The organism is Microtetraspora niveoalba, assembly GCF_001570405.1.
In the GTDB taxonomy this organism is placed as follows: Bacteria; Actinomycetota; Actinomycetes; order Streptosporangiales; family Streptosporangiaceae; genus Microtetraspora; species Microtetraspora niveoalba.
The window spans coordinates 56294-103158 of record NZ_BBYM01000034.1; the positions used below are offsets into that span (position 1 = coordinate 56294).

Annotated in this window: 37 protein-coding genes, 1 rRNA gene and 1 riboswitch (1 of these 39 cut by a window edge); of the genes, 20 read left to right on the top strand and 18 right to left on the bottom strand. The window is 71.4% G+C overall.

What is annotated here, in order from left to right; translation table 11 throughout:
- Window positions 1–214, top strand: the 3' portion of a protein-coding gene (locus AWQ70_RS38105; protein WP_084517936.1) for a DUF3073 domain-containing protein. It extends 17 nt beyond the left edge of the window; only the last 214 of its 231 coding nucleotides appear in the window; the start codon falls outside the window, past its left edge; the stop codon is at window positions 212–214.
- 251 nt (window positions 215–465) lie between these two features.
- Here the strand turns inward: AWQ70_RS38105 and purM are convergent, their stop codons facing one another.
- Both purM and purF read right to left on the bottom strand, forming a co-directional pair.
- Window positions 466–1491 (bottom strand): phosphoribosylformylglycinamidine cyclo-ligase, encoded by a 1026-nt coding sequence (gene purM, locus AWQ70_RS29380; RefSeq protein ID WP_067183059.1) that lies wholly within the window; start codon window positions 1489–1491, stop codon window positions 466–468.
- A gap of 43 nt (window positions 1492–1534) precedes the next feature.
- Window positions 1535–2971 (bottom strand): amidophosphoribosyltransferase, encoded by a 1437-nt coding sequence (purF, locus tag AWQ70_RS29385; RefSeq protein WP_067183064.1) that lies wholly within the window; start codon window positions 2969–2971, stop codon window positions 1535–1537.
- A 164-nt stretch (window positions 2972–3135) separates the two neighbouring features.
- On the opposite strand from purF, the gene AWQ70_RS39370 reads away from it, so the two are divergent.
- Window positions 3136–5442 (top strand): DUF4190 domain-containing protein, encoded by a 2307-nt coding sequence (locus AWQ70_RS39370; protein WP_067183065.1) that lies wholly within the window; start codon window positions 3136–3138, stop codon window positions 5440–5442.
- Between the two features lie 55 nt (window positions 5443–5497).
- Here AWQ70_RS39370 and AWQ70_RS29395 read toward each other — a convergent pair whose 3' ends face one another.
- On the bottom strand, window positions 5498–5938 hold the full coding sequence (locus AWQ70_RS29395; RefSeq protein WP_067183068.1) for a sterol carrier family protein: 441 nt from the start codon (window positions 5936–5938) through the stop codon (window positions 5498–5500).
- A gap of 334 nt (window positions 5939–6272) precedes the next feature.
- Here AWQ70_RS29395 and AWQ70_RS29400 point away from each other — a divergent pair, with 334 nt between their 5' ends.
- The gene (locus AWQ70_RS29400; protein ID WP_067183070.1) at window positions 6273–8285 is read left to right on the top strand and encodes a PhoX family protein; all 2013 of its coding nucleotides are present in this window, start codon (window positions 6273–6275) and stop codon (window positions 8283–8285) included.
- 91 nt (window positions 8286–8376) lie between these two features.
- On the opposite strand, the gene AWQ70_RS29405 is transcribed toward AWQ70_RS29400, so the two are convergent.
- On the bottom strand, window positions 8377–9807 hold the full coding sequence (locus AWQ70_RS29405; RefSeq protein WP_067183170.1) for an MFS transporter: 1431 nt from the start codon (window positions 9805–9807) through the stop codon (window positions 8377–8379).
- Window positions 9808–9887: 80 nt separating this feature from the next.
- On the opposite strand from AWQ70_RS29405, the gene AWQ70_RS29410 reads away from it, so the two are divergent.
- Entirely contained in the window at window positions 9888–10544 is a 657-nt protein-coding gene (locus AWQ70_RS29410) for a TetR/AcrR family transcriptional regulator (RefSeq protein ID WP_157530575.1), read from the top strand.
- On the opposite strand, the gene AWQ70_RS29415 is transcribed toward AWQ70_RS29410, so the two are convergent.
- Complete coding sequence (locus tag AWQ70_RS29415) at window positions 10484–11983, bottom strand: MFS transporter (protein ID WP_067183077.1); 1500 nt, start codon at window positions 11981–11983, stop codon at window positions 10484–10486. The genes AWQ70_RS29410 and AWQ70_RS29415 overlap by 61 nt on opposite strands.
- Before the next feature lie 184 nt (window positions 11984–12167).
- On the opposite strand from AWQ70_RS29415, the gene AWQ70_RS29420 reads away from it, so the two are divergent.
- On the top strand, window positions 12168–13001 hold the full coding sequence (locus AWQ70_RS29420) for a collagen-like domain-containing protein (protein ID WP_157530577.1): 834 nt from the start codon (window positions 12168–12170) through the stop codon (window positions 12999–13001).
- A gap of 192 nt (window positions 13002–13193) precedes the next feature.
- On the opposite strand, the gene AWQ70_RS29425 is transcribed toward AWQ70_RS29420, so the two are convergent.
- Complete coding sequence (locus tag AWQ70_RS29425) at window positions 13194–14357, bottom strand: PucR family transcriptional regulator (RefSeq protein WP_067183082.1); 1164 nt, start codon at window positions 14355–14357, stop codon at window positions 13194–13196.
- A 105-nt stretch (window positions 14358–14462) separates the two neighbouring features.
- On the opposite strand from AWQ70_RS29425, the gene AWQ70_RS29430 reads away from it, so the two are divergent.
- Window positions 14463–16574 carry a M6 family metalloprotease domain-containing protein gene (locus AWQ70_RS29430; RefSeq protein ID WP_245647202.1) on the top strand — a complete coding sequence of 704 codons (2112 nt, stop codon included), beginning with the start codon at window positions 14463–14465 and terminating at the stop codon, window positions 16572–16574.
- Between the two features lie 290 nt (window positions 16575–16864).
- The gene (locus tag AWQ70_RS29435) at window positions 16865–17935 is read left to right on the top strand and encodes a tellurite resistance/C4-dicarboxylate transporter family protein (protein ID WP_218004709.1); all 1071 of its coding nucleotides are present in this window, start codon (window positions 16865–16867) and stop codon (window positions 17933–17935) included.
- A 44-nt stretch (window positions 17936–17979) separates the two neighbouring features.
- Here AWQ70_RS29435 and purL read toward each other — a convergent pair whose 3' ends face one another.
- The 5 genes from purL to AWQ70_RS29460 all read right to left on the bottom strand — a co-directional run bounded on the left by purL (window position 17980) and on the right by AWQ70_RS29460 (window position 23789).
- Window positions 17980–20232, bottom strand: a complete 2253-nt coding sequence (gene purL, locus AWQ70_RS29440; protein ID WP_067183088.1) for a phosphoribosylformylglycinamidine synthase subunit PurL — start codon at window positions 20230–20232, stop codon at window positions 17980–17982.
- A 48-nt stretch (window positions 20233–20280) separates the two neighbouring features.
- Window positions 20281–20964, bottom strand: coding sequence for a phosphoribosylformylglycinamidine synthase subunit PurQ (gene purQ / locus AWQ70_RS29445; RefSeq protein ID WP_067183091.1), 684 nt, complete (start codon window positions 20962–20964; stop codon window positions 20281–20283).
- Window positions 20965–21177: 213 nt separating this feature from the next.
- Window positions 21178–21654, bottom strand: a complete 477-nt coding sequence (locus tag AWQ70_RS29450; protein ID WP_245647203.1) for an ATP-binding protein — start codon at window positions 21652–21654, stop codon at window positions 21178–21180.
- 122 nt (window positions 21655–21776) lie between these two features.
- Window positions 21777–22022 carry a phosphoribosylformylglycinamidine synthase subunit PurS gene (gene purS, locus AWQ70_RS29455; RefSeq protein ID WP_067183092.1) on the bottom strand — a complete coding sequence of 82 codons (246 nt, stop codon included), beginning with the start codon at window positions 22020–22022 and terminating at the stop codon, window positions 21777–21779.
- A gap of 60 nt (window positions 22023–22082) precedes the next feature.
- A complete protein-coding gene (locus AWQ70_RS29460; protein WP_067183095.1) occupies window positions 22083–23789 on the bottom strand; it encodes a PucR family transcriptional regulator in 1707 nt (568 codons plus the stop codon).
- Between the two features lie 115 nt (window positions 23790–23904).
- Here AWQ70_RS29460 and AWQ70_RS29465 point away from each other — a divergent pair, with 115 nt between their 5' ends.
- The 7 genes from AWQ70_RS29465 to AWQ70_RS29495 all read left to right on the top strand — a co-directional run bounded on the left by AWQ70_RS29465 (window position 23905) and on the right by AWQ70_RS29495 (window position 32410).
- Entirely contained in the window at window positions 23905–25230 is a 1326-nt protein-coding gene (locus tag AWQ70_RS29465; RefSeq protein WP_067183097.1) for an MFS transporter, read from the top strand.
- Between the two features lie 175 nt (window positions 25231–25405).
- Window positions 25406–27022, top strand: a complete 1617-nt coding sequence (locus tag AWQ70_RS29470; protein WP_067183100.1) for an amidohydrolase — start codon at window positions 25406–25408, stop codon at window positions 27020–27022.
- Window positions 27023–27251: 229 nt separating this feature from the next.
- Complete coding sequence (gene pdhA, locus AWQ70_RS29475; protein ID WP_067183103.1) at window positions 27252–28367, top strand: pyruvate dehydrogenase (acetyl-transferring) E1 component subunit alpha; 1116 nt, start codon at window positions 27252–27254, stop codon at window positions 28365–28367.
- Complete coding sequence (locus AWQ70_RS29480; protein WP_067183105.1) at window positions 28364–29338, top strand: alpha-ketoacid dehydrogenase subunit beta; 975 nt, start codon at window positions 28364–28366, stop codon at window positions 29336–29338. Before pdhA ends, AWQ70_RS29480 begins: the two co-directional genes overlap by 4 nt.
- Window positions 29339–29354: 16 nt before the next feature.
- Window positions 29355–30725, top strand: coding sequence for a dihydrolipoamide acetyltransferase family protein (locus AWQ70_RS29485; protein WP_067183108.1), 1371 nt, complete (start codon window positions 29355–29357; stop codon window positions 30723–30725).
- A 270-nt stretch (window positions 30726–30995) separates the two neighbouring features.
- Entirely contained in the window at window positions 30996–32015 is a 1020-nt protein-coding gene (locus AWQ70_RS29490; RefSeq protein ID WP_067183109.1) for a TIGR04500 family putative peptide maturation system protein, read from the top strand.
- Between the two features lie 101 nt (window positions 32016–32116).
- Window positions 32117–32410, top strand: a complete 294-nt coding sequence (locus AWQ70_RS29495; protein WP_067183112.1) for a Dabb family protein — start codon at window positions 32117–32119, stop codon at window positions 32408–32410.
- 84 nt (window positions 32411–32494) lie between these two features.
- Here the strand turns inward: AWQ70_RS29495 and AWQ70_RS29500 are convergent, their stop codons facing one another.
- Together AWQ70_RS29500 and AWQ70_RS29505 are read right to left on the bottom strand one after the other, a co-directional pair.
- Window positions 32495–32719, bottom strand: coding sequence for a hypothetical protein (locus AWQ70_RS29500; protein ID WP_067183114.1), 225 nt, complete (start codon window positions 32717–32719; stop codon window positions 32495–32497).
- A gap of 145 nt (window positions 32720–32864) precedes the next feature.
- On the bottom strand, window positions 32865–34700 hold the full coding sequence (locus AWQ70_RS29505) for an acyl-CoA dehydrogenase (protein ID WP_067183117.1): 1836 nt from the start codon (window positions 34698–34700) through the stop codon (window positions 32865–32867).
- A 413-nt stretch (window positions 34701–35113) separates the two neighbouring features.
- Between AWQ70_RS29505 and AWQ70_RS29510 the strand changes: the two genes are divergently transcribed.
- The 3 genes from AWQ70_RS29510 to AWQ70_RS29520 all read left to right on the top strand — a co-directional run bounded on the left by AWQ70_RS29510 (window position 35114) and on the right by AWQ70_RS29520 (window position 37055).
- Window positions 35114–35914 carry a class I SAM-dependent methyltransferase gene (locus AWQ70_RS29510; protein ID WP_067183119.1) on the top strand — a complete coding sequence of 267 codons (801 nt, stop codon included), beginning with the start codon at window positions 35114–35116 and terminating at the stop codon, window positions 35912–35914.
- Window positions 35915–35951: 37 nt separating this feature from the next.
- Window positions 35952–36016: riboswitch (guanidine-III (ykkC-III) riboswitch) on the top strand.
- Between the two features lie 41 nt (window positions 36017–36057).
- Window positions 36058–36384: a DMT family transporter gene (locus AWQ70_RS29515; protein WP_067183122.1), complete on the top strand. Its 327-nt coding sequence runs from the start codon at window positions 36058–36060 to the stop codon at window positions 36382–36384.
- A gap of 293 nt (window positions 36385–36677) precedes the next feature.
- Entirely contained in the window at window positions 36678–37055 is a 378-nt protein-coding gene (locus AWQ70_RS29520; protein WP_067183125.1) for a VOC family protein, read from the top strand.
- 21 nt (window positions 37056–37076) lie between these two features.
- On the opposite strand, the gene AWQ70_RS29525 is transcribed toward AWQ70_RS29520, so the two are convergent.
- Entirely contained in the window at window positions 37077–37529 is a 453-nt protein-coding gene (locus AWQ70_RS29525) for a hypothetical protein (protein ID WP_067183128.1), read from the bottom strand.
- A 127-nt stretch (window positions 37530–37656) separates the two neighbouring features.
- Between AWQ70_RS29525 and AWQ70_RS29530 the strand changes: the two genes are divergently transcribed.
- Window positions 37657–38103 (top strand): GNAT family N-acetyltransferase, encoded by a 447-nt coding sequence (locus tag AWQ70_RS29530; RefSeq protein WP_067183130.1) that lies wholly within the window; start codon window positions 37657–37659, stop codon window positions 38101–38103.
- Window positions 38104–38133: 30 nt separating this feature from the next.
- Here the strand turns inward: AWQ70_RS29530 and AWQ70_RS29535 are convergent, their stop codons facing one another.
- Both AWQ70_RS29535 and AWQ70_RS29540 read right to left on the bottom strand, forming a co-directional pair.
- Window positions 38134–40155 (bottom strand): molybdopterin-containing oxidoreductase family protein, encoded by a 2022-nt coding sequence (locus AWQ70_RS29535; protein WP_067183133.1) that lies wholly within the window; start codon window positions 40153–40155, stop codon window positions 38134–38136.
- A 10-nt stretch (window positions 40156–40165) separates the two neighbouring features.
- Entirely contained in the window at window positions 40166–40612 is a 447-nt protein-coding gene (locus AWQ70_RS29540; protein ID WP_067183178.1) for an RpiB/LacA/LacB family sugar-phosphate isomerase, read from the bottom strand.
- Window positions 40613–40661: 49 nt separating this feature from the next.
- Here AWQ70_RS29540 and AWQ70_RS29545 point away from each other — a divergent pair, with 49 nt between their 5' ends.
- Window positions 40662–43067, top strand: a complete 2406-nt coding sequence (locus AWQ70_RS29545) for a lysylphosphatidylglycerol synthase transmembrane domain-containing protein (RefSeq protein ID WP_245647204.1) — start codon at window positions 40662–40664, stop codon at window positions 43065–43067.
- A gap of 21 nt (window positions 43068–43088) precedes the next feature.
- Here AWQ70_RS29545 and mgrA read toward each other — a convergent pair whose 3' ends face one another.
- Window positions 43089–44114 carry an L-glyceraldehyde 3-phosphate reductase gene (gene mgrA, locus AWQ70_RS29550; protein WP_067183139.1) on the bottom strand — a complete coding sequence of 342 codons (1026 nt, stop codon included), beginning with the start codon at window positions 44112–44114 and terminating at the stop codon, window positions 43089–43091.
- Window positions 44111–46168, bottom strand: coding sequence for a S9 family peptidase (locus AWQ70_RS29555; protein ID WP_067183141.1), 2058 nt, complete (start codon window positions 46166–46168; stop codon window positions 44111–44113). Before AWQ70_RS29555 ends, mgrA begins: the two co-directional genes overlap by 4 nt.
- 625 nt (window positions 46169–46793) lie before the next feature.
- Between AWQ70_RS29555 and AWQ70_RS29560 the strand changes: the two genes are divergently transcribed.
- Window positions 46794–46865, top strand: a 16S ribosomal RNA gene (locus tag AWQ70_RS29560); the annotation flags it as partial.

Genomic DNA, 46865 nt, shown 5'->3' on the forward strand with positions numbered 1-46865 from the left:
CAAGGCCAAGCAGGTCAAGGTCGCCCGCCAGCTGAAGTACAACAGCGGCGGCACTGATCTTGAGCGTCTGCGCGCGGAGCTCGGAGTCGTGGACGAGGGCGATTCCGGCCACAGTGACGAGCATGACCCTTACGACGAGCTGGCTGATCGGTATGCCGATTATGCCGTCGACGATGACGAGGGCGACGGCAAGGACTCGTCCCGGCGCCGTTAGCCGTTCCTGACAGCGGTCGAAGTGACAACACCCGGCGAGGAGCCTTTCCACGCCGGGTGACTTCGCGTTGTCCGGGATCCGATCGTGTTGTGAGGGTCCGACCGGGCGCCCCGGCCCAGCCGGGGCGCCTTTTGGCGTGTGCCCGAACCCCGCGCCGCCTCCGGATTCCATGATCCTGCGAGTTCTCCCGGCCGGTTCTCGGGCGAGGCCGGTCGGCGCTCCGCCGGAGCGGGTCGCCGACCGGGCTTCGATCAGCGGTAACGGGCCACACCCGAACCGGGCACGACCTCGCCGAGCACCCAGGCGGGCACGCCCCGGCCGGTGAGCAGAGCGAGCGCCCGGTCGGCCTGGTCCGCCGGCACGACCGCGCACATCCCCACGCCGAGGTTGAACGTCCGGTCCATCTCCTGCTGCGGGACGCCGCCGCGCCCGGCGAGCACCTCGAAGATCGCGGGCGGGGTCCAGGAGCCCCGGTCCAGCAGGGCGTCCACCGTGCCGGGCAGGGACCGGGCCAGGTTGGCCTCGAGGCCGCCGCCGGTGATGTGCGCGAAGGCGTGCACCTCCACCTCGCGGATCAGCGCGAGGCAGTCCAGCGAATAGATGCGGGTGGGTTCGAGCAGCTCCTCGCCCAGCGTCCGCGACAACTCGGGAAGCTCGCGCTCAAGGTCCAGCCCGGCGGTCTTGATCACATGTCTGACCAGGGAGTATCCGTTGGAGTGGACCCCGCTGGAGGCCAGGGCGAGCACCACGTCGCCGGCCCGTACGCGGTCCGGTCCGAGCAGCTCGTCCGCCTCGACGACCCCCGTGCCGGCGCCAGCCAGGTCGTACTCGTCGGGGCCCATGGCGCCGGGGTGCTCCGCCGTCTCGCCGCCGACGAGCGCGCAGCCCGCGAGCCGGCACCCCTCCGCGACGCCGCCCACGATGTCGGCGATGCGCTCGGGCACCACCTTGCCGCACGCGATGTAGTCGGTCATGAAGAGCGGCTCCGCGCCGCACACCACGAGGTCGTCGACGACCATGCCGACGAGGTCGATGCCGATCGTGTCGTGCTTGCCGAGCCGCTGCGCCAGCATGACCTTGGTGCCGACGCCGTCGGTCGAGGTCGCCAGCAGCGGACGGCGGTAGCGCAGGAAGGCCGAGGCGTCGAACAGCCCGGCGAACCCGCTGGCGTCGTCCACCACCTCCGGGCGCCGGGACCGCGCCACCCGGGACTTCATCAGCTCGACGGCCCGGTCACCGGCCTCGATGTCCACACCGGCGGCGGCGTAGCTGGTCATGTGCTCCCCTTCGTCGGTCGTGCCCGGTCGCCCGTGCGACCCGTCACAGTTGCCCTTCCAGGACGTACTTGCCGACCCTGTCCTGGTCGATCGCGATGGGGTACTCGCCGGTGAAGCAGGCGCGGCAGAGCCGGTCGGCGGGGATCGTCGTCGCCTGGGTCAGCCCCTCAAGGGAGATGTAACCGAGGGAGTCGGCGCCCAGCGAGGCGCGGATCTCGTTCACGGACAGCGACCCGGCGATCAGCTCCGCCCGGGTGGCGAAGTCGATGCCGTAGAAGCACGGCCACGCGACCGGCGGCGAGGAGATCCGTACGTGGACCTCCGTGGCACCGGCCTCGCGCAGCATCTTGACGATGGCCCGCTGGGTGTTGCCGCGCACGATCGAGTCGTCCACCACGATCAGCCGCTTGCCCTGGATGACCTCGCGCAGCGGGTTCAGCTTGAGGCGGATGCCGAGCTGGCGGATGGTCTGCGACGGCTGGATGAACGTCCGGCCGACGTAGGAGTTCTTCACCAGGCCCTGGCCGTACGGGATGCCGCTCTGCTCGGCGTAGCCGATGGCGGCGGGAGTCCCGGACTCGGGCGTCGGGATGACGAGGTCGGCGTCGACCGGGTGCTCCCTGGCGAGCTGGCGGCCCACCTCGACCCGGGTCGCCTGCACGCCGCGACCGGCGATCGTCGTGTCGGGCCGGGCGAGGTAGACGTACTCGAACAGGCAGCCCTTGGGCTGGGCCGCCGCGAACCGGCGGGACCGGACCCCGCGCTCGTCGATCGTCAGCAGCTCGCCGGGCTCGATCTCACGGATGAAGGAGGCGCCGACGATGTCGAGCGCCGCGGTCTCGGAGGCGACCACCCAGCCGCGTTCGAGCCGGCCGAGCACGAGCGGCCTGATGCCCTGCGGGTCCCGGGCGGCGAACAGGGTCGTCTCGTTCATCCAGACCAGGGAGTACGCGCCCTTGACCTGGGGAAGCAGCTCGGACGCCGCCTCCTCGATGGACTGCGAGCGGTCCTGCGCCAGCAGCGCCGTCAGTACCTCGGTGTCCGTCGTCGCGCGGATGGCGTCCGACGGGAGGCGCAGCGCGAGCTCGCCGGTGTTGATGAGGTTGCCGTTGTGGGCGAGCGCGAGGCCGCCGTGTTCGGTGGAGCTGAGCGTGGGCTGCGCGTTCTCCCAGACGCTCGAACCGGTGGTCGAGTAGCGGCAGTGCCCGATCGCGACGTGTCCGCGGAGCGTCCCGAGGATGGACTCGTCGAAGACCTGGGACACCAGCCCCATGTCCTTGTAGACCAGGATGCGGCTGCCCTCGCTGACCGCGATGCCCGCGGACTCCTGCCCGCGGTGCTGCAGCGCGTACAGCCCGTAATAGGTGAGTTTGGAGACATCTTCCCCCGGAGCCCACACCCCGAAGACGCCGCAGGCGTCCTTGGGGGCGCGATCGAGGGAATCGAGGTCATGGCTCAGTCGGCCGTCGCCTTTCAGCACATGCTTGAGTCTATTTCGGCCTTCTCCCTGCTCGCGCACGCGGGTACGGAAAGTCTCGAGGAAACGATCGACTCGGCTTTGCCGTGTCTTCCGGGGTCCGTCCGCGCCCTCCGGAGAGCCTTGGGTCTCCGGCATGCCCAACTCTGGTCCGGGAGAGAGCGACCGTGACGACACCTGACAAGCACGCGTGGGAGCCCCCGCGTGACCAGCGGCCCGACAACGAGACCCGTCCGGACGAGCAGCGACTGGTCCTTCCCGTGAACTCCTGGGACGAGCCCGATCTCGAAGGCTCCTGGTGGGAGCCCTCCGGATATCGGGAACCGGACCAGGCCCGGCCCGGGGAAACCCGCTCGTCAGCTTTCGGCGAAATCGGCGGCGATCCGGCGGGTACGGACCACCGGCCGGCGGCCGACCCGCACCTGGGAGACGGCGGAGACACGAGTGACCCCGGTGTCCGCGACGGACGTGGGCGTGAACGCGGGGGAGCGGAGACGGGCGAGCCGGATTTCAGCGAGTGGACCGACTGCGGGTTCTCCGACGATCTCGCCGCCACCGATCCGGGCTACCGGTCCTGGGCCGAGCCCGAGACCACCTGGGAGAGTCTCAAGGCGTGGGCGGCCCAGGACCCGCTGGCGAGCCGGACTCCCTATGCGTCCGGGCCCGCCCAGCGCCCAGAAGGCCCCGGTCGTGACTCGGGCGGAGCGCCGGGACAGGGCGCCCCGGGCATGAACGCCGGGGGCGGCGCGGACGCGGCCGTCCCGCCCCAGGTTCCGCCCCCCCATGTGACACAGGCTTCGCCGCATCCTCAGTCCCCGGCGTCCCCGGGTACGGCGCAGGGGACGCCTCAGCCGCCACCGCAGTTCCCGGCGGCCCCGCAGACGTCGCCGCAGATCCCGTTCCAGGGCGGGCCGCCGGGTCGGCAAGGGGGAGCGCACGCCGACCCGCCACCCGCCTCCTCCTCGGGAGCCTGGAACGACCCGTACGCCGGACCCGCGACCGGGCCCCGATACGGGGACCCGCAGCCGGACCCGCGTACCGACTGGCAGTCGGCCTCCGGGACGGGCGCCTGGTCCGACGCCGCGGCGGACGCCCGCCCTGAACCACGCATCGACGGCGCGTCCGACGGCCGGATGGACATCCGGTCCGATCACTGGACGGAATCCCGGGGCGAGCAGTACGCGGAGGGCCGGGCCGACGCGTACATGGAGAGGCGGTTCGACGCTCACGGGTTCCCGATCGGCGGGGCCGACGCTGCCGGTGATTCCGGGGCCGTGTACCCGCCTGACGTGGCGACACCTCCGGCCGGATGGACCCCGTCCGTCTCGCCGTACCCGCCTGGACCGGCGAGCGGGCCCGAAGGGGCCGCCGTGCCGCCGTCCACGTGGGCGGAGGGGGGCGTCTGCGGCCACTGCGGCATGCCGCAAGGGACGTCGGGACCGTCCGGCGCCGGGACGGGAGCCTTCGGAACGGCCGGTACGTCCGACGGCGGTACGGGGGCCTTCGGAACGGGTGGTTCCGCTGACTACGAAGGCGGGGCGGAGGATTTCGGTTCCGCAGGGGTGGCGACCGGGCCGATGACCCGGGTGGGCGGCCACGACGGGCGAGGCACGACGGACCGGCCCGTGTGGAGCGCGGGGGCCTCCACAGGGGAGTCCACGTCCGGGGAACTCATGGCGGGAGGCGCCGCCGACCGGGGAACCGCGGGCGGTCAGGCCGCTCACGGGGGAGCCGCGGCCGGGCTGATCCCGTACGCGGGCGTGAGCCGCAGGGGCCCGGAGGGGGAGCATCCCGCCGACGGGCACGTGCACGTGCTCAAGGCGGGCGGCCGGGGCGAGGCGCCCGCCTGGGGACGCGCCGACGACGACTACGTGCGCGTCATCGGCAAGGACGCCGGAACCGAGGGACCGGAGGAGCCGCAGGGCCGCCCCGGCGAGTACGGCGAACGCCTCCCCGAAACCCCGCGGCCTCCGGAGGAGCACTTCGGCGACCGCACACCGCCCGGGGAGCCTCGGCCACCGGCGCGCGGCGGGGCCGGCGGCCGGCCTCCTTCGGACGACCAGCCCGTCTATCCGGGAGAGCCGGGCAGGCGCGACGACGGACAGATCTACTACCAGCAGCCGCCGCGAAGGCGGGGCGAGGGTCTGGGCACGGCCGCGATGGTGCTCGGCATCGTCAGCATCGTCCTGTTGTTCTTCTGCGGGCTCGGCGCGCTCACCGCGATCGTGGGCGCCGTCCTCGGCGTGGTCGCGCTCGCGATGGGCGCGAGCAAGGGGCGCGCGGTCACCGGCATCGTGCTGAGTGTCCTGACGCTCGTCCTCGCCGCGGTCATCGGGGTCGCGTTCTACAACTGGTTCCAGGCCAAGAACATGGGCGAGTGCTTCGACGTCAGGACGCATCCCACGCAGGCGTCCACCCAGCGCTGCATCGAGGACAAGCTGAGCGGCTCGGGCGTCACCGGCCGGTCCGGCTGACCCGGAACCCCGCGGCCCCGGCGCCGACGAGGGCGATGGTCGTCCGGGTGCCGGGTCAGCGGACCGGGAGGTAGGGCGACAGGTCGGCGCGTGACCCGCTGGCGGCGACCCGGCCCGCCGCCAGTGCGGCCTCCCAGGAGAGCCGCCCGGCCGCCAGTTCCAGCCAGGTGCGCGGGTCCGTCTCGATGACGTTCGGAGGGGTGCCGCGCGTGTGGCGCGGCCCCTCCACGCACTGCACCGCCGCGTATGGGGGCACCCGCACTTCCACCGTCCGGCCGGGCGCGCGTGCGGCCAGCTCGTCGAGCAGGTGCCGTACGGCGAAGCGAGCCGCGTCCCGGAGGGGGTCACGGCCGTCGTCGTACGCGCGGAGCACCGCCGCGACGCAGGCGGCCGGCACCGCCGCGTCGGGCCCGGTGAACGACGTTTCCCCGAGGGCGGAGAGCTGGGCGTCGAGGGCGGTACGGACCTTCGCCGGGTCGAGTCTGCGTGGCGGCATCCGCCCATTCTCCCCCGCGCCCGCCGCCGTTCCTCTCCCGCTCGTCTCCCGCGAGCGCCGCCTCGTACCCGCGTGGACCCGGGATCACGGTCGGCCGCGCGTCACGGGCAGTCCTCCGCCCTGTGCCGGGTCGGCTTCCGCGGGAGTGGGCAGGGTTCATCGGCTGGGCGGCCGGGATTCACCTGCGGTTCGAGCGCCGGCCGTACCGTCCGACGGAGAGCCGTCCCGAGTGCTCGCTCACCGCTAGAACCCCCATGGAGGAGCTGTGGCGAATCCGTCGCCGCGCCGGGTCCTTCCGTTGCTCGAAACCCCGCACAAGGGTGGCCGCAGCGCGATGACCTGTCGTTTCCGTTGTGGAAATGCCTGCGACCACGACATGCCGAACACGACCGGCAACGACTATTTCGGTGATCTCGCCGCCGCGGCCGTGTCGCGGCGCGGTGCTTTGCGTGCGGGGGCGATCGGCGCCCTGGTCGTCACGGCGGGTGCGGCCGGCGTGGCGGGAGCCGTACCGGCGGCCGCCGAGCCCGGCGCCTCCGCGCTGTCCGGCGGGAAGCACGGGAAGCCGGGCGGGGCGGGACTCGCGTTCGCCCCGGTCGCGCCGAACACGCAGGACGCCCTCGTCGTGGCCGACGGTTACGAGTCCGCCGTGGTGGTGCGGTGGGGGGATCCGGTCACCCCGGACGCTCCCGCGTTCGACTTCGAGAACCAGACGGCCGAGGCGCAGGCCCGGCAGTTCGGCTACAACTGCGACTATGTGACGTTCTTCCCGTTGGGGCCGAACCGAGGTCTGCTGTGGGTGAACCACGAGTACACCAACGAGGCGTTGATGTTCCGCGGGTACACCGACGGCGGCGCCGCTTCCGCCGAGCAGATCAAGATCGCTCTGGCGGCGCACGGCGGCTCGGTCGTCGAGATCCGCAAGAACGGCGCCTCGGGACGGTGGGAGCTGGTCACCCAGGGCCGGCGCCGCTACAACCGGCGCGTCACCGCCCAGACGAAGTTCGCGATCAGCGGCCCGGCGGCAGGCGGCGCCCTGCTGAAGACCGCCGCCGACCCGTCCGGTCGCACCGTGTACGGCATGCTGAACAACTGCTCGGGCGGGACGACGCCGTGGGGCACCGTCCTCACCTGCGAGGAGAACTGGAACCAGTACTTCGTCGGCGGGAACGGCGTGCCGGAGGCGCAGAAGCCGTACCTCGCGCGCTACGGCGTGAGCACGACGGCGGCGATCCCCTCCGGCAGCCGCAGGTTCGACCGGGTCGAGGAGCGCTTCGACCTGGCGAAGCACCCGCAGGAGATCAACCGGTTCGGCTGGGTGGTGGAGATCGACCCGTTCGACCCGTCCTCGACCCCGGTGAAGCGGACGGCGCTGGGGCGCTTCGCGCACGAGGCCGCGACCACGACGCTGGCGAAGGACGGTCGGCTGGTGGTCTACATGGGCGACGACGGCCGGTTCGAGTACCTCTACAAGTTCGTCTCCTCCAAGCGGTACATCCACGGATTCGACCGGCACAACCGGACGCTGCTCGACGAGGGGACGCTCTACGTCGCGAAGTTCACCGGTGACAGCCCGGCGGCCGAGATCGACGGCTCGGGGAAGCTGCCGTCCGACGGCGCGTTCGACGGCTCCGGCACCTGGATCCCGCTCGTGACCGGCACGCGCTCGCACGTTCCGGGCATGACGGCCGAGGAGGTGCTCGTCTACACGCGGGCCGCGGCGGACAAGGCCGGGGCGACCAAGATGGACCGTCCGGAGGACGTGGAGCGCAGCCCGGTGAGCGGGGCCGTCTACGTCGTGCTGACCAACAACAGCAACCGCGCTGCGGCCAACGTGGACGAGGCCAACCCGCGGATCGGCAACAAGCACGGGCACATCGTCGAGATCCTCGAGTCGGGGAACGACGCGGGCCGCACCACGTTCGCCTGGTCGATCCCGCTGGTCTGCGGCGACCCGAACGACCCGTCCACGTACTTCGCGGGCTTCGACAAGACGAAGGTCTCGCCGATCTCGTGCCCGGACAACATCACCTTCGACGCGGAGGGCAACCTCTGGATCTCGACGGACGGGAACGCGCTGGCCGCCAACGACGGCCTGTTCGCGATGCCGCTGCGCGGTCCCGAGCGCGGCCACGTCCGCCAGTTCCTCACGGTGCCCCGCGGCGCGGAGACGTGCGGTCCGCTGATCAGCCCCGACCAGCGCAGCGTGTTCGTCGCCGTGCAACATCCGGGGGAGATCGACGGCGCGACCCCGGACAACCCGGCCAGCCGGTGGCCCGACGGCGCCCAGCCCCGCCCGTCGGTGGTGGTGAGCTGGCACCGGCAGGGCAGGAAGATCGGCTCCTGACGGAGGTTTCCCGTACGGCCGGCGCGGCGCGGCGCCGGCCGTACGGGTTCCCGCCGGCCGTGCGACCGGTACGCCGCGGCGTGCCGGAAGATCAGGCGACGGGCTCGGCGACGGGCTCGGCGACGGGAGCCTCGACCGGCGCGGGCGCCGCGCGGCGGCGGGCCCGGAGCGCGTACAGGCTTACCGGGACCCCGGCCAGGACGATCGCCGCGGCGACGAGCAGCGTGAACCGGTACGACTCGAGGAACGTGTGCATGGGCGGACCGCTCAGCGCGCTCTGCCGGTTGCTCATGATCGCTCCGAGGATCGTGATGCCGAGCAGCCCGAACACCTCGCGGGAGACGTTCAGGACTCCGGACGCGACGCCGATCCGGTCGGCGGGCATGACACCGAGGATGACGTTGGTCAGCGGCACGAGCAGCCCGGCGCCCGCGCCGTACAGGAGGAACCAGGGCAGCAGGTCGAGATAGCGGCTTCCCTCGCCCGCGGCGGACAGTCCGGCGATGGCGACGGCCATCAGGCCGAGCCCGGCGGCGACGGTGGGGGCGTTGCCGAACCTGCCGGCGATCCGGGGGGAGATGATGGCGACGGCCGCCGTGAGCAGGGCCATCGGCACGAAGCCCGCGCCCGCCTCCGTGGGGCTGAATCCGAGGGCGTTCTGCAGGTAGATGGCGGTGAAGAAGTAGATGCCGAACACGCCGAACGACCACAGGCCCTGTGACAGCAGCCCGCCGCTGAACACCCGCTCGCGGAAGAGCGAGAGGTCGATCATGGGCCGGGAGGCGCGCAGCTCGGTGACCGCGAAGGCGACCGCTCCGGCCGCCGCGACGCCGAACGCGACCAGGATCGGCGCCGAACCCCAGCCACGCGACTCGCCCTCGATGAGCGCGTAGGTCAGGGCGAACAGCGCGACCGCCGAGAACGTGAGGCCGGGCAGGTCGAGCCCGCCCGGGCGGCGTTCCGCCTTCGGCACCCGGATCGTCAGGAACCCGAGGACCGCGGTAACGGCGCCGATCGGCAGGTTGATCAGGAAGATCCAGCCCCAGTGGGCGTTCTCGCTGAGCAGCCCGCCGGTGAGCGGGCCGACGGCCAGCGCGAGGGCGCCCACGGCGCTCCAGACGCCCACGGCGGCGGCACGCTCGCGCGGGTCGGGAAAGATCGCCGAAAGCAGGGCGAGCGCGGTCGGGGTGAGCAGGGCCGCCCCCACCCCCTGGAGCGCGCGGGCCGCGATCAGCGCCTCCTGGCCGCCCGCCAGTCCGGCCGCCACCGAGGCCGCGGTGAAGACGGCGAGACCGGCGAAGAAGACAGCCCTGGCGCCGAAGACGTCGGCGAGCCGCCCGCCGACCAGGAGCAGCCCGGCGAACACCAGGATGTACGCGCTGACGATCCATTCCAGGCCCGAGATCGTCAGCCCGAGGTCCCGCTGGATGGTCGGGAGCGCCACGTTGACCACGTTGTTGTCCAGATAGCTCATGAACGTCGCGAGGGCGATCGCGACCAGAGCCCACCATTTCCGCTGCATGTCCACTCTTCCTATACGAGGTACTTGTACAACGTACATGTACGCTGCATAGGAGAACTTGTACGTCGTATAGTTGTCAAGTGGGTTCCGAGAAGCTGACCAGGGAGACGCTCGTCGAGCGTGCGGTCCTGCTCGCCGACGCCGAGGGACTGGAAGCGGTCACCGTCCGGCGTCTGGCGCAGGAGCTCGGCGTCACGCCGATGGCGCTGTACTGGCACGTCAAGAACAAGGAACAGCTTCTGAACTGCCTGGCCGACCACCTGCTCAAGGAGGTCACGCCGGAGTTCGACCGCGGCGCTCCGTGGAACGTGCGCGTGCGCGCGATGGTCGAGGCACTGATCCGGCTGATGCGGCGGCACCGGTTCCTGCCCGCCCTGTTCGCCATGATCGGGAAGGGCGAGGTGGAAAGCTTCTCCCGGGCGACGGAGACGGCGCTCGGCCTGCTCCGCCAGGCGGGGTTCTCCCTCCAGGAGGGCTATCTGATCTCGACGTACCTGCTGCACGGCGCGATGACGCTCGTCGATCAGGAGCCGTGCGTGCCGCCCACCGTGCCTCCGGAGGAGGCGGACGAGTGGCGGCGGCAGAAGCGGCTGGCCCTGGAGTCCCTGCCCGCCGACCAGTACCCGTGCATAATCGAGTACGCCCAGACACTCGGGGAGGTCGACGTCGAGGGCTACTACGCGCTCGGCCTGGACCTGCTGCTCGGCGGCGTCGAGACGCTGGCCGCCCGGCGATGACGCCGCGAGGCCCGTGGCGCGCGGGCCAGCGCGGAGAACACCGCGGCGAGCACCGCCAGCCCGAACAGCACGGCGTAGGTCCGCCAGAAGCCCGTCATGAGCTGGTCCAGCGCGACCGGGCTCAGCTGGGAGAGCGTCCCGGCGTACACCTGGTCGCGAAGCTGCGGGGTGACCGCGCTGGTCAGCACGCCCAGCGTGAGGGCGATGCTGACCGCGACCCCGATGTTCATCGCCATCAGGCGGAAGCCGTTGACGACGCCCAGGTTCTCCGGCGACAGGCCGCTCATGACCTGCGTGGTGTTGCCGGTCAGGAACGTCCCGCTGCCGCAGCCGGTCACGAACAGCCCGAGCGCGAGGATCCAGTACGGCGTCGCCGGGCCGGCGCCGAGCAACAGGATCAGCAACCCGGCGCCGGTGAGCAGGCTCCCGCCGAGGGCCAGGGCGTAGGAGCCGACCCGGCGGCCGAGCGCGCCCGACACCGGCGATCCGAGGGCCATCCCGGCCGCCATGGGCAGCACGCCGAGGCCGGCGGTCAGCGCGTCCGCCCCCTGCGCGGCCTGGAAGTACAGCCCGGCGAGCAGGATCAGCGAGGCCCGGGCCACCGCGTTGCAGAGCGTCGCGAGGTTGGCCATCAGGAGCACCCGTTCCGCGAGCATGCGGAAGTCCAGCACCGGGTTGGCCGCCCGGCGCTCGACGAGCACGAGCACCGGTACGAGCGCCAGGGCGATCAGCCCGGCGACGAGGCTGCCCTCGCTGACCGCGAACAGCGTCGCCGACAGCGCGGCGAACACGATCAGGTTGCCCCCGGCGTCCAGGGACTGGCGGGGGCCGGTCGCGGGCAGCCTGCGCAGCGTGGACATCCCCCAGACCAGCGCGAACAGCCCGGCGGGCACGTTGATCCAGAAGATCCACCGCCAGCCGAGGAGGTCGGCGATGAGCCCGCCGAGTGTCGGCCCCGCGAGCTGGGCGACCGAAAGGACGCCGAAGTAGAGGCCCATGCCCTGGCTCAGCCGGTCCGGGGGGAAGGCGTCCGTCATGATGACGGTCCCGTTGGCGATGATCATCGCCGCGCCCAGGCCCTGCACGGCGCGCAGCGCGATCAGCGCGCCCACGCCGGGAGCGAGCCCGGACAGGAGTGAAGCGGCCGTGAACAGGGCGAACCCGACCAGGTAGATCTCGCGCCGGCCCATCAGGTCGGACACCCGGCCGAAGAACACCAGGGTCGCCGTGTTGACCAGCATGTACGCCAGCAGGACCCAGTTCGACGCCAGCGGGCTCGCGTCGAAGTGCCGCACGACCGCGGGGAGGGCCACGTTCAGCGTGCTGGCGCTCATGCCGATGAGCAGCATCCCGAGCGAGGCGACGGAGCAGACGCGCCAGGCGTACCGCAGGGCGGGGGCGTACTCCGGCATACCGGGCTCCAGCGGGACGCTCACCATGCTCGTGATTCTCGTGTACGTCCTACGTGTGATGACGTGGCGATCCCATGTGCCGGGACTCGAGTTCTGATACTTGAGATGCGATTGTGATGTTTGGTGAGTAATCCATTGGAACGGTCGAACCGTCCCTTCAGCATCACAAGAGTTCTGAGCACTCACTCTTGCTTTCAGAAGGGATGCCTCCGTGGCTATCAAGTTGCCGGGTGGACGCACGATCGGTGTTCTGTCGGTCGGTGTGCTCGCCGGATCCCTGTTCGCGGTGGGCGGCATGGCCACCGCCTCCTCCGCCTCCTCCGCCGCCAAGGTCATCTACGGCTGCGTGAACAAGAAGTCGGGCTACGTGCGCATCGTCAACGCGACGACCACGTGCAAGCCGACCGAGTACAAGGTGTACTGGAACCAGGCCGGGACCCCGGGCCCCGTCGGCGTCGGCGGCACCGGACCCACCGGCCCGCAGGGTCCCCGCGGTCTCCAGGGCGAGCGCGGCCCGCAGGGTCCCCAGGGCCCGAAGGGTGACACCGGCGCCACCGGTCCGCAGGGCCCGAAGGGCCAGGACGGCGCCAACGGCACCAACGGCAAGGACGGCGCCCCCGGCGCCAAGGGCGAGAAGGGCGACACGGGCCCCGCCGGCGCCAAGGGCGACAAGGGTGAGAAGGGCGACCGCGGTCTCCCGGGCGAGAAGGGCGAGAAGGGCGATCGCGGTCTCCCGGGCCAGAAGGGGGACACCGGCCCCGCCGGTCCTCAGGGGCCCAAGGGTGACCCCGGCACGGGCGGATCGGTCACGCCCAAGGTCGTGACGCAGTCCTTCGACTTCGGGCACGGCAGCTCCCGGCCCGTCATCGTGTCCTGCGGCAACGGCAAGACGGCCACCGGCGGCGGCTTCACGATGACGGACGGCAGCAGCTCGGCGCAGATCTACGAGAGCGCCCCCTACCCGGCGACCAACGGCGGCACGCCGACCGGCTGGAAGGTCTCCGGCAAGAACGCCTCGGGCATCGCGTACGCCATCTGCGTCTAGCCCGAGCACGCTTCTGAGCGAGTCGGCGGCGGACGGGGACCCGCGGGTCGCCCCCGCCGACGGCCCGCCGTCACAGCAGGCAGGAGAGGAGGCCCTTCCGGACATCGGCGCCGGAAGGGCCTTCGCTCTCACGGGGGTTTCGCGGGAGGGCCGGACATCGTGTCCCGCGTCAGGGAACGCCCGGCCGGACCGTCACAGGGCCCTGCCGGGGTCGGCCAGGGGCGAGGGGTAGCGGCCGGACAGGCGGGCCAGTTTGAGGCTGAGGTGCAGGCTGAGCCGTTCCACACCGTCCCTGAGGTCGGTCCCGGCCAGCTCCTCGACCCGCTGCAGGCGGTAGTAGAGGGACGTGCGGTGCAGGCGCAGGCGCCGTGACGTGGCCTGCGCGTTGCCGGCCAGGTCGAGGTAGGTCTCCAGCGTCTCCAGCAGCGGCCGGTGCTGGGCGTCGTCCAGCAGCCTCTCCAGCCCCGGATGGAGGTTGTCGTGGGGGACCCGGGTGAGCATCCGGTACACGCCGAGCCGGCTCCACTCCGCCGAGTGCCCGAGCTCCGGCACCTTGGCCGCGACCTCGGCCGCGTGCAGGGCCTCCTCGTACGACTCGACGGCCCGCGCGAGCGTGGGGCGGGGCGCCCCGATCCCGATCAGGACCGGTGTCCCCAGCGCCGCCCGCATCTCCTCGGGGAAGGCGGCCGTGCCCGCGGTGAGCAGCACGGCGTGGTCGAAGCGCACCTGGTGGAGCGGGTGGTGCCCGGCCAGGCGACGCCGTACGGCGAGCAGGCCGCGCTCAAGCGTCAGCCGCAGCGCCTCGTCGGCCTCGGCGGCGAGGGGCCGGGCGACCGCCACCGTGACGGGGGCGGCGCGGGGGAAGGCGCCCGCCTCGATGAGCGTCCTGGCGGCCTCGGCCTCCCCGCGCAGCAGCCCCATGGTGGCTTCGAGCTCCCGGCGCGAGGCCAGGCCGGAGGCCAGGCTCTCGTGGAAGAGGATGAGGGCCAGCTCGGGCGCGGCCGCCGCCGCGACGGCGATCTCGGCGTCCGTCATGGCGGGGTCGACGTCGAGGAACCAGAGGAAGCCGAGCGGCCGGCCGTCGTGCGGCACCGGGACGCAGACCCGCGGCAGCAGCCCGAGGCCGGCGGCCCCGGGGGTGCGCAGGGGCCCGGCGGCCTCGTGGATGCCGGCCGCCCGCAGGAAGGCGCGCACCTCCGGCGTGGTGTGGCGGCGCAGGATCGAGTCACGGCGGACGTCGTCCATCGGTCCGTCCTGCTCGCTGTACGCGATCACGCGTTGCCGACCGTCTTCGAGCAGCAGCGGCCGGTCGAGGCGCGCGGCCAGATCGTCCACGATGCGCTGTAGATCCGCCACCCTGCCTCCAACTGGGCGTTCCAACATCTGTCGGATGGGCGTCCGTCGGTCTTCCCTACATGTGACCGATGATCTGCGTCAAGGCGATATATAGCGTCTTGGATCGTGAAAGCCCCCAGAAAGCTGCTCCAGTGCCTGTTCGCGGCCATTGTGGTGGTCCCGGCGGCACTGGCGGCGACGCCCGCGTCCGCAGATCCTTCCCAAGATCCCGAGCACCCGTGGCGGCGTGATCACTGGCCCCAGACCCAGCCCTGGCAGCGGGACCAGCCCGACGAGTCGCAGACCATGCGCGGTGGCCGCCCCTCGCGGGTGGTCGCGCCGATCGACCCGCAGAACTGGACGAACCCCGACCACATGACGTGGGCGGACTACAAGAAGATCCCCGGCGCCGACTGGTCCGACCCCGGCAAGAAGGGAACGGTGCGCACCTTCAAGGGGGCGCTGGTGCTGCTCGACTACCCGAACCAGCCGTTCGTCGTCACCCGCCCGAAGGGGTCCACCGTCTTCGGCAACCCCAGCGCCGAGGGGCACGACATCCCGCGTGACCAGGTGGCCAAGTTCTACCAGGACTTCCTGAACACCCCGAACCAGCTCAACAAGGGCCACACCATCCACGAGTACTGGATGGAGGACTCCGGCGGCCGCTACGGCGTCGAGCTGACCGGCTTCGGCCCTTACACCATGCCGGGCAAGTCGCACGAGTACGCCATGGAGTACCAGCGCGACGCCTGCCCGGCGGGCGACGCCTGCGACAAGAACCTCCGCACCGACGGCAACGCCGCCTGGCTCGCGGACGTCGGCCAGGAGGTGGCCGACGGGTTCGACTTCGTCTTCTACGTCAGCGCCGGCCAGGACGAGTCGTCCACCTGGCAGGAGTTCGGCATGATGAAGTTCCCCACCAAGGAGGACGTCACCGACGACTTCGGGCCGCCGGATGCGAACCTGCCGAACTGGTCCAAGACCCGCTACGTGGACTGGACGTCCTGGGCCTCGGGCTCCACGTTCTGGCCCAACGCGCGCTTCGGCATCGACTCCGTCCAGACCGAGAGCTCCGGCATGGGCGTCTACGCCCACGAGCTGAGCCACATCATGGGCATCGCCGACAACTACAACAACCCGTACGGCACGCCGATGCGGCGGGCCTACACCGGCATCTGGGAGATGCTCAGCCGCGGCAGCTTCAACGGGCCGGGCGGCCCGCACAGCCGCTGGCTGATCCCGCCCACCGCAGGCGCGTCCATGGGCGCCCAGCACATGCTGCGCAACAAGATCAAGCTGCAGATGGTGGACGAGCAGAACGTGCTGCGCCTGTCGCGGGAGGCGCTCCGCGACTCCGGCCTCGTCGTCGCCGACGTCACCGCCCGTGCCGTGCAGCCGGGCAAGAACGGCCTGGCGGGCGTCAACGTCGCCTTCGACACCGGTGACAAGTCCAACGGCTCGTGCGACACCCGGACCGATCCGCTCTGCGACGGCGGCGGATACGACAACTACACGATCGAAGTCGTCGACCGGATGGGCACCGACTCCTTCACCCCCGACTCGGGCGTGCTCCTGGCCAAGACCAAGGACCAGGACCGGTCCCCGTTCGAGTGGGTGATCGACGCCAACCCGCAGGACATCGGGATGACCGACTACGTGCTGCCGGACGGCACGAAGGTTCCGATCACGATCGGCGACTACCGCCAGCTCTCCGACGCGCTCTTCCACGCGGGCACCGACTCCGGCAGCCAGTACGAGTACGTCGACCAGGCCAACCGGCTGCACTTCTACGTCGTCGACGTGCGCCGGGACGGCAAGGGGACCCTGTCGTACACGGTCGCGGTCCGCTCGCTGGACGGCGCCGGCCCGCAGAAGCGCGGTGTCCGGCTCCTGCCGGGCGCGGGTGTCCCCACCGCCCAGAAGGGGGTGTCCACCTGCCGGTTCCCGCTGTTCAACACCGGCAAGGCGGCCCCGGCCCGGGGACAGCACCCCGAGGACGTCAGCGCCTACCTCGGCAGTGACCTCTACCGGCTGAAGGCGGAGGTCCAGGGCACGGGCTGGACGGCCGTCACACCGAACGAGCTCGCGGCCGTCGAGTTCGGCGGGCACGAGTCCGTCACCGTCCACGCCCAGCGTTCGGACGGCGGCAGCCGGCTCGCCACGGTGAAGCTGACGGCCACCTCCGAGAGCGACCCCACCAAGTCGATGACCGCCACCTGCCACGTCGTGGGGCTGTAGCCGTACGACAGCCGTACGACAGCCGTACGGCACGCCTGAGAACGCCCTCCCGGACACCCCTCCGGGAGGGCGTTCCGCTGTGCGCGGCCCGGCAGCTTCAAGGGCGGGGAATGTTCGCGGCGGCGGCCGGTACGCGTTCGGGCGTCACCGGAGGCGGCACCCTCCGGCGCGGGGTATCCCCTCCCCAGCCGGCCCGAGCGGGGAGCGCCGTCGCGGGACGGACCGGCGCCGGGCATCCCCTCCCGGGACGGCCCGAGCGGGAGCGGCGGCGGCGAGGACGGGGAGGGCGTGTGACGCCTCTGACGCGGTCGGCGGAGACGTTGCGCGGCGCCGTACGCGATCTGCATCCCGCCTATTTCGCCCTGGTCATGGCCACCGGCATCATCTCGGTCGATCTGCGCACCGCGCACGCGACCGCGCTCTCGGCGGCGCTGATGTGGGTGGCGGCCGCGGCCTACGCCGTCCTCCTGGCCCTCACCCTGGCGCGGATCGCCGCGTATCCCCGGAGGCTGCTGCGGGACCTGCACGACCCGCACCGGGGGTTCGGGTTCTTCACGTTCACCGCGGGGACGGACGTGCTCGGCACCCGGCTCGCCCTGGACGGCCACGTCGGCACGGCGACGGCGCTCCTCGCCGTGGGCGGGCTGAGCTGGATCGTCCTCGGCTACGCGGTGCCCTGGGCGGCGGCGCTGAGCCATGACGGCAGGGAGTCCCTCGGCGGCGCGGAGGGGAGCTGGTTCGTGTGGGTGGTCGGCGGCCAGTCCGTGGCCGTGCTGGCGGCGACGCTGGAGCGGACGGCCGGCGCCGGGCGGGACGCGGTCGCGCTGCTCGCCATCGTCTTCTGGGCCGTCTCCGTCTGCCTCTACGCGCTGGTCGCGATCTGCGTCGCGCTGCGGTTGATGCTCTACGCGATCCGGCCGGGCGATCTCACCCCGCCGTACTGGGTGGCGATGGGCGCCACCGCGATCAGCACGCTCGCCGGGGCGCAGATCGCGACCATGACATCGGCGCCCGCCGCGCTCGCGACGCACCTGTTCACGCCGCACGTGTCGCTGATCTTCTGGGCCTTCGGCACGTGGCTCTATCCCGCGCTCGTCTTCATCGGGTGGTGGCGGCACGTGCGGCGCCGGGTCCCGCTGCGCTACGACCCGGGGTGGTGGAGCATGGTCTTCCCGCTCGGCATGTACGCGGCGGCCTGCCACAACCTCGGCGAGGTCATCGCGGTCCCCGCCCTCGTCGGCATCGGCGCCGTCCAGGTGTGGATCGCGTTCGCGGCGTGGCTGATCGCGATCGCCGCCATGCTGCGGCGCTTCGCGGGGGAGTACGGGCTTCGCCGGGGCCGGCCGGGCCCCGGCGAATGACACCGCGTCGAATCACATGCGTCGAATCACATGCGTCGAACCGGTCAGCCGAAGATCGCGGGGAGCGGCGCGGCGTGCGCCTCGCGCAGCTCCGCGACCGGGATCTCGAATGCACCCTCGACGGCCAGCGACGTGCCGCCGGTGGAGCCGAGGCCGTAGCAGGGGACCTCGTGCCGGCCGCACAGCTCGGCCAGCGCCTCGAAGGCCTCCGGCCGTACGCAGACCAGGGCGCGGGACGCCGACTCGCTGAACAGGTCGACGAACGCGTCGTCGCCGGGCAGCGACACGGTCGCGCCGACCCCCTGGGCCAGGCACGCCTCCGCGAGGGCGATGGCGAGGCCCCCGTCGGACAGGTCGTGCGACCCCTCCAGCAGGCCGTCCCGGGCCGCCTCGACGAGCACGGACGCGAGGGCGCGCTCCGCCTCGAGATCGACGGCCGGCGGCAGTCCGCCGAGGTGGCCGTGCGTGACGTGCGCCCACTCCGACCCGCCGAACTCGTCGCGGGTGTCGCCGAGCAGCACCACGCGCAGGCCCTCGGCGGCGAACCCGGACCTGACCCGCCGCGCGACGTCGTCGATCACGCCGAGGACGCCCACCACGGGAGTCGGGTTGATCGCGGTGGACCCGGTCTGGTTGTAGAACGACACGTTGCCGCCGGTCACCGGCACGCCGAGCGTCTTGCACGCGTCCGCGAGGCCGCGCACGGCCTCCGCGAACTGCCACATCACCTCGGGGTCCTCCGGCGAGCCGAAGTTGAGGCAGTTGGTCACCGCCAGCGGAGCCGCGCCGGTCACGGCCACGTTCCGGTACGCCTCGGCGAGCGCGAGCTGTGCCCCCGCGTACGGGTCGAGCCGGGCGTACCGGCCGTTGCCGTCCGTCGCCAGCGCGATGCCCCGGGTGGTCTCCTCCGCGCCCGGCATGACCTCGGAGACCCGCAGCATGCCGGAGTCGGCGGGCTGGGCCAGGACGGTGTTGCCCCGGACGTACCGGTCGTACTGGGAGGTCACCCACTCCTTGGAACCGAGGTTGGGCGAGCCGAGCAGCCGCAGCAGCGTGTCGCGCAGGTCGTCGGGGCGCGGCAGGCGCTCCGGGCCGTCGGCGTTGAGCGCGGCCTGCCCGGCCGGCTCGTGGAACGGGCGCTCGTAGACCGGGCCCTCGTCGGCGGCGGTGCCCGGCGGGATGTCGACGATCGTCTCGCCGTCCCACGTCATGACGAGCCTGCCGGTGTCGGTGACCTCGCCGATGACGGTCGCGGGCACGTCCCACTTCTCGCAGATGGCCATGAACGCCGGGATGTCCTCGGGCGTGACGACGGCCATCATGCGTTCCTGCGACTCGCTCATGAGGATCTCCTCGGGCCGCAGCGTCGGGTCGCGCAGCGGTACGAGGTTGAGGTCCACGGTCATGCCGCCGGTGCCCTTGGCGGCCAGCTCGGTCGTCGCGCACGAGACGCCGGCCGCGCCGAGGTCCTGGATGCCCACGACCACGTCGGCCTGGTAGAGCTCAAGGCAGCACTCGATGAGCAGCTTCTCCATGAACGGGTCGCCGACCTGGACGGCGGGCCGCTTGGCCTGCGACTCGTCCTCGAAGGTCGCGGACGCCAGCACGGACGCGCCGCCGATGCCGTCGGCGCCGGTACGCGCGCCGAACAGCACGACCTTGTTCCCCGGGCCGGGAGCGGTGGCGAGCTTGATCTGGTCCTTGCGCAGCAGGCCCACACACAGCGCGTTCACGAGGGGGTTGCCGATGTAGCAGGGGTCGAAGACCACCTCGCCGCCGATGTTCGGCAGGCCCAGGCAGTTGCCGTAGTGGCTGATGCCCTCGACCACGCCCGGCAGCACCCGCCGGGTGTCCTGCTGGTCGGCGCCGCCGAAGCGCAGCGAGTCCATCACGGCGATCGGCCGGGCGCCCATCGACATGATGTCGCGGACGATGCCGCCGACGCCGGTGGCCGCACCCTGGTGCGGCTCGACGTACGACGGGTGGTTGTGCGACTCGATCTTGAAGGTGGCGGCCCAGCCGTCGCCGATGTCCACGACGCCGGCGTTCTCGCCCATGCCGACCAGCAGGGCGTCCGACTTGGGCGCCTTGGTGCCGAACTGGCGCAGGTGCACCTTGGACGACTTGTACGAGCAGTGCTCGCTCCACATCACCGAGTAGATCGCCAGCTCGGAGCCGGTCGGCCGGCGGCCGAGGATCTCGCACACGCGCCGGTACTCGTCGTCCTTCATGCCCAGCTCGGCGTACGGCATCGGCTCTTCGGGCGTCTCGGCGGCCCGCTTCACAGAGTCAGTCATCGAATACCTCCAGCGTGGAGACCCCGGGCTTCAGCCGTGGGGAGGGAGTCAAACGTTCACCAGCTTCTTGAGGATGGAGGTGAAGAAGCCCCGGCCGTCCACGCTGGGCGCGCCGGTGAGGTCCTCGACGGCGTGCTCGGGGTGGGGCATGAGGCCGACGACGTTCCCGGCCTCGTTGGTGATGCCCGCGATGTCGTTCATCGAGCCGTTGGGGTTGCCGCCGACGTAGCGGAACACCACACGGCCGTCGCGTTCGAGGGCGGCGACGGTCTCCGCGTCCGCGACGTAGCGGCCCTCGCCGTGCTTGACCGGCAGCACGATCTCCTGGCCGGCCTCGAAGTCGCCGGTCCAGGCGGTGTCCGCGTTCTCCACGCGGATGCCCTGGTCGCGGCAGATGTAGTGCAGGCCCTCGTTGCGGGTGAGCGCCCCGGGCAGCAGGTGCGCCTCGCAGAGGATCTGGAAGCCGTTGCAGGTGCCGAGGACCGGCAGGCCCGCGCGGGCGGCCGGGATCAGCTCGTCCATCAGCGGCGAGAACCGGGAGATCGCCCCGCAGCGAAGGTAGTCGCCGTAGGAGAACCCGCCGGGGAGGAAGACCGCGTCCACCCCCTTGAGGTCGTGGTCGGCGTGCCAGAGCGGCACCGCCTCGGCTCCCGCGAGCCGTACGGCACGGGCCGCGTCCTGGTCGTCGAGTGTTCCGGGAAAGGTGACGACGCCCACTCGGGCAGCGTTCATGACAGGTCCCCCACGGTTCCCCTCCAAGGCATGGGCGCGCGCACGCCACCGCCTCATTCACGGGCGGCGGTCTGTGGCGGTACGCCTCAGGTTATCGGGTGAAGCCAAAACCGCCCAATCTGAGGGGGCGATCTCCGTACCGGCCGGCCGCGGGCGGGTGGGCGGCGGGGCGTCGGGCGGACGACGGCGGGGGCGGGGGAGGGGGCCGCCGGGTCAGACGGCGGCGAGCTGGCGGTCCAGGGTGAGGAAGCGGGCGACGGCGTCCTCGTCCCAGGCCAGGTCCTTGGCGAGCCGGACGGTGGTGCCGCGGCCCGGCGTGATGTCGAAGGAGATCTCGTCCACGACCGACTGCATGATCAGGATGCCTCGGCCGTGCTCGGCGTCTCCGGGAGGGTACTGGCGGGGGATCGCGTTCAGCCCGTGACCGCGGTCGATGACCCGGACCTCGCAGCGGCCCGAGCCGATGGCGGCCGTCACCCGGTAGCGATCGGCGGGGCCGCCGTGCCGTACGGCGTTCGCACACGCCTCCGACGTCGCCAGAAGAATGTCGGAGACGCAGCTCTCTGTCACGCCCAGCGACCGCAACGCGTCGCCGAGCACCCGGCGGACCAGGGGAATGCCGATCGCATCCCGTGGTAAAGCCAGCGAGAACTCGATGTCCACCGGACCCCTCCCGGTGTTGAAGGTCACCGTGAAAGGCTTCCCCGAGGAATCCGGGCTAACCGCAAAATGACGCGCCTGTTATTCAGTGGTCGCGCCAATGTTACGTCTTAGGTGCTTTGTCGGCTTTTTGATGTGTGAAATGTGCTGTTTTACCGCTCCACACGAACGGTGAAATCCTCGATCACCGTGTTGGCCAAAAGGGTTTCGGCCATCTTCCGGACCTCGGCGAGAGCGGCCTCGTCGGCCTCGCCCTCGATCTCCACCTCGAACCGCTTGCCCTGCCGTACGTCGCTGACGCCGGAGAAGCCCAGCCGGGGCAGCGCGCGGGCGATCGCCTGGCCCTGGGGGTCGAGAATCTCCGGCTTGAGCATGACGTCGACGATGACGCGCGCCACTGATGTCCTCCTGGGCTGGTGTCCGGTGTCGCGGTCAAGCGTATCCGCAGGCGCGCGGTCTCATCCCCGGCGCCCCGGCGGGACCATCTCCTCCAGGGAGAGCGCGAGCCACAGCTCCAGTCGGTGCCGGGGGTCGCTCAGCGACCTGCCCGAGACCCGCTCGGCCGTGCGCAGCCGCATCCTCAGCGTGTTGCGGTGGACCCGCAGCCGGCGCGCCGCCGATTCGAGGTTCTGCGCGCAGTCGAGGAACGTGCGCACCGTGGCCAGCAGCGCGGTGTCGTGCTGCGCGTCGTGGTCGCGCAGCGGGCGCAGGACGATCTCCGCGAAGCGTCCGGCCCCGTCCGGGTCGATCGCGTCGCGCAGCAGCGCCCACGGCTCCAACTCGTCCACGTGCCCGTATCCCCCCTGCGCCCGCCCCGCGACGGCGGCCGCGTGCCGTACGGCGGGGGCGATCTCGCGCAGATCCGCGGCGCGGCAGCCTCCTGCCGCGATCTCCCGCCCGGTGAGGGCCGTCAGCCGCTCCGTGAGGGCCAGGCCGAGGCGCGGGGTCGTCTCGGGCACCACGAGGACGAGCCCCTCCGGGCGGGCGCAGACGAAGGTGAGCTCCTCGGCGGCGGGGTCGCCGAGCACGTCGGCCAGCGCGTCGATCGCCGCCCCGGCCAGATCCGCGTGGTCACCGCCCGGCCGTCCCGCCCGGACACCTCCCGCCGGTCCGTCGCCCGCGCGGTCGCGGGGGCGCGCGACCACGACCTCGTAGGGAGGCGGGGCCACCGGGCAGACCTCGGCCAGCCGGTCGGCGGCGTACGGCATCGCCGCCTCGTCGGCGTCCAGCACGCCGGCGAGCAGCGCCGCCCGCTGCGCGTGCGCCCGGGTGCGGGTCCGGTGGGCGCCGATCAGGTCGAGGGCGAGCAGGCAGGCGGCCTGGTTGGCCAGCACGCGTACGTGCCACTCGACGGGGCCCGCGCACCAGAGCGCGAGCCAGCCGCGGGGCGGCCCGGAGAACCCGAGGCTCTGCACCAGGAGCACCCGCTCGCCCCGGTCGATGGAGATCGCCCGGCGCGGGGTCCCGGCGGAGTCGCGTACCGCGGCGACGGCCTCGGCGTGCCAGTGCCGCCCGTTCGTGACCGGCGAGCCGGGGAGGCGGCCGGCGGCCGGGGAGGTCGCGGAAACGTCCACGGCGCCCGTGACATCTGTGGTGGCCGTGCCGCTCGGGGACGGGGAGGCGGGGCAGGCGCTTCGAGGCCGTCCACGAGGGTCCAGGAGCAGTGTCTCGCCGCCCGTATGCTCTGCCAGCGCCCGCAGGATGCCCAGGGGACCGGCCCGCAGCGCCGACCGCGCCATCGCCTCCTGCGCGGCCACCGCACGCCGTTCGCCCCGCACGCGCTCGTCCGCGTGCCACTGGGCGACGGCCTCGGCCACGGCGATGAACGGGGTGACGCCGATGATCTCAAGTACGGGCAGCCGCAGCTCGGCCGCGGCCTCCAGGACCTCCGGAGGCACGGCGGTGATCCGCTCGTCCAGGGCGAAGGCCAGGGCGGCGCATCCGGCCCCCGCGAGCCGCCGCACGTAGCCGCGCCGCCCCTCGGGCGTCGGCGGCAGCCCGAGACCCACGGTCATCACCAGCTCCCCGCCGCGCAGCCACGGCACGGGGTCCGGCAGCTCGGTGACGTGCGCCCAGCGGACGCGGTTGCCGACGCCGTCCTGGCCGGTCAGCAACCGGATCTCCAGGCCGGGCATGGCGAGCACGTCGGCGACGGTCAGCGGCATGGGACCCCCTGTGCGGTTTGCACTCTGATAACACCCACGACGGGCGATTTGCCCAGGTTAATCCCTGTTCGAGGGGACCTAAGGTCGCAGAATTCCCAGCTCACCGGAGGACCACATGGACGGACGCGCCCCCTCGCCGGCAAGCGCCCCCCGCAGGGCGGCCTTCGCGGCGTTCGTCGGCACCACCATCGAGTGGTACGACTTCTACGTCTACGCGACGGCCGCCGCCCTGCTGTTCGGCGACCTGTTCTTCCCGGCCTCCACCGACCCGCTCGTCGGTGTGATGGCCTCGTTCGCGACGTACGCGGTCGGCTTCTTCGCCCGCCCCCTCGGCGGCATCGTCTTCGGCCACTTCGGCGACCGCGTGGGACGCAAGTCCGCGCTGGTCGTCACGCTCCTGATGATGGGCGCCGCGACCTTCGTCGTCGGCCTGCTGCCCACCTACGCCAGCATCGGCGTCTTCGCCCCCGTCATCCTCGTGGTGCTCCGCTTCGTGCAGGGGCTCGCGGTCGGCGGCGAGTGGGGCGGCGCGGCGCTGATGGCCGTCGAGCACGCGCCCGAGGACAAGAAGACCTTCTACGGCGGTTTCGCCCAGCTCGGGAACTCGGCCGGAGCCCTGCTCGCCACCGGCGCGTTCAGCCTCATGACGATGCTCGGCGACGAGGCGCTGCGCGCCTGGGCGTGGCGGGTGCCGTTCCTCGCCTCCGCCGTGCTCGTCCTCGTCGGCCTGTTCATCCGGCTCAAGGTCGAGGAGTCCCCGGTCTTCCAGCAGGTCCAGGCCGAGACCCCGGCGGAGCTGCCGATCAAGGAGACGCTGCGCACCTCGTGGCGGCCCGTGCTGCTCGGCATCGGCGCCCTGCCCGTCGCCGTCGGCGGGTACTACATCGCCACGACGTTCCTGCTGGCGTACGCGACCGGCCCCGACGTGGGCGTGTCCGAGCAGCTCGTGCTCAACGGCCTCAGCTTCGCGGCCTTCGTCGAGCTGGTCGCCACCCTCGGCGTGGCCTGGCTCGGCGACCGGTTCGGCGGCCGCCGGGTGGTCATCATCGGCCTGGTCGCCGTCGCCGCGCTCGCCGTGCCCCAGTTCATGGTGATGGGCTCGCACAGCGCCGTGCTGATCTTCCTGCTGATGGGCGTCATGCGGCTCGCCATGTCCGCCACGTACGGCCCGATGGCGACGCTGCTCGCCGAGATGTACGCCCCGCGCGTCCGGTACACCGCGATGTCCCTGGCGTACCAGGTGGCGGGGGCGATCTTCGGCGGGCTCTCCCCGCTCGTCGCGACCGCGCTGGTCAAGGCGGGCGGCGGCGGCCCGGCCCCGGCCATCGGCCTGCTCATCGGCATGTGCGCGCTCAGCGTGGTCTGCCTGTCGTTCGCCCCGCGTCACCGCGACGTGCCGGTCGGCGCCGCCGCGCCCGGGCGGGCGTCCGCCACCGCCTGAGAGCCCGGCCTGAGGGCGGCTTTAGAACCCGGCCTGAGAGCCCGGCCTGAGCGATCCGGGATCCGTCCGGGATCCCGTCACCCGGGAACCACGGTTCGGAACCCACCCCGAGGAACGCGGCGCACGCGTTCCCCGGCCAACCACGATCAGTCATTCACGATCCAGAGGAGGAGAGTTGTCGTCGATCGTCGTCACCAATGCCAAGGTCCGCACCATGGACCCGGCGCGGCCGGTCGCCGAGGCGCTCGCCGTACGCGACGGGCGGGTGCTCGCCGCGGGGCGGGCCGAGGAGGTGCTCGCGGCCGCCGGGCCGGGCGCGGAGGTGATCGACGCGGCCGGACGCACCGTCCTGCCCGGCTTCATCGACCCGCACAACCACCTGCTCTCCACCGCCGAGTCGCTGGTCTCGGTGGACGCCCGCTACCCCCGCGTCGGCAGTGTCGCCGACCTGGTGGCGGCCATCGCCGCCGAGGCCGCGATCACCCCGGCGGGCCAGTGGATCAGGGCGTTCGGCATGGACGACGCCAAGTACCCCGAGAGCCGCCCGACGATGCGCCAGATCGACGAGGCCACCACCGAGCACCCGGTGATCATCTACCACGTGTCGGGGCACCAGGCCGTCGTGAACTCCGCCGCGCTGGCCTGGCGCGGCATCACCGCCGACGTCGCCGACCCGGCGGGCGGCGCCTTCCTCCGCGACGAGGGCGGGCGGCTCACCGGCATGGTGCTCGACTCCGCCATGGAGCTGCTGCTGCCGCTCGCGGTCGACATCGGCTGCCACGGCCCCAACTTCCACACGGACCTGCCGGCCGAGCAGCTCCTCTCCTGGCTCACCTCGGCCGGCGAGGCGTACCTGTCCGCCGGTGTGACCACCGTGTGCGACCCCCAGGTGTCCCGGCGCGAGCTGAAGATCTACCGGGCCGCGCGGGCGGCGGGCACGCTGCCCGTGCGCACGATCTGCATGCCGCTCTCGCACATGCTCGACGACCTGACCGAGATCGGGCTGGCCGGGCCGTTCGGCGACGACTGGCTGCGCCTCGGCGCGATGAAGTTCTACGCCGACGGCACGCTGCTCGGCGGCACCGCCCTCTTCAGCGAGCCGTACGGCGAGCACGGCCAGTTCACCGGCTCCACCTACCACTCGCCCGAGGAGCTCACCGCGCTCGTACGGCGGGCCGCCCAGGCGGGCTGGCAGGTCGGCATCCACACCCAGGGCGACCTCGCGATGTCGTACGCCCTGGACGCGATCAGGGCGGCCGTCGCGGTCACGGGCGACGACTCGCGGCCCCGCATCGAGCACTGCGGCCACCCCACCGAGGCGCAGGTACGCGACTTCGCCGCTCTCGGCGTGATCCCCGTCAACCAGCCCAACTTCCTCTTCGACAGCGGCACGGACTTCGTCCGCCGGCTCGGCGAGAAGCGGGGCCACCGCCTCCAGCCGATGCGCGAGGAGATCGACGCCGGGCTGCGCCCGGTGTTGTCCAGCGACGCCTTCGTCTCCTCGCTGCGCCCGATGGAGACCGTCGCCAACGCCGTACGGCGGCGCACCCGCGAGGGCGGGCCGATCGGCGCGGAGCAGGCGGTGACCCTGGACGAGGCGCTGCGCGCGCACACCATCGACGCCGCGTACGCGGTCCGGATGGAGGACAGGATCGGCTCGCTGACCCCCGGGAAGCTGGCTGACGTGGTCGTCCTCGACCACGACGTCGACACCCTCGACGCGGACGGACTGGCCGGGGTGGACGCGTGGCTGACTATGATCGACGGCCGGGTGGTGTACCGCGCCGGCTGAGACAGAGCTCCTCTCGCGCCCACCTGATGACCATGGTTCGCCCAAGGGGTTCGGGGAACGTGGAAGGGTGGGCGTCGAGAAGGGGCTTGCGCGGCGGGGAGTGGCCTCTGCCACGATGTCCGCATACGCGGCCGGTATTCACACCATGGACGCCGACCGCGTGAGGACCCGGCCGTACTCGGGTGGTGACCCCACACGCGCGCGGCCCTAGATCGCACAGGAGTGGCACGTGACAGCCGAAGCCCCTCGCGGTGCCGACGCACCCCCGGAGCTCATCCAACTGCTCACGCCGGAAGGCGAGCGAGTCGAGCACCCCGACTACGACATCGAGCTGACCGCCGAGGAGGTGCGCTCGCTCTACCGGGACCTCGTCCTGGTGCGGCGCGTCGACCTGGAGGCCGTCGCCCTCCAGAGGCAGGGCGAGCTCGGACTCTGGGCCTCACTGCTCGGGCAGGAGGCCGCGCAGATCGGCTCCGGCCGGGCGCTGACCGACGCCGACATGGCGTTCCCCACCTATCGTGAGCACGGCGTGGCCTGGTGCCGCGACGTCGACCCGGTGAAGCTGCTCGGCATGTTCCGCGGCGTCAACCACGGCGGCTGGGACCCGTACGAGCACAACTTCCACCTGTACACGATCGTCATCGGCTCCCAGACGCTGCACGCGGTCGGCTACGCCATGGGCGTGCAGCGCGACGGCGCCGAGGCCGCCACGATCGTCTACTTCGGCGACGGCGCCACGTCCCAGGGCGACGTGAACGAGTCGTTCATCTGGGCGTCGGTGTTCAACGCCCCGGTCGTGTTCTTCTGCCAGAACAACCAGTGGGCGATCTCCGAGCCGCTGGAGAAGCAGACGCGCATCCCCCTCTACAAGCGCGCCTCCGGCTTCGGGTTCCCCGGCATCCGGGTGGACGGCAACGACGTGTTCGCCTGCCTCGCGGTGACCCGCAAGGCCCTCGCCGACGCGCGCAGCGGCCAGGGGCCGACCCTGATCGAGGCGTTCACGTACCGCATGGGGGCGCACACCACCTCCGACGACCCCACCCGCTACCGCGTCGCCAACGAGCTGGAGGCGTGGAAGCTGAAGGACCCGATCGAGCGGGTCAAGGCGTACCTGTTCAAGAACCAGCTCGCCGACCAGGAGTTCTTCGACAAGGTCGACGCCGAGGCCGACGCGCTCGGCAAGGACGTGCGCAGGCGTTGTCTCGAACTGCCCGACCCCAAGCCGGAGGCGATGTTCGACCACGTGTACGGCGGGCCGCACGCGCTGGTGGACGAGGAGCGCGAGCAGTACCTCGCGTACCTGGCGGGATTCGAGGGCGGGGCTGAGACGGGGGCCGAGCGATGACGACACTGACCCTGGCCAAGGCGGTCAACGAGGGCCTGCGCCGCGCGATGGAGGAGGACTCCAAGGTCCTCGTGATGGGAGAGGACGTCGGCAAGCTCGGCGGCGTCTTCCGGGTGACCGACGGCCTGCAGAAGGACTTCGGCGAAGACCGCGTGATCGACACCCCGCTCGCCGAGTCCGGCATCATCGGCACCGCCATCGGGCTGGCGCTGCGCGGCTACCGGCCGGTGTGCGAGATCCAGTTCGACGGGTTCGTGTTCCCCGCCGCCGACCAGATCATCACCCAGCTCGCCAAGATGCCGCTCCGCTCGCTCGGCGCGGTCAAGCTGCCCGTCGTCGTGCGCATCCCCTGCGGCGGCGGCATCGGCGCGGTGGAGCACCACTCCGAGTCGCCCGAGGCGTACTTCACGCACACCGCCGGCCTGCGGGTGGTCGCCTGCTCCAACCCGGCCGACGCGTACACGATGATCCAGGACGCGGTCCGCTGCGACGACCCGATCATCTTCTTCGAGCCCAAGCGCCGTTACTGGGACAAGGCCGAGGTGGACCTCGCCGCCGCCGGCCTGCCCCTCGACCGGGCCAGGACCGCGCGTCAGGGCACGGACGTGACGCTGCTCGCGTACGGCCCGATGGTGAAGACCTGCCTCGCCGCCGCGACCGCCGCCGAGGAGGAGGGGCGCGACGCCGAGGTGATCGACCTGCGCTCGCTCAACCCGCTCGACCTCGACGTCATCACCGAGTCGGTGCGCCGTACCGGCCGGTGCGTGGTCGTCCACGAGGCGCCGGTGTTCAGCGGGTTCGGCGCCGAGCTCGCGGCACGGATCACCGAGCAGTGCTTCTACAACCTGGAGGCCCCGGTGCTGCGCGTCGGCGGGTTCTCCACGCCCTACCCGCCGTCCCGTCTCGAGGACCACTACCTGCCCGACCTCGACCGCGTGCTCGACGCGGTGGACCGCGTCTTCGCCTACTAGGAGAGGGAGGATCCTCATGTTGCGTGAGTTCAGGCTTCCCGACGTGGGCGAGGGGCTGACCGAGGCCGAGATCGTCAAGTGGCACGTCGCGGCCGGGGACACCGTCAAGATCAACCAGACGATCGTCGAGATCGAGACCGCCAAGGCCGTGGTGGAGCTGCCGTCCCCGTACGAGGGCACGGTGTCCGCGCTGCTGGTCGACGAGGGGCGGACCGTCGAGGTCGGCACCCCCATCATCTCGGTGGACGTCGTCCCGGAGGACGGCACCGAGGCGGGGGAGGCGATCCCGCCCGCCGAGGGCGCGGTCGAGCCGGGCATGGTCGGCGGGCCCGCGCCGAAGCCGGAGCGCCAGCCGGTGCTGGTCGGGTACGGCGTCAAGCCCGGCACGACGACCCGCCGTCAGCGCAAGCAGCCCGCGGCGCCGTCCGCGACCCCTGCCACCCCCGCCCCGGCCCCCGCACCCGCGACCGTCGCCGTGCCGCCGCAGGTCCAGGCTCCCGCCGTCCCCCGGCAGGGCGGCCGGATCTCGGTGCTCGCCAAGCCTCCGGTACGCAAGCTGGCCAAGGACCTCGGGGTGGACCTGTCCACCCTGGTCGGCACCGGCCCCCAGGGGTCGATCACCCGCGACGACGTCCAGGCCGCGGTCGCCGCGCCCGCGGCCGCGCCGTACCGGGCGGGAGACGTACCGGCGGGCGGGGAGGAGCGCATCCCCGTCAAGGGGGTGCGCAAGGCGACCGCGCAGGCCATGGTGGCCAGCGCGTTCACCGCCCCGCACGTCACCGAGTGGCTCCAGGTCGACGTCACCGAGACGATGGAGGCGGTCCGCCGGCTGCGCGAGCTGCCCGACTTCGCCGGGGTGAAGGTCTCGCCCCTGCTCCTGGTGGCCAAGGCCCTGATCACGGCGGTCAGGCGGCACCCGATGGCGAACGCCGCGTGGACCGACGAGGAGATCATCGTCAAGCGGTACGTGAACCTCGGCATCGCCGCGGCCACCGACCGCGGGCTGATCGTCCCCAAGATCAAGGACGCGCACGCGATGTCGCTGCCCGAGCTGGCCCGGGCGCTGACCGAGCTGACCGAGCGGGCACGCGCCGGGAAGTGCTCGCCCGCGGAGCTGACCGGCGGCACGATCACGATCACCAACGTCGGCGTGTTCGGGGTGGACGCGGGCACCCCGATCATCAACCCGGGTGAGGCGGCCATCCTCGCGGTCGGCCAGATCCGGGACATGCCGTGGGTGGTGGACGGGCAGCTCGCCGTCCGCAAGGTCACCACGCTGGCGCTGTCGTTCGACCACCGGGTGATCGACGGCGAGCAGGGCTCGTACGTGCTCCGCGACGTGGGCGCCATGCTGGAGGACCCGCTGCGCATGCTCGCCTGGTCCTGACACCGCGCCGGCCGTGACCCCACGGCCGGCGGCCGGACACGTGAGGGGGCGGTCCCGATCCGCGGGGCCGCCCCCAAGTCGTCTCCAAGATCGAAACCAGTCGCTCCCAAGGAAGGCGGCCTAGCGTTCTCCGCAGGCGCCCGGAGGGACGGGATCGGTGCGGATCGGGTCCCCTTCGCCGGGCGCCCCCACGGACCCGCGCGGCGAGGCCATCACCAGCCCCCTTTGGACGGCCTCGTCGCGCGGCCCCGGCTCATCCGAGGAGAGAGCGTGAGCAGCCCCCCATCCCTGAAGCTGGGAGTCGGCGTCGACGACTTCGCTCGCCTCCTCTTCGAAGGCGTGGAGCTGCTGCGCGGGCTGCGCCGCCGCCGCTCCGCCGTACAGGAGGCCCGGGACGCGGTCGCCGGGTGGGCCGCCCGGCACCCGGCGGCACGGGCCCAGCTCGTCGTGGACGTACGCCCCGGGACGCCGGTGGTGGACTACGACCTCCTGGTGAGCCACCCGCGCGGCGGCACGGTCGCGCTCAGCGCCCCCGCGGACGACGGCGTCCCGTGGCCGGCCGACCACTCCACCCATTGGGCGGCCGGTTACCTGCTCACCGTCGATCGGGTGCACGTGCCAGTCGCCGAGGTGCTGGCCATGACGCGCACGATGGCCCGCCGGGACACCACGGTCCACGACGAGATCGTCGAGCAGTGCCTCGTCCACAACGAGGTGATCGCCGACGACGAGCCGGTGGACGACGACGAGCTCCGGATGGCCGCCGAGGAGATCAGGGCCGCATGGGGGCTGCACGACCGGGCTGCCACGCTCTCCTGGCTGGTCGAGATGGGGATGTCCGGGCCGCAGTTCGAGTCGTTCATCGCCGGGGTCGCCCGGCGGCGGCGGTTCCGGTGCCGCAAGGAGGCCGAGCTGGCCCCCGCCTATCTCACCGCCCACCGCGCCGACTTCGACCTGGTGCGCGCGATCTGGGCGACCGCTCCCCGGCCGGTGGACGGCGCGTCGCTGCTCGGTCTCACCGGTCCGGGAGGTCTGCTCGGATGGGACGAGGCGCAGGTGACCGTGGGCGTGCGCCGGGCCGGGGCGCTGCCCGAGCCGCTGCGCGACGCGCCGGTGCGCACGATGATCGGCCCGGTACGCCACGGAGACGGCTACCTGACCGGTGTGGTCCTCGAGCGCACCCCGGCCGGGGACGACCCGACCACCCTGGCCGAAGCGGGCAGGGCCGCCTTCGCCGACTGGCTGGCCATGCGGAGGAGGGCGGCGTCGATCGAGTGGCACTGGCTGTGAGGCCCGTGACCGCGGACGGCCCTCGGGCCGACGGGGGCGCCGGGCGGGAAGCGGCGGAGGTCTAGGCTTCCTTTCGCACGCACACCGCGAAGGGGAGGACCATGATCCGGCACGTCGCGCTGTTCACCTGGACCGAGGACGCCACCGGCGAGCAGAAGGCGGAGGCGGCCGCCCGGCTGAACACCCTGCCCGGGATCATCCCGCAGATCAGAAGCTACGCCGTCGGCGCGGACGCGGGCCTCAACCCCGGCAACCACGAATTCGCCGTGGTCGCGGACTTCGACTCGGTCGAGGACTACCTGGCCTACCGGGACCACCCGGTGCACCAGGCGATCCTCGCCGAGCACATCAAGCCGATCCTCGCGTCCCGGGCCGCCGTCCAGTACGCCGTCTGAGCCGGCGGCGCGCTCGCGGGGTCGCGTCCCGGAGTCAGGGCTCGGGCGCCCGCGGACCGCTCGCGGCGAGCGGGTGTCCCGGGTTCAGGGCTTGGGCGGGTGGTTCTCGTGCTCCATCAGGTGGCTCTCGGACGTGGCGCCCCGACGGGATCCGAGAACGACGCTGAGGAGCAGCCCCACGCCTCCGACGACCATGAAGATCACGCCGATCACATCGATGTGCACGGCTTTTCCGAGCACATCGGGGTCGATGGCGAACTTCAGGATCGCCCCGAGCGTGAGGAAGAAGAGGCTGACCCCGATGCCCATCGCAGACCTCCGGACGGTAAACGACGCGTATGCCATCCGTCATACCCGGCTCCGGGTGATCTCACCAGCGTCCGCGAACCTCGGCCCGGATCCGGTCCCGGTGCGGCCGGGGTGGGTCATCGGGACGAGGTTCGCGGGACGGGCGCTAGAAGGCCTCCTCCGGAAGGTCCATGAGGTCCTGGGAGGTGGCGTCGAGCACGCGGCGCTCGGCGGCGACGCGGGGCAGGACGGTCTGCGCGAAGAATGTCGCGGCGGCCACCTTGCCGGTGTAGAAGGCGGTGTCCGCCTGGGCCGTCCCCTCCGGAGCGCCGAGGGCCGCGAGGGCGACCTCCGCCTGGCGGAGCAGGAGCCAGGCCAGCACCAGGTCGCCCAGCGCCATCAGGAAGCGGGTGCTGTTGAGCCCGACCTTGTAGACCTCCTGCGGCGCCTCCAGCGAGGCGATGGCCCAGCCCGCCATCGTGTCCGCCATGGCCTTGACCTCGGCCGCGGCCTCGCCGAGCAGCGTCCGCTCGCCCTTCAGCCGTCCGTTGCCCGCCTCGGAGGTCGCGAACGCGGCGATCTCCCCGAGCAGCGAGCCGAGCGCGGCGCCCTGGTTCTTGAGCACCTTGCGGAAGAACAGGTCCTGGCCCTGGATGGCCGTCGTGCCCTCGTACAGCGAGTCGATCTTCGAGTCGCGGATGTACTGCTCGATCGGGTAGTCCTGCAGGAACCCGGAGCCGCCCAGGGTCTGGAGCGACCGGGCCAGCAGCTCGTACGAGCGCTCGGAGCCGACGCCCTTGACGATGGGCAGCAGCAGGTCGTTCATCGCCTCGGAGTCGGTGTCCTTGCGGCCCTCGGCCTCCGCGATCTGGATGGCGTCCTGGAAGGTGGCCGTGTAGATCACCAGCGCGCGCATGGCCTCGGCGTACGCCTTCTGGAGCATCAGCTCGCGACGCACGTCGGGGTGGTGCGTGATGGTGACGCGCGGGGCCTTCTTGTCGGCCGAGCGGGTCAGGTCGGCGCCCTGGACGCGGTTCTTCGCGTAGTCGAGCGCGTTCAGGTAGCCGGTGGAGAGCGTCGCGATGGCCTTGGTGCCGACCATCATCCGGGCGTGCTCGATCACCATGAACATCTGGCGGATGCCGTCGTGGACGTCGCCGACCAGGTAGCCGACGGCCGGGTGCTTCTCCCCGAAGGTGAGCTCGCAGGTCGTGGAGACCTTGAGGCCCATCTTCTTCTCGACGTTGGTGACGTAGGCGCCGTTGCGCTCGCGCAGCTCGCCGGTCTCCAGGTCGACCAGGTACTTGGGCACGAGGAACATCGACAGGCCCTTGGTGCCGGGACCGTGGCCCTCGGGGCGGGCCAGCACGAGGTGGAAGATGTTCTCCGCCATGTCGTGCTCGGCGCTGGTGATGAAGCGCTTGACGCCCTCGATGTGCCAGGTGCCGTCCTCCTGCCGTACGGCCTTGGCCCGGCCGGCCCCCACGTCGGAACCGGCGTCCGGCTCGGTCAGGACCATCGTCGAGCCCCAGTTGCGCTCGACGGCCAGCTCGGCGAACCGCTTCTGGTCCTCGGTGCCCAGCTCGAACAGCAGCCGGGCGAACGCGGGGCCGCTGCCGAACATCCAGACGGCGGGGTTGGCGCCGAGCACCAGCTCGGCGACCGACCACACGAGGCTGCGCGGGGCGGGGGTGCCGCCGAGTTCGGGCTGCAGCTCCATCCGCCACCACTCGGCGTCCACCCACGCCTGGTACGACTTCTTGAAGCTCTCGGGCATGGTGACGGTGTGCGTCGCCGGGTCGAACACGGGCGGGTGCCGGTCGGCGTCCTCGAAGGACTCGGCGATGGGGCCGGTGGCCAGCCGGTTCACCTCGTCCAGGATGCTGCGAGCGGTGTCCTCGTCGATGTCCTGGAACGGGCCGCCGCCGAGGATCTCCCCGCGTCCGAACATCTCGAACAGGTTGAACTCCAGATCGCGGATGTTGCTCTTGTAGTGGCCCATCTCGTGCGCTCCTCGAAACCAAGGCAGTCAGGGGTTACGTACCGGTCAGTAACTCTAAAGGAATGCTACCCGCCGGTAACCGGCAATATGCAAGCAATGTGGTGGTATGTCGCACAGCCCCTACGCCCCTGCCGAACCCGCCGACCACCACGGCCCCGAACCATCCGCCAAGCCCCATTGATCGTTACGGCGGCCAACCCATCCCGCGAGGGGCGCGGCGGTGTCTGGACCGAGGAACGCCCGCAGCGACGAAGGAGCGAGGAGCGTGACGAAGGCAAACCCGACAACAGGAACGAGCGGGCGAGGTACGAGTCCCGAGTGACGAGGGAAGACACTGCCTTAAGGCGCCCCGAGCCCGCGCGAGCGAAGCGAGCGCCATAAACGCAGACCCCTGGTAAGTACTGTGGGGAGCTGTGAGCCTTGACGAGCGAGCGGCGCGGTGGCGGGCGGACCTGGAGTCCTGGGCGATTCCGGACGAGATCCTGGCGAGCGCGCCGGCGAACCCGTGGACGCATCGTGTCGCCCGTCTGGCGCGAAGGACCGACGTCCTCCTCGCGTCGCCGCAGGGCCCGACGTACGGGCGGGCGCGTGAGGCATTGCCCGACGGCGGTTCCGTGCTCGACGTCGGCGCGGGCACCGGCGCGGCGAGCCTCCCGCTGCGTCCGCCGACGCTGGTCGCGGTGGACGAGAACCGCGCCATGCTGGAGGAACTGGCCCGGCGCGGCCGTGAGAGCGGATGCGGCACCATCCGGCTGGTCGAGGGGCGCTGGCCGGACGCGGCGGACCGCACGCCGGTCGCCGACGTGGTCGTATGCGCGCATGTGGTCTTCAACGTGCCCGACCTCGTGCCGTTCCTGGCCGCGCTCGACGGGCACGCGCGGCGCAGGGTGGTGCTGGAGCTTCCGCTGGTCCACCCGACATCGTGGCTGAACCCGTTCTGGGTCCGCTTTCATGGCCTGACCAGGCCCGATCGGCCGACCTCTGACGATGTGCTGGCGATCGCCCGCGAGATGGGGTTCGCCGCGGAGTGCGAGGAGCACGTCGCGCCGGACGCGCCCTTCGAGTCGGTCGAGGAGATGGCGTCCAGCGCCTGCCTCCGGTTGTGCCTCGACCCCGCCCGGGCTCCGGAGGTGGCGCGGGCCGCCGAGGAGATGGGCGTGTGGCCGTTCCCGCCGCGGAAGTTCGTCACCATCTGGTGGGATAGCACCGAATAAATAGAGATGTGTTACGTTCTCCAGTGATGGGCGTTGCGGTGTTCCACCGCGTGGCCATCCCGGACGAGACGCGCCGTACCCGGAAAGCGAAGACGACGCACTCCCTGTCACCAGGAAGTCCAGTCTCGTACCAAGGGGGAGCCATGGCCTGGGTCCTGCTCGTCGTCGCCGGCCTGTTCGAAGTCGCGATGGCCTACTCGCTCAAGATGAGCGACGGTTTCTCGCACCTGTGGTGGTCTGTCGGGTTCTTCGTCTTCTCTGTGCTCAGCTTCGGGCTGCTGTCGCTCGCGCTCAAGAACCTCGAGGTCGGTACGGCCTACGCCGTGTGGACCGGCATCGGCGCGGTCGGCACCGCCATCCTCGGCATCGCCCTGCTGGGGGACAACGCGTCGCTGCTCAAGATCGTGTCGATCGTGTTCATCATCCTCGGCGTCGTCGGCCTCAACCTGGCCGGGGGCGCCGCCCACTGATCGCCGGCCCCTGGCAGCCGGTCGGCACCCCCTCGACCGTCAACATCACGCCGTGGCCCGTGCAGTCCGCCTTCGTGGACACGCGAGGCTAGCCGCTCGTCACGCGACCCGGGCCTGGTGATCCACCGCTCCCATAAGGGGAGGAGACCTGGCTGGGCTCCGACCACCCGCGGACGTCGTCGACGGGCAGGGCGAGAACCGGTTCGCGGCGGCCCGCCGGCCCCGCGAACTCCGCCCATCGCCGACGAGTAACCGGCTTGACAGTTTTGCCGGTGTTTCGATTGGGTGGGGTCATGATTGAGATCCACATGATGACCGTCGACTGCGCCCGGCCGTACGAGCTGGCCCAGTGGTGGAGCACCGCCCTCGGCTGGCCGCTGGTCGACTCCGAGCCCGATGACGACGAGGTCATGATCGGCCGGCCCGACGGACCGCCGCACCTGTACTTCATCAAGGTTCCCGAGGGGAAGACGATCAAGAACCGGCTGCACTTCGACGTCACCGGCGTCGAGGGGGCCACCCGCGACCAGGAGGTCGAACGTCTCGTCGGCCTGGGCGCCAAGCCGTACGAGGACCATCGCAACCCGGACGGCACCGGCTGGGTCACGCTGCTCGACCCCGAGGGCAACGAGTTCTGCGTCTGCCGCAGCGAGGCCGAGCGCAACGCCTGAGAGAGCGCGGTACGGGCGGCCTCAGCCTCTGCCTTCCGCGCGGCCGCGCATCGTCAGGGCGAGCAGGCCGGTGACGAGGTAGACGAACGCGCCGCCCCACAGGGCGTCCCAGGCAGCGCCGAAGACGCCCTCCCGGTCGATGACGAGCTGCACCGGGTACATCAGCACCGCCGCGCCGACGCCCGGGTAGAGCGCGAAGCGCCAGGGGTGGCGCAGCGACCACCGCCGCGCCTGCTGCGTGACCCGATCGCCCTGGTCCGGCTTCGAGATCGCGCCGATGCCGGCCACCAGTGTGAACACGCTGATGCCCAGGCACAGGGCCCAGGTCAGGTCGGCCGGACCAGGCAGGATCCAGCCCATCAGGAAGCTGGTCGCGGCGACCACTCCGCCCGAGACGGCGGCGGTCTTCCACGGCGCGCCGCGCAGAGCCGCTCCGGCGAGGGACATCTCGTCACGTCGAGTCAGTTCGTTCATAGCTCAAGGCTGCAACCCGGCACGCTCCCGCGGCATCGGGGACACCCCTGAGCGCACCCTGAGCCGCCCCTCTGCCCCCACCCCACCAGGTCCCCGGCCGTCCCGCCCCGCCGTTAGGCTCGGCGGCATGTCCGTTTCGTTCCGTACGGCCCGGCGCGACGACGTCCCGGCCATCCTGGCGATGCTCGACGACGACCCCATCGCGGCGGCCCGCGAGCCGGTCGAGGGGATCGACATCATGGCCGCTTTCGATGCGATCGACGCCGACCCCCGCAACGAGCTGATCGTGGCCGAGGAGGACGGGCAGGTGATCGGGACGTTCCAGCTCACCTTCATCCCGGGGCTGTCCCGGCGCGGGGCCGAGCGCGCCCAGATCGAGGCGGTCCGGGTGGCCCTGCCGTACCGGAACCGGGGGATCGGGCGCCGCATGATGGGCTGGGCCGTCGAACGGGCCCGCGAGCGCGGCTGCCGCCTCGTCCAGCTCACCACCGACAAGGCGCGCCACGACGCGCACCGCTTCTACGCGTCGCTCGGCTTCACCCCCACCCACGAGGGCTTCAAGCTCCGCCTCTGACTCGCGGGCCGGGCCGCGCGGGTGGGGCCGCTACGCCTTCGGCGCGGGGGCGATGTCGACGAGGTTGTCGTGATAGACCGCGCCGCGGCCCATGTCGGCGTCGCGCTCGTCCACCACGGCGTTCGGGTTCGACCCGCCGGGGCTGAGCTTGGGCCAGTGCCCCTTCGGCGCCGCGGCCACGCCCGGCCGCACCCGGTCGGTGATCTCCGCGTACGCCGAGAACTCGCCGTTGTCGTTGAACACCCGGACGAGCTGGCCGTCGGAGATCCCGCGCGCGGCGGCGTCCTCGGGGTTGACCATGACCCGGGGCCCCTTCGACCGCCTGAGCAGCTCCGGGTTGTTGCTGAAGATCGTGTTGAGGAAGGTGTGCTGCGCCGGGGTGACCAGCGTCAGCCTGCCCGGCGCCGCCGTACGGGCGGTGAACGAGGGGACGTAGCCCGCCACCCGGGGCAGCCCGTCGGCCTCGGCCGACTCGGAGACGAACTCCAGCCGGCCCGACGGCGTCGGGAAGCCGTCCGCGAAGGGGACGAACGGGTCGGCGACCGGCAGCCGCGCCCACCCCTCCTTGCGCAGCCGCTCCAGGCCGATGCCGGGCGTCCCGGTGAGGAGCTGCTCGGCCAGCTCCAGGTCGGAGTCGTACAGCGAGGGCTCGGTCAGCCCCATGTGCCGGGCGAGCCGGCGGAAGGTCTCGGTGGTGGACGCGCACTCGCCTGCGGGCTCGACGGCGGGCTCGTTCCACACCACGTACATGTGGCCGTAGCCCGCGTGCAGGTCCATGTGCTCGGTCTGCATGGTCGCGGGCAGCACGATGTCGGCGTAGTCGACGGTGTCGGTGGGGAACTGCTCCATCACGACCGTGAAGAGGTCCTCGCGCCGCATCGCCTCGCGTACGCGGTTCTGGTCGGAGGTCGAGCCGAGCGGGTTCGCGGCGTAGACCCACAGGCACTTCACCGACTCGTCCAGGCCGTCGGCGAGCCGGGTCATCGTCAACGTGCGGACCGGCTCGGTCAGCAGGTCGTCGCGCGGATCCACGTGCAGCGGGAAGTGCGCGGACGTGGAGTAGGACACACCGCCGCCCGGGTGCCGCCAGTCGCCCGTCACCCCGGGGATGCACGAGATGACGCGCATCGCCGCGCCGCCGCCCTCGTGCCGCTGGACGCCCATCGTCGCGCGGATCGCGGTGGGCCGGGTGCGCGCGAGCCGTACACCGAGGGCGCGGATGTCCGCCTCGGGCAGCCCGGTGATCTCGGCCACCCTGCTCGGGGGATATTTCAGGATCTCGGCTTTGAACTCGTCCCAGCCGAGGGTGTGGTTCTCCAGATACTCGCGGTCCTCGGCGCCCTCCTCCAGGACCACGTTCAGCAGACCGAGGGCGAGCGCGCCGTCCGTCCCCGGCCGGATCGGCAGGTGCTCGTCCGCCTGCTCCGCGGTGCGGGTCCTGATCGGGTCGATCGCCACGACGTGCGCGCCGTTCGCCCGCGCGTCCTGGACGAACTTCCACATGTGGTGCCCGCTGGTCAGCGTGTTCGTCCCCCACAGGAGGATCAGCCCGGAGAGCGCGAACGTCTCGGGATCCATGCCTCCGGCGGTGCCGTTGACGTACTTGACGCCCAGGTTGCCCGCGCGCGAGCAGATGTTCAGGTCGTGATAGGACGCGCCGAGCGCGTTCCAGAACCGCCGCCCGGCCAGGCCGCTCTCGCCCTGGATGTATCCCAGCGTCCCGGTGCCCTGGTACGGCCAGATGGCCTCCCCGCCGTGCTCCGCGATGATGCCGGTCAGCCGGTCGGCGATCGTGGTGAGGGCCTCGTCCCAGCCGATCCGCTCGAACCGCCCGGAGCCCTTCGGCCCGACCCGCTTCAGCGGGTGGAGGATGCGGTCGGCCGCCCGCGTGTGCTCCAGATAGCGGTTGACCTTCACACAGAGCGCTCCCCGGGTGAACGGATGGTCCCGGTTGCCCCGCAACGTGACCGCCTCGCCGTCCCTGACCGTCACCTCCCACGAGCATGTGTCGGGACAGTCCAGCGGGCAGGCACCCAGAACGCGCAACTCCATGACGCCAACTTTACGAGGCGCCCTCAAGATCGCCCAGCAGGGCGATGTTCGCCCGGTCGTCCTCGGCGGTGCTCGGCTCGGTGGCGAACCACGCGTCGAGGATCTCGGTCAGCATCTGCCGGGAGGTCAGGCGGAGGCTGAGCGCGAGCACGTTCGCGTCGTTCCATGTCCGCGCGCCCGCGGCGGTCGCGGCATCCACACACAAAGCGGCGCGTACGCCCGGTACCTTGTTCGCGGCGATCGAGGCGCCGGTGCCGGTCCAGCAGCACACGATGCCCTGATCCGCACGGCCGGTGGCGACGTCACGCGCCGCCTCGGCACAGCACCAGGCCCAATCCGTCCGGCCACCGGGGGCCAATGCTCCATAGAGTGTGACTGAATGACCGCGCCGCTCCGCTTCGGACACGATATGTGACGCTATGCCGTCGAGGCTGTCCGAGGCGAGTGAAAGTCGCATGGCATCGATTGTGGACACTGAATGCGAAGATCGCACAGAATCGCTGGTGGTGAGGGGCATAAAGGAGAAGAACACGACGATGGAGACTCCTGATCCCGGAGTCGTCCTCGTCGTCGAGCCCCTGCTGCCACAGCGCATCCGCCGTCCCTCGGACGCCCTGCGCTTCCTGCTCACCCTGGTCGCGCTCGCCGCGGTGGTGCTGCTCGCCCTCGCGCTGCAGCGCACGCTCAACGGCCTGGAGACCGACGTCCACGCGGGCACCGGCCGCGCGCCCGACGTGCTGTCGTCCGCCGCCGGCCTGCTCGGCGGCATCTTCGTGCTGGTCGTCCCCGTGGCGTTCGCCGTCGAGCGGGTCTTCCACCGCGACGGGATGCGCGTCACCCAGGGGCTGATCGCCGCCATCCTCGCCCTGCTGATCTCGTACACGCTGGACGAGTGGCTGATCGGCTCCGGCGCCGAGGACCTCAAGCAGCTCCTCACCGGGGGCAGAGACGTCGAGCCGCTCAACACCGTGCTCACCCCCGCCATCGCGTACGCCACGGCGGTGCGGATGTTCCGCAGGCCGCGCTGGCGCGCCCTGATGGCGGCGGCGATCGTGCTCGACGTGTTCGCCCTGTTCACCGCGACCAAGGTGACCGCGCTCGGCGTGATGGTCACGTACATCGTGGGCCTCGCCGTCGGGTTCGGCACGCTGTACGGCCTCGGCAGCGCGAACACCCGGCCGCCGGGCAGCGCGGTGATCGCCGCGCTCAGGCGGCTCGGGTTCGCCCCGGTGAGCGGGCGGCGGATCGAGGACGACAGCTCCGGCAGCCGCCGCTACCTGGTCGGCCTCGCCGACCGCAGCAATCTCGACGTCACCGTCCTCGACCGCGACCGGCAGGTGGCAGGCATCGGCTACCGGCTGTGGCGGCGGGTGTGGCTGCACCCGGACACGCGGCGGCGGGCCATCCGCTCGCTGCGCGCCGAGCTGGAGCGCGAGGCCCTCATGGCGTACGCGGCGCAGGCGGCGGGCGCCAACCTGCCGCGCCTCCTCGCCACCAGCGAGGTCGGCACCGAGGCGGCGCTCCTCGCGTACGAGCACGTCGGCAGCCGTCCGCTGGAGGAGCTCGCCGACGACGAGATCGACGACGTCCTGCTCGCCCGGATCTGGGAGCAGGTGCGGCTGCTCCAGGCGCAGCGGCTCGCGCACCGGCACCTGACCGGCGAGAGCATCCACGTGGACGAGAAGGGACGGGTGCTCCTCGTCGACGCCCGAAGCGGCGAGATCGCCGCCGGCGACCTGCTGCTCCGCCTCGACCTCGCCCAGCTCCTCACCTATCTCGGCCTGCGCGTGGGACCGGAGCGTTCGGTCGCGTCGGCCGCCGCCGTGCTGGGCGCGGACACGCTCGCCGGGGCGCTGCCGCTGCTGCAGCAGATCGCGCTCACCCGGGGCACCCGCGCCGCCGCCCGCAAGCAGAAGGACCTCCTGCCCGCCCTGCGCGAGCAGATCGTCGCACTTAAGCCGCAGGTCGAGGTGGACGAGGTCCGGCTCGAACGGTTCCAGCCGAAGACCCTGGTGACGATCATCGCGAGCGCCATCGCCGCGTACATCCTGCTCTCCCAGATCAGCCAGGTGAACCTGTTCTCGGTGGTGACCACCGCAAACTGGGCCTGGGGCGGAGTGGCCCTGGTCTCCGCCGGGCTGAGCTATGTCGCCGCCGCGATCATGTTGCGCGGGTTCGTCCCCGAACATCTCCCGCTCGGGCCGACCGTGCTGGCGCAGTTCGCCGCGTCGTTCGTCAAGCTGGTCGCGCCCGCCGCGGTCGGCGGCGTCGCGATCAACACCAGATATCTGCAGAAACGGGGCATCCCGTCCGGGCCGGCGGTGGCGAGCGTGGGGGCGTCCCAGCTCATCGGCCTGGTGTTCCACCTCATGCTGCTGCTGTTCTTCGCGTACATCACGGGCACCCAGGCGGCGCCGTCGCTGACCCCGTCGCGCGGGCTGCTCATCGCGCTGCTCGCGGCCGCCGTGCTCTGCCTGATCGTGCTGGCCGTACGTCCGCTGCGCCGGTTCGTGACCGTACGGCTGCGCGCGATGTTCTCCGGGGTGGTGCCCCGGCTCCTCGACGTGCTGCAGTCACCGTCCAAGATCTTCGAGGCCGTCGGCGGGACGTTGCTGCTGACGATCACTTTCGTGGTCTGCCTCTGGACGTGTGTGCGGGCGTTCGGCGGCGACCTGAGCTTCGCCGCGATCGCCGTGGTGTTCCTCACGGCGAACGCGATCGGCTCGGCCGCCCCCACACCGGGTGGTCTGGGGGCGGTCGAGGCAGCACTCTCGGTGGGGCTGACGGTCGCCGGGATGGACAGGCCCGTCGCCCTGTCGGCCGTGTTGCTGTACCGGCTGATGACGTTCTGGCTGCCGGTCCTGCCCGGCTGGGCGTCCTTCGCCTGGCTTCAGCGCCGCAACGCCCTCTAGCAGTACCGACCGGCCGGGCGGTCAGCCGGCGCTGGAGGCGGCCCAGAGGTTGATGCCGGCCTCGACGGCGTCCTTGTCGATCGCGTCCAGCTCGTCCTGCGTGAAGTCGAGGCCCTTCACCGCGTCGAGGCTGTCGTCGAGCTGGGCGACGCTGCTCGCGCCGATCAGCACCGAGGTCACCCGCCGGTCGCGCAGCGCCCAGGCGAGGGCCATCTGCGCGAGCGACTGGCCGCGCCGCTTCGCGATCTCGTTCAGCGTGCGGATGTGCCGCAGCGCCTCGTCGGTGAGCAGAGCCGGGTCGAGCGACTTGCCCTGCGCGGCCCGCGAGTCCCCCGGGATGCCGCCCAGATAGCGGTCGGTCAACATGCCCTGCGCGAGCGGGGAGAACGCGATGCAGCCGACGCCCTCCTCCTCCAGGGTGTCGAGCAGACCGCCCTCGACCCACCGGTTGAGCATCGAGTACGACGGCTGGTGGATGAGCAGCGGCGTCCCCATCGACCGCAGGATCTCCGCGGCCTCCTTCGTCCGCTCCGGCGAGTACGACGAGATCCCCGCGTAGAGGGCCTTGCCGGAGCGCACGGCGTGGTCGAGCGCCCCCATCGTCTCCTCGAGCGGCGTCTCGGGGTCGAACCTGTGGCTGTAGAAGATGTCCACATAGTCCAGGCCCATCCGTGAGAGCGACTGGTCCAGGCTGGACAGCAGGTACTTGCGCGACCCCCACTCGCCGTACGGCCCGGGCCACATGTCGTAGCCCGCCTTCGTCGAGATCACCAGCTCGTCACGATATTTCGCGAAATCCTCGCGGAAGAGGCGGCCAAAGTTGATCTCGGCGGAGCCGTACGGCGGGCCGTAGTTGTTGGCGAGGTCGAAATGGGTCACGCCCCGGTCGAACGCCCGGCGCAGGATGGCGCGCTGGGTGTCGATCGGCTTGTCGTCGCCGAAGTTGTGCCAGAGCCCCAGCGAGATCGCCGGCAGCTTCAGCCCGCTCCGCCCGGTCCGGTTGTACGGCATGGGGCCGTAACGGTCGTCGGCAGCGATGTACGTCATTCGGTCACTCCAGCTCGGTCGAGGATCCAGGACAGCGCGAAGGCCTCTTCGCGCCAGGCGTCGTAGCGGCCGCTCCTGCCGCCGTGGCCCGCGCCCATCTCGGTCTTGAGCAGGAACGGCCCACCCTGGGCGACGGCACGCAGCCTGGCGATCCACTTGGCCGGCTCGTGGTAGAGCACGCGGGTGTCGTTCAGGCTGGTGATCGCCAGGATCGGCGGGTACGGCCTGCCGTCGATGTTCTCGTACGGGGAGTACGACTTCATATAGGCGTACACGTCCGGATCGTGGAGCGGGTCGCCCCACTCGTCCCATTCGATGACGGTCAGCGGCAGCGACGGGTCCAGGATCGTGTTCAGCGCGTCCACGAACGGCACCTCGGCGACGACGCCCGTGAACTCCTCCGGCGCGATGTTGGCGACCGCGCCCATGAGCAGCCCGCCCGCCGAACCGCCCCGCGCGATGATCCCGCTGGACCAGCCCGCGGCCCTGAGATGCCGGGCGCACGCCACGAAGTCGGTGAACGTGTTCTTCTTCCTGGTCAGCTTGCCGTCCTCGTACCAGCCGCGGCCCATCTCGCCGCCGCCCCTGACGTGGGCCACCGCGAAGACGAACCCCCGGTCGAGCAGCGACAGCCGGGCCACCGAGAAGTACGGGTCGATCGAGGTCTCGTAGCTGCCGTAGCCGTACAGGAGGGTGGGGGCCGGCCGCCCGGTGCCCTTCCTCATCACGATCGAGATCGGCACCCGCGTGCCGTCCTCGGCCGTCGCCCACTCACGGAACTGCTCGTAGTCCTCGGGGTCGTACCCGCCGAGCACGGCCCTCCGCTTGAGGAGGATCAGCTCGCGAGAGGCGAGGTCGTAGTCGTAGACCGACGGCGGGGTCACCATCGAGGTGTAGCCGAGCCGCAGCCGGGAGGTCTCGAACTCCGGGTTCCCCGACGGCGCGACGTCGTAGAGCGGCTCCGGGAACACGATCTCGTACGGCTCGCCGCCGTCACCCGGCAGGATCCTGATGCCGGTCAGCCCCTGCCGCCGGAAGTGCACGACGGTGTGGTCCTTGAAGGCGTCCACGTCGAGGAGCCGCGTGTCCTCGCGGTGCTCGACGAGCGGCGTCCAGGTGCCGGGGTCGTCCAGCGGCGCGGTGGCCAGCTCGAAGTTGCGCGCGCCGTCGTTGTGCAGGATCAGGAAGCGGTCGCCCGCATGGTCGAGGTCGTACTCGACGCCCGTGTGGCGCGGCCGTACGACGGCGAACTCGCCGGTCGGGTCGGCAGCGTCCAGCACGCGGACCTCGCTGGTGATCTTGCTGCCCGCGCTGAGGACGAGGTATCGCTGGCTGCGGGTCAGCCCGATGCCGATCCAGAACCGCTCGTCGTCCTCCTGGTAGACGAGGACGTCCTCGTTCGAGCCCAGCGTGTGGCGGTGGACGCGGTACGGACGCCACGCCTCGTCGATCGTCGTGTAGAAGAACGTCGAACCGTCCGCCGACCAGGTCCCGCCGTAGAAGATGCCGGGGATCTCGTCGGGAAGGAGCTCGCCGCTGCGCAGGTCCCGGAACCGGAGCGTGAAGCGCTCGTCTCCCGAGAAGTCCGTGGAGTACGCGAGCATCGTGCCGTCCGGGCTGACGGTGCTGGTGCCGAGCGCGAAGAAGGGGCTGTCGCCGGCCAGCTCGTTCCCGTCCAGGAGGATCTGCTCCCCGGGGAGGGGCTCGCCGGCCGTCAGCGCGGGCGGGTCGTCCCCGTCCGCCGCGACCCGGCAGTGGATGCCGTACTGCTTGCCTTCTTCGGTGCGCGAGTAGTACCACCAGGCGCCCTTGCGGGTCGGGACCGACAGGTCGGTCTCCTGGGTGCGACCCTTGATCTCCTGGAAGACCTTCTCCTGCAGATCTTTCAGGTGGCCGGTGGCCTCCTGCGTGTACGCGTTCTCCGCCTCCAGGTAGGAGATCGTGTCCGCGTCGTCCTTCTTGAACAGCCACGCGTATTCGTCGATCACGGTGTCCCCGTGATGTGTGCGGGTGGTGGGGACCTTCTTCGCCACAGGCGGCATTTCGCTGCTCACGGGCCGAGTCTATGGTCGGCCTCCGACGTGTCGAGGGGCCTTCCTTCTCCCGCGGCCCCTGCCCCACAGGCAGTACGGCGTGCCGCCTCATCGGGGCGGAGCGGCCGGGCCGTCCGTGATCGGTACTCGGGTACTCCGAAGGACTGCTAATCTTTTGCCGTCGGCAACGCCCGGCACAACCCCTCCCGATCACTTCGGCGATCAGGCGCGGGGACGTGCGGGACACGCCGACAACCCCTTGAAACACGCTGGTCCTGAAGACGCGTTCGCACGAACCTCTCCGGTCTGGTAAGTTGGAGGGGTTGCCCCGGAGACGGGGTGGCTGCGATTCCCTCAGGGTTGCGGGGTTCGGGTCAAGTGTTCCGAAACGGGACGGTTTGACACGGATCGGGCGACACGAGAGAATAGCGGTAAGTGAAGCGAATGTAACGCCCCGGAGCGGATGGCTCGGTTTCGAGTCTGAGGTGATGGTGGTCGCGTCCGTTTCTTGAGAACTCAACAGTGTGCTAAAAGCCAGTGCATGATGCACAACCCCGTCCTTGCCCGCACTCATTGCGGTGTGGGGGGATGGATTCCTTTGGTTGACATTCATGTGAATGTTGGCCAGGAAACAACTCGAAGACATTGTTTGGAGAGTTTGATCCTGGCTCAGGACGAACGCTGGCGGCGTGCTTAACACATGCAAGTCGAGCGGAAA

Bases quoted from the DNA above. Each gene is read 5' to 3' on its own strand.
- AWQ70_RS29500 (WP_067183114.1), bottom strand. From the start codon at position 32,719: ATGGGCATCGGGGTCAGCCTCTTCTTCCTCACGCTCGGGGCGATCCTG.
- AWQ70_RS29400 (WP_067183070.1), top strand. From the start codon at position 6,273: ATGACCTGTCGTTTCCGTTGTGGAAATGCCTGCGACCACGACATGCCG.
- AWQ70_RS29520 (WP_067183125.1), top strand. From the start codon at position 36,678: ATGATTGAGATCCACATGATGACCGTCGACTGCGCCCGGCCGTACGAG.
- AWQ70_RS29480 (WP_067183105.1), top strand. From the start codon at position 28,364: ATGACGACACTGACCCTGGCCAAGGCGGTCAACGAGGGCCTGCGCCGC.
- AWQ70_RS29525 (WP_067183128.1), bottom strand. From the start codon at position 37,529: ATGAACGAACTGACTCGACGTGACGAGATGTCCCTCGCCGGAGCGGCT.
- AWQ70_RS29415 (WP_067183077.1), bottom strand. From the start codon at position 11,983: ATGGTGAGCGTCCCGCTGGAGCCCGGTATGCCGGAGTACGCCCCCGCC.
- AWQ70_RS29495 (WP_067183112.1), top strand. From the start codon at position 32,117: ATGATCCGGCACGTCGCGCTGTTCACCTGGACCGAGGACGCCACCGGC.
- AWQ70_RS29505 (WP_067183117.1), bottom strand. From the start codon at position 34,700: ATGGGCCACTACAAGAGCAACATCCGCGATCTGGAGTTCAACCTGTTC.
- mgrA (WP_067183139.1), bottom strand. From the start codon at position 44,114: ATGACGTACATCGCTGCCGACGACCGTTACGGCCCCATGCCGTACAAC.
- AWQ70_RS29395 (WP_067183068.1), bottom strand. From the start codon at position 5,938: ATGCCGCCACGCAGACTCGACCCGGCGAAGGTCCGTACCGCCCTCGAC.
- purM (WP_067183059.1), bottom strand. From the start codon at position 1,491: ATGACCAGCTACGCCGCCGCCGGTGTGGACATCGAGGCCGGTGACCGG.
- AWQ70_RS29540 (WP_067183178.1), bottom strand. From the start codon at position 40,612: ATGCGACTTTCACTCGCCTCGGACAGCCTCGACGGCATAGCGTCACAT.
- AWQ70_RS29515 (WP_067183122.1), top strand. From the start codon at position 36,058: ATGGCCTGGGTCCTGCTCGTCGTCGCCGGCCTGTTCGAAGTCGCGATG.
- purQ (WP_067183091.1), bottom strand. From the start codon at position 20,964: ATGAACGCTGCCCGAGTGGGCGTCGTCACCTTTCCCGGAACACTCGAC.
- AWQ70_RS29405 (WP_067183170.1), bottom strand. From the start codon at position 9,807: ATGCAGCGGAAATGGTGGGCTCTGGTCGCGATCGCCCTCGCGACGTTC.
- AWQ70_RS29460 (WP_067183095.1), bottom strand. From the start codon at position 23,789: ATGCCGCTGACCGTCGCCGACGTGCTCGCCATGCCCGGCCTGGAGATC.
- AWQ70_RS29465 (WP_067183097.1), top strand. From the start codon at position 23,905: ATGGACGGACGCGCCCCCTCGCCGGCAAGCGCCCCCCGCAGGGCGGCC.
- AWQ70_RS29485 (WP_067183108.1), top strand. From the start codon at position 29,355: ATGTTGCGTGAGTTCAGGCTTCCCGACGTGGGCGAGGGGCTGACCGAG.
- AWQ70_RS29530 (WP_067183130.1), top strand. From the start codon at position 37,657: ATGTCCGTTTCGTTCCGTACGGCCCGGCGCGACGACGTCCCGGCCATC.
- AWQ70_RS29535 (WP_067183133.1), bottom strand. From the start codon at position 40,155: ATGGAGTTGCGCGTTCTGGGTGCCTGCCCGCTGGACTGTCCCGACACA.
- purL (WP_067183088.1), bottom strand. From the start codon at position 20,232: ATGACTGACTCTGTGAAGCGGGCCGCCGAGACGCCCGAAGAGCCGATG.